Annotated in this window: 48 protein-coding genes and 2 pseudogenes (1 of these 50 cut by a window edge); 16 read left to right on the top strand and 34 right to left on the bottom strand. The window is 60.9% G+C overall.

What is annotated here, in order from left to right:
* Together J2X98_RS11355 and J2X98_RS11350 are read right to left on the bottom strand one after the other, a co-directional pair.
* Positions 1-752, bottom strand: partial view of a zinc-dependent alcohol dehydrogenase gene (locus tag J2X98_RS11355; RefSeq protein WP_307308041.1) — the 5' portion only. Its footprint begins 418 nt before the window's first position; the window shows 752 of its 1,170 coding nt (coding positions 1-752); it begins with the start codon at positions 750-752; its stop codon lies beyond the left edge, outside the window.
* A 28-nt stretch (positions 753-780) separates the two neighbouring features.
* Positions 781-2,064 carry a Rieske 2Fe-2S domain-containing protein gene (locus tag J2X98_RS11350; protein ID WP_307308037.1) on the bottom strand — a complete coding sequence of 428 codons (1,284 nt, stop codon included), beginning with the start codon at positions 2,062-2,064 and terminating at the stop codon, positions 781-783.
* Between the two features lie 139 nt (positions 2,065-2,203).
* On the opposite strand from J2X98_RS11350, the gene J2X98_RS11345 reads away from it, so the two are divergent.
* Both J2X98_RS11345 and J2X98_RS11340 read left to right on the top strand, forming a co-directional pair.
* Entirely contained in the window at positions 2,204-3,796 is a 1,593-nt protein-coding gene (locus J2X98_RS11345) for an IclR family transcriptional regulator domain-containing protein (protein ID WP_307308032.1), read from the top strand.
* A 142-nt stretch (positions 3,797-3,938) separates the two neighbouring features.
* Positions 3,939-5,201 carry an MFS transporter gene (locus tag J2X98_RS11340; RefSeq protein WP_236800087.1) on the top strand — a complete coding sequence of 421 codons (1,263 nt, stop codon included), beginning with the start codon at positions 3,939-3,941 and terminating at the stop codon, positions 5,199-5,201.
* Positions 5,202-5,297: 96 nt separating this feature from the next.
* On the opposite strand, the gene J2X98_RS11335 is transcribed toward J2X98_RS11340, so the two are convergent.
* Both J2X98_RS11335 and J2X98_RS22225 read right to left on the bottom strand, forming a co-directional pair.
* Entirely contained in the window at positions 5,298-6,242 is a 945-nt protein-coding gene (locus tag J2X98_RS11335; RefSeq protein WP_307308029.1) for a GGDEF domain-containing protein, read from the bottom strand.
* 671 nt (positions 6,243-6,913) lie between these two features.
* Positions 6,914-7,030 (bottom strand): annotated as a pseudogene (locus J2X98_RS22225) (aldehyde dehydrogenase family protein); the annotation flags it as partial.
* Positions 7,031-7,088: 58 nt separating this feature from the next.
* Between J2X98_RS22225 and J2X98_RS11325 the strand changes: the two are divergent.
* From J2X98_RS11325 to J2X98_RS11300, 6 genes are all read left to right on the top strand, one after another.
* The gene (locus J2X98_RS11325) at positions 7,089-8,357 is read left to right on the top strand and encodes an MFS transporter (protein WP_307308022.1); all 1,269 of its coding nucleotides are present in this window, start codon (positions 7,089-7,091) and stop codon (positions 8,355-8,357) included.
* Positions 8,284-9,024: a FadR/GntR family transcriptional regulator gene (locus J2X98_RS11320; RefSeq protein WP_307308020.1), complete on the top strand. Its 741-nt coding sequence runs from the start codon at positions 8,284-8,286 to the stop codon at positions 9,022-9,024. The genes J2X98_RS11325 and J2X98_RS11320 overlap by 74 nt, the downstream gene beginning before the upstream one ends.
* 120 nt (positions 9,025-9,144) lie before the next feature.
* The gene (locus tag J2X98_RS11315; RefSeq protein WP_307308017.1) at positions 9,145-9,342 is read left to right on the top strand and encodes a ferredoxin; all 198 of its coding nucleotides are present in this window, start codon (positions 9,145-9,147) and stop codon (positions 9,340-9,342) included.
* A gap of 2 nt (positions 9,343-9,344) precedes the next feature.
* Positions 9,345-10,598, top strand: a complete 1,254-nt coding sequence (locus J2X98_RS11310) for an NAD(P)/FAD-dependent oxidoreductase (RefSeq protein WP_307308014.1) — start codon at positions 9,345-9,347, stop codon at positions 10,596-10,598.
* A gap of 119 nt (positions 10,599-10,717) precedes the next feature.
* A complete protein-coding gene (locus J2X98_RS11305) occupies positions 10,718-12,160 on the top strand; it encodes an aromatic ring-hydroxylating oxygenase subunit alpha (RefSeq protein WP_307308011.1) in 1,443 nt (480 codons plus the stop codon).
* Positions 12,160-12,699 (top strand): 3-phenylpropionate/cinnamic acid dioxygenase subunit beta, encoded by a 540-nt coding sequence (locus tag J2X98_RS11300; RefSeq protein WP_307308008.1) that lies wholly within the window; start codon positions 12,160-12,162, stop codon positions 12,697-12,699. The genes J2X98_RS11305 and J2X98_RS11300 overlap by 1 nt, the downstream gene beginning before the upstream one ends.
* A 422-nt stretch (positions 12,700-13,121) precedes the next feature.
* Here the strand turns inward: J2X98_RS11300 and J2X98_RS11295 are convergent, their stop codons facing one another.
* Both J2X98_RS11295 and J2X98_RS11290 read right to left on the bottom strand, forming a co-directional pair.
* Positions 13,122-13,841 carry a class II aldolase/adducin family protein gene (locus J2X98_RS11295; RefSeq protein WP_307308005.1) on the bottom strand — a complete coding sequence of 240 codons (720 nt, stop codon included), beginning with the start codon at positions 13,839-13,841 and terminating at the stop codon, positions 13,122-13,124.
* A complete protein-coding gene (locus tag J2X98_RS11290; RefSeq protein WP_307308002.1) occupies positions 13,841-14,734 on the bottom strand; it encodes an NAD(P)-dependent oxidoreductase in 894 nt (297 codons plus the stop codon). The genes J2X98_RS11295 and J2X98_RS11290 overlap by 1 nt, the downstream gene beginning before the upstream one ends.
* Before the next feature lie 254 nt (positions 14,735-14,988).
* Here J2X98_RS11290 and J2X98_RS11285 point away from each other — a divergent pair, with 254 nt between their 5' ends.
* From J2X98_RS11285 to J2X98_RS11260, 6 genes are all read left to right on the top strand, one after another.
* Positions 14,989-16,500 (top strand): tripartite tricarboxylate transporter permease, encoded by a 1,512-nt coding sequence (locus J2X98_RS11285; RefSeq protein ID WP_307307999.1) that lies wholly within the window; start codon positions 14,989-14,991, stop codon positions 16,498-16,500.
* A gap of 8 nt (positions 16,501-16,508) precedes the next feature.
* Entirely contained in the window at positions 16,509-17,048 is a 540-nt protein-coding gene (locus J2X98_RS11280) for a tripartite tricarboxylate transporter TctB family protein (protein ID WP_307307996.1), read from the top strand.
* An 86-nt stretch (positions 17,049-17,134) separates the two neighbouring features.
* The gene (locus J2X98_RS11275) at positions 17,135-18,160 is read left to right on the top strand and encodes a Bug family tripartite tricarboxylate transporter substrate binding protein (RefSeq protein ID WP_307307994.1); all 1,026 of its coding nucleotides are present in this window, start codon (positions 17,135-17,137) and stop codon (positions 18,158-18,160) included.
* 184 nt (positions 18,161-18,344) lie between these two features.
* The gene (locus J2X98_RS11270) at positions 18,345-19,037 is read left to right on the top strand and encodes a cysteine hydrolase family protein (RefSeq protein WP_307307991.1); all 693 of its coding nucleotides are present in this window, start codon (positions 18,345-18,347) and stop codon (positions 19,035-19,037) included.
* A 586-nt stretch (positions 19,038-19,623) separates the two neighbouring features.
* Entirely contained in the window at positions 19,624-20,922 is a 1,299-nt protein-coding gene (locus J2X98_RS11265) for an MFS transporter (protein WP_307307989.1), read from the top strand.
* 36 nt (positions 20,923-20,958) lie between these two features.
* Complete coding sequence (locus J2X98_RS11260; RefSeq protein WP_307307987.1) at positions 20,959-21,906, top strand: polysaccharide deacetylase family protein; 948 nt, start codon at positions 20,959-20,961, stop codon at positions 21,904-21,906.
* 852 nt (positions 21,907-22,758) lie between these two features.
* On the opposite strand, the gene J2X98_RS11255 is transcribed toward J2X98_RS11260, so the two are convergent.
* The 5 genes from J2X98_RS11255 to J2X98_RS11235 all read right to left on the bottom strand — a co-directional run bounded on the left by J2X98_RS11255 (position 22,759) and on the right by J2X98_RS11235 (position 27,948).
* Complete coding sequence (locus tag J2X98_RS11255; protein ID WP_307307983.1) at positions 22,759-23,598, bottom strand: carbohydrate ABC transporter permease; 840 nt, start codon at positions 23,596-23,598, stop codon at positions 22,759-22,761.
* Between the two features lies 1 nt (position 23,599).
* Complete coding sequence (locus J2X98_RS11250) at positions 23,600-24,559, bottom strand: carbohydrate ABC transporter permease (protein ID WP_307307980.1); 960 nt, start codon at positions 24,557-24,559, stop codon at positions 23,600-23,602.
* 2 nt (positions 24,560-24,561) lie between these two features.
* A complete protein-coding gene (locus tag J2X98_RS11245) occupies positions 24,562-25,890 on the bottom strand; it encodes an ABC transporter substrate-binding protein (RefSeq protein ID WP_307307978.1) in 1,329 nt (442 codons plus the stop codon).
* A gap of 84 nt (positions 25,891-25,974) precedes the next feature.
* Positions 25,975-27,492 (bottom strand): NAD-dependent succinate-semialdehyde dehydrogenase, encoded by a 1,518-nt coding sequence (locus J2X98_RS11240; protein ID WP_307307975.1) that lies wholly within the window; start codon positions 27,490-27,492, stop codon positions 25,975-25,977.
* 9 nt (positions 27,493-27,501) lie between these two features.
* Positions 27,502-27,948 (bottom strand): riboflavin kinase, encoded by a 447-nt coding sequence (locus J2X98_RS11235; protein ID WP_307307973.1) that lies wholly within the window; start codon positions 27,946-27,948, stop codon positions 27,502-27,504.
* Between the two features lie 230 nt (positions 27,949-28,178).
* Between J2X98_RS11235 and J2X98_RS11230 the strand changes: the two genes are divergently transcribed.
* Positions 28,179-28,319, top strand: a complete 141-nt coding sequence (locus J2X98_RS11230; protein WP_307307970.1) for a hypothetical protein — start codon at positions 28,179-28,181, stop codon at positions 28,317-28,319.
* A 6-nt stretch (positions 28,320-28,325) separates the two neighbouring features.
* On the opposite strand, the pseudogene J2X98_RS22220 reads toward J2X98_RS11230, so the two are convergent.
* Positions 28,326-28,595, bottom strand: a pseudogene (locus J2X98_RS22220) (NUDIX domain-containing protein); the annotation flags it as partial.
* Between J2X98_RS22220 and J2X98_RS11225 the strand changes: the two are divergent.
* Entirely contained in the window at positions 28,527-28,757 is a 231-nt protein-coding gene (locus J2X98_RS11225; RefSeq protein WP_307307967.1) for a hypothetical protein, read from the top strand. The pseudogene J2X98_RS22220 and the gene J2X98_RS11225 sit on opposite strands and share 69 nt — an antisense overlap.
* A 380-nt stretch (positions 28,758-29,137) precedes the next feature.
* Here the strand turns inward: J2X98_RS11225 and J2X98_RS11220 are convergent, their stop codons facing one another.
* From J2X98_RS11220 to J2X98_RS11115, 22 genes are all read right to left on the bottom strand, one after another.
* The gene (locus tag J2X98_RS11220; protein WP_307307965.1) at positions 29,138-30,082 is read right to left on the bottom strand and encodes a flavin reductase; all 945 of its coding nucleotides are present in this window, start codon (positions 30,080-30,082) and stop codon (positions 29,138-29,140) included.
* Positions 30,083-30,264: 182 nt separating this feature from the next.
* Complete coding sequence (locus J2X98_RS11215) at positions 30,265-31,761, bottom strand: nicotinate phosphoribosyltransferase (protein ID WP_307307963.1); 1,497 nt, start codon at positions 31,759-31,761, stop codon at positions 30,265-30,267.
* Positions 31,762-32,885: 1,124 nt separating this feature from the next.
* Positions 32,886-33,074, bottom strand: a complete 189-nt coding sequence (locus J2X98_RS11210; RefSeq protein ID WP_307307961.1) for a tautomerase family protein — start codon at positions 33,072-33,074, stop codon at positions 32,886-32,888.
* Positions 33,075-33,160: 86 nt separating this feature from the next.
* On the bottom strand, positions 33,161-34,456 hold the full coding sequence (locus J2X98_RS11205) for a metal-dependent hydrolase family protein (protein ID WP_307307959.1): 1,296 nt from the start codon (positions 34,454-34,456) through the stop codon (positions 33,161-33,163).
* Positions 34,453-34,602 carry a hypothetical protein gene (locus J2X98_RS11200; protein ID WP_307307957.1) on the bottom strand — a complete coding sequence of 50 codons (150 nt, stop codon included), beginning with the start codon at positions 34,600-34,602 and terminating at the stop codon, positions 34,453-34,455. Before J2X98_RS11200 ends, J2X98_RS11205 begins: the two co-directional genes overlap by 4 nt.
* A 13-nt stretch (positions 34,603-34,615) precedes the next feature.
* Positions 34,616-35,608: a ribose-phosphate diphosphokinase gene (locus tag J2X98_RS11195; RefSeq protein WP_307307953.1), complete on the bottom strand. Its 993-nt coding sequence runs from the start codon at positions 35,606-35,608 to the stop codon at positions 34,616-34,618.
* A gap of 187 nt (positions 35,609-35,795) precedes the next feature.
* Positions 35,796-36,731: a ribokinase gene (locus J2X98_RS11190; protein WP_307307951.1), complete on the bottom strand. Its 936-nt coding sequence runs from the start codon at positions 36,729-36,731 to the stop codon at positions 35,796-35,798.
* A complete protein-coding gene (locus J2X98_RS11185; RefSeq protein WP_373460870.1) occupies positions 36,728-37,726 on the bottom strand; it encodes a LacI family DNA-binding transcriptional regulator in 999 nt (332 codons plus the stop codon). The genes J2X98_RS11190 and J2X98_RS11185 overlap by 4 nt, the downstream gene beginning before the upstream one ends.
* A gap of 31 nt (positions 37,727-37,757) precedes the next feature.
* Positions 37,758-38,567: a glutamine amidotransferase gene (locus J2X98_RS11180; protein WP_307307949.1), complete on the bottom strand. Its 810-nt coding sequence runs from the start codon at positions 38,565-38,567 to the stop codon at positions 37,758-37,760.
* 20 nt (positions 38,568-38,587) lie between these two features.
* Positions 38,588-39,205, bottom strand: coding sequence for an HAD family hydrolase (locus tag J2X98_RS11175; protein ID WP_307307946.1), 618 nt, complete (start codon positions 39,203-39,205; stop codon positions 38,588-38,590).
* Positions 39,206-39,275: 70 nt separating this feature from the next.
* Entirely contained in the window at positions 39,276-40,763 is a 1,488-nt protein-coding gene (locus J2X98_RS11170; RefSeq protein WP_307307943.1) for an aldehyde dehydrogenase, read from the bottom strand.
* 127 nt (positions 40,764-40,890) lie between these two features.
* The gene (locus tag J2X98_RS11165; protein WP_307307940.1) at positions 40,891-41,220 is read right to left on the bottom strand and encodes an NIPSNAP family protein; all 330 of its coding nucleotides are present in this window, start codon (positions 41,218-41,220) and stop codon (positions 40,891-40,893) included.
* Positions 41,221-41,336: 116 nt separating this feature from the next.
* Positions 41,337-42,428, bottom strand: a complete 1,092-nt coding sequence (locus J2X98_RS11160) for an LLM class flavin-dependent oxidoreductase (RefSeq protein ID WP_307307937.1) — start codon at positions 42,426-42,428, stop codon at positions 41,337-41,339.
* 595 nt (positions 42,429-43,023) lie between these two features.
* Positions 43,024-43,980 carry a nucleoside hydrolase gene (locus J2X98_RS11155; protein WP_307307933.1) on the bottom strand — a complete coding sequence of 319 codons (957 nt, stop codon included), beginning with the start codon at positions 43,978-43,980 and terminating at the stop codon, positions 43,024-43,026.
* A 2,138-nt stretch (positions 43,981-46,118) separates the two neighbouring features.
* Complete coding sequence (locus J2X98_RS11150) at positions 46,119-47,294, bottom strand: ATP-binding protein (RefSeq protein ID WP_307307930.1); 1,176 nt, start codon at positions 47,292-47,294, stop codon at positions 46,119-46,121.
* Between the two features lie 517 nt (positions 47,295-47,811).
* Entirely contained in the window at positions 47,812-50,145 is a 2,334-nt protein-coding gene (locus tag J2X98_RS11145) for a putative bifunctional diguanylate cyclase/phosphodiesterase (protein ID WP_307307927.1), read from the bottom strand.
* A 692-nt stretch (positions 50,146-50,837) separates the two neighbouring features.
* A complete protein-coding gene (locus J2X98_RS11140) occupies positions 50,838-52,046 on the bottom strand; it encodes an amidohydrolase (RefSeq protein WP_307308155.1) in 1,209 nt (402 codons plus the stop codon).
* Between the two features lie 67 nt (positions 52,047-52,113).
* The gene (locus J2X98_RS11135; RefSeq protein WP_307307924.1) at positions 52,114-53,652 is read right to left on the bottom strand and encodes a M81 family metallopeptidase; all 1,539 of its coding nucleotides are present in this window, start codon (positions 53,650-53,652) and stop codon (positions 52,114-52,116) included.
* Positions 53,653-53,700: 48 nt separating this feature from the next.
* A complete protein-coding gene (locus J2X98_RS11130) occupies positions 53,701-54,843 on the bottom strand; it encodes an MFS transporter (protein WP_307307921.1) in 1,143 nt (380 codons plus the stop codon).
* 14 nt (positions 54,844-54,857) lie between these two features.
* On the bottom strand, positions 54,858-55,625 hold the full coding sequence (locus J2X98_RS11125; RefSeq protein WP_236821492.1) for an ATP-binding protein: 768 nt from the start codon (positions 55,623-55,625) through the stop codon (positions 54,858-54,860).
* Complete coding sequence (gene istA / locus J2X98_RS11120; RefSeq protein ID WP_237430006.1) at positions 55,625-57,238, bottom strand: IS21 family transposase; 1,614 nt, start codon at positions 57,236-57,238, stop codon at positions 55,625-55,627. The genes J2X98_RS11125 and istA overlap by 1 nt, the downstream gene beginning before the upstream one ends.
* 111 nt (positions 57,239-57,349) lie before the next feature.
* Positions 57,350-57,628, bottom strand: a complete 279-nt coding sequence (locus J2X98_RS11115) for a hypothetical protein (RefSeq protein ID WP_307307916.1) — start codon at positions 57,626-57,628, stop codon at positions 57,350-57,352.
* Positions 57,629-57,671: the final 43 nt, after the last annotated feature.

Raw genomic sequence — 57,671 nt, 5'->3', positions numbered from 1 at the left:
CCCATGGCCTCGGCGATCTCCAGGCGGTCGCGGCTCGTGCGTGAGTTGCGTCCAAGTACGACGATCTCGTCTGCGCCGGCTGCGCGTGCGGCCGCGACAGCGGCGATGCCGTGGTAGCCCGGCCCGATGATGGCCACCCGTGAGCCGCTGGTCGCGCCACCGATGTTGATGACCCAATCGACGGCGTTGGCGAACGGTTGCGTCCAGGCAGCAAGGTTTGAGTCGAGGTCCCGGGGCAGCTTGTGCAGCACTGTCCGGGTTGACAGCTCCATGTATTCAGCGTTGCCGCCGTGTAGGCCGGAGCCTTCGTGGGTTCCGAGCATTCCCACCCGTCGCTGGCCGCCCCACAGGTCCGCGTCCGGGCAAAAACGGTAGATATCCGGCTTTGAGCACGCCTCACAGGTGGCCAATCCGCAGGGCAGGTACTCCTCCAGCGCCACCCTGTCGCCAACCGTGACGTCCCACGACCACTGCATGACACGGCTGAGGGAGACGATTTCGCCGATGACGTGGTGGCCCATCACTGTGGGGTGGCCCAGGCCCTGCTGGTACAGGTCCAGGTCGGTCCCGCACAGGGCGGAGGATTCCACCTTGAGCCACCCTGCGGCGTCCGTGGCCAGACCCGGGTCCACCGTCTGGACCCGGGTGGTCGAATCAGGCAGTGAAACAGCAGCCCTGACAGCGGACGGAAGGGGCGCTGTCAGCGCAGGGGCCGGATCCGGCGACGCGACCGTGGAACCGTGGTCAATCATGCGGAACTCCTCATGTGTTCGGATCGGATTAGATGGAAACGAAGTCGGTTCCGGGGACTACTTGGATGGCCTGCTGGGCACCCTCATGGAACGGGACGTCCTTGGGGAGCAGCACCGATGTCGAGCGGACACGCTGGTCAGCGGTGTCCAGGCCGGGTAGAACGTCGTCCTCCATGGAGTCCAGCGCTGCGAGCAGGCGGCGGCGCGCCAGGATGATTGCGGCATCCGAGGTGCCCAACCGCTCTTTGGTGCGGTCCGCGATCTCGCCCATGCTTTCCTGCAGGGAGAAGTCCTGGGCGGCGATGCCTTCGATACCGGAGAAGGTCTTCTTCTGCTTCTGGGCCTGACGGTCCATGAGGTAGTCGTTGTCCTTGTTGGCGAGGGTCCGGTAGGTGCCGGGGATGTATTTGGCGTGGATGCCGTCGCCGTTTCGCATCTGCTGCAGTTCGTCTTCCCGCAGGTCGCGGGTGGGGTGGTAGTTCCAGGACCATGCCCAGCAGGTGGTGTCATCGATGGGAACCCAGGCGTGCCCGCCCATGGGGTTGTGGGTGCCGAAGGGCGGGATGATCGTGTAGAAGGGCATAATCCACTGGGTGATGCGCCAGTAGAACTCTTCTTCGTTCGCATTGCGCCTTGCTCCGATCAGCAGCCCGCCGTCGCTTTCGGCGACCTCGAACTTCGGGCGGGTGTCCGCCTTGATGTACTCATTGCCGGCCGTCCCGGAGTGCATGGGGTCATCGTCCAGGTTGAAGCGGTGGGCAAAGGACACGTGGCTGGAGTCGATGCCACCCTCCATGGCCTGGAGGTAGTTGGTTTCCTGGAGGCGCTTGGAAATGAAGCGCTGTCCGTCGCCGAGCAGGGCCCATTCAAGCTCCGGCAGTTCGGGCATCTTGTCCGCGGGGCCCATGTACGCCCAGAGCACGCCTCCCCGTTCTACGAGGGGGTAGGACTTCTGCTTGATCCGGCACCTGAACTTTGAGTCCTCCGGCTCGGACGGCATGTCCGTCAGATTGCCCTCTACGTCATACTTCCACCCGTGGTAGGCACACCGGAGGCCGTTTTCCTCGTTCCGCCCGAAGTACAGGGAAGCAGTCCGGTGCGCACAGAACTCGTCCAACAGGCCCAGGCGGCCGGACGTGTCCCGGAATGCAATGAGCTTCTCACCCAGGAGCTGCACGCGCACTGGGGGGCAGTCCGCCTCGGGCAGTTCCTCGGCCAGGAGTGCGGGGAACCAGTACCGCCGGAACAGGCGCCCCATGGGTGTTTCCGGGCCGGTCTGGGTCAGCAAGACATTCTGATCTGAAGTAAGCACGATGCGCCTTTCGCTAAGCCTTGTTTTATCCGTTTTGCGCGCATATGCGCGCTTGTCGGTCGACAGAGTGTTGCATGCGTCTCATTCCTCCGTCAAGCGTGGCGACCCTCACCGCATGTAATGGTCTAGATTCGAGGATGTGAACGCATCAATGCCGACCGCCGTGGAGCTGGCGGCGACAGGCCCGGATTATGTTGATTCCCTGGAACGCGGCCTATCGGTCCTTAGGGCATTCAGCGAGCAGGAAGAGGCACTCTCCGTGGGGGAAGTCGCCTCGCTTGCAGGTATTACACGCACTGCGGCCCGCAGATTCGCACTGACCTTGGAATATCTGGGGTACGCAAGCCAGGCAGCGGAGGGATACAGGCTGGCCCCGGGGGTACTGGCGATCGGGGACGCCTACCTTCGCAGCAATCCACTCCCTGACGCAGCCCACCCCCATCTGGAGGAACTTGTCCGGACGGTTGGGGAAACAGCCTCCCTGACCGTCTTGCACAAGCGCCGCGTATATTACGCCGCCCGCGTGGCAGCCGACAGGATCGTCACAGCCAACATCACCGTTGGCACAAGCGTCGCCGCACACAGCACGGCCACCGGTCGGGTTTTGCTGGGCGGCCTCACCCCGGATGACCTCGAAGACTACCTGTCGGCCATGGAGCCCAGTCCCAGTTTCGATCCGGACTACGTGCGGCAACGGATAGAAGAAGCGCGTACCAACGGGTGGGCGGTGGCCGACCAGGAGCTGACCCCCGGAATCCGGTCGGTGGCCGTTCCCCTGCGCGACCCAAGGGGCCGGATCGTCGCTGCTCTGAACATTGCAGCCCACGCCACCCGCGTCGACGCCGCGGTGCTGAAAGACGACTTCGTTCCGCTGCTCCAGTCTGCCGCACAGCGAACGACAGCAGCCCTTTGGCCGGCTTCCGGGACGGCGCCGGCGAGGTCCGCGCCAGCGCCTGCCACCGCCGCTCACGCGCGGGCGCGTCCATCCGATGTAATTCAATCGGTGGAGAGAGGCCTGCGCATTCTCACCGCATTCGATGAGGACCACAGAGCGATGAACCTGGCACAGATCTCCGAGCAGTGCCAGCTCCCGCGCTCGGCGGCGCGTCGCTTCGTCCTGACCCTGACCTCCCTTGGCTACCTTGAACAGCAGGGGCGGAGCTACGCCCCGACTCCCCTGGTCCTGGAGCTGGGATACTCACTCCTGCCTCGGCTTTCGCTCGCAGACGTAGCCAAACCCCGGCTGGAAGCGTTAGCGCGAAAACTCGGGGCGTCGGTTTCCATTGGCGTCCTGGACGGCATGGACGTGCGTTATGTCGCCAGGGCCAGTGCACCAAGCCCATTGACCGTCAATATCCGCCCGGGCACCCGAGTTCCAGCAGAGCGCACGGCCATGGGCCAAGTCCTCCTGTCCCTTCTGCCCCCTGCCACCATTGAAGACGCAAGGCATTCGGCAGGCAGGGACGTGGCCAACGGCCTGTCAGACCTCGACGTCACACTGGCGGCCGTCCGAGAGCAAGGCTGGAGTTACGTTGACCAACTGCTCGAAGCCGGAATACGCGCCGTTGCAGTCCCGCTTCGAAACCGCCGCGGCGAAGTTGTCGCCGCCATGAGCGCCTCGGTCCATGAAGCCACTACCCCCAACCGCGATATGACGGACAACTTCCTGCCGGCCCTAAGGGACACGGCCAGCGAGTTCATCACGGATTTGAGGGACGGCCTCAACATCTAAAGCATCCGCTTTACGCGCGTCCTGACACGATGCGGATAAAAAGCATTGCTTTCCGTTACCGAGGGCGGTTATATTCATCACACTCAAAATCTTGTTTTCGCGATGTCCCGCGGCAACGACGCCTCTCCAGAATGGGATAAACATGACTACCCTTGACCGTGCCCGCGCCTCCACCGATCTCGACCCATCGAGGCGCCCCTACCGCTGGCTGGTCCTAGTCCTTTGCTGGCTGGCCTTCACCATGACCTCCGTTGACCGTTCGACCTGGGGTCCAGCCTCAACATTTATCGGAGACGACCTCAGGGTGCCCCTGGCGAGCCTTGGGCTGTTCGCCACTTTCTACTACATCGGCTACGTCGTCTCGAACGCGGGCACCGGATTTCTGACGGACAAGGTCGGCGGGCGCCTGTTGATTTCCGTATCCCTCGTGGGTGCCGGAGCATCCATGATTCTCTTCGGGTCCACAACATCTGCCTGGATTGGGATCGCCGTCCAGGCCGTCATCGGTTTCTTCGCCGGAGCCGAATACGCCGCGGGCATCAAGCTGATATCCAGCTGGTTCCGCCCCGAAGAACTCGGCAAGGCCATGGGAATCTACACCTCCGCAACCTCGCTGGGAGTCGTTGTGGCCAACACCGCCGTCCCATATCTCATCCAGCACTACTCCTGGCACGCTTCCTACCTGCTTTTCGGCGGCATCTCCATCGTGGCCGGCATCGCCTGCTACCTCATGCTCCGGCCCGGCCCGGTCGTGGCCAAAAGGGCCAACCGCTCCGAGGGCCGGTCGGTCCTCATCGAACTCGGACGCAACAAGAACCTGTTTCTCCTCGCGCTGGCAGGATTCGGCGGCTTCTGGGGGACCTATGGCTTTATCACCTGGTCCAACGCCCTCATGATTAAAGGACACGGCATCGACCCGACTGTCGCTGGCGGCATCGTAGCTGTCTACGGAGCCCTCGGCGTCTTCGGCAAGCCCCTCATCGGCTGGATCGCCGATAAGTTCAACGGCGCCCGCAGAATACCCGCAATGGTCGTCCTCGGCTGCTTCGCCGTGATGCTCGTCGTCTTCGGCACACTGGACAACGCCCTGGCCTTCTTCATCGCAGCCCCGCTGCTCGGACTCGGGGCATACTGCTACCTCCCGCTCATCGTCGCCCTCGTACCCCGCCTCGTGAGCAGCCGCGTTCTCGGCGGTGCAGCAGGAATAACAAACGCCGTATGGCAAATCGGCAGCGTCTTGGTCCCCCTTGCTGTAGGTGCCGCCTTCACCGCGACCAACAATAACTTCATGGCCGCCCTGATCACACTCGCCGCCGGCCCCTTCCTCGGCATGATCATCATGTACTTCGTCAACGAAAACCCCGACGACGTTGAAATCGCCGTGGCGAATCAGGGAAAGGCCTAGCTTGCCATTCCCGTTTCGGTGATGGCTGAAGGAAGACACGATCGCTGCTCGCAAGCGTGCCGGAGGCTGGGTCCGGAGCCGGCAGTGGATGGGCTTCTAGCGTGGATCGTCGCTATGGGCGGCGCGGTTCCTGCCCATCGCTTTGGCCTTGTACATGGCCTGATCGGCTGCGGCGATGAGGCCGGCCGCTCCGGACGTGCCGGCATCGTAAATGGAGATGCCGTAACTTGCCGTGGGCAGCTGGAGCCCGTCCCGGCTGGGAAGGGAGGCCAGGCGGCGGCTGATGTCTTCGGCGATCAGTTCCGCCCGTTGCGCTGTTGCTCCCGGAAGGAGGATGACAAATTCTTCGCCACCGTACCGTCCCACGAGGTCACTGGTGCGAACCGCTTCAGTGCAGGCCTGCGCGAAAAGCTGGAGCACCACGTCCCCCGCGGCGTGCCCGGATGTGTCGTTGACTGTCTTGAAGTGGTCCAGGTCGGCCAGGATCAGCGCACCGGTGCTGGGGGTGAAGGCGTGCTCGGCAAGCTGCTCGGCAGCGAGGTCCAGGAACGCTTTCCGGTTCAACAGCCCTGTGAGGCCGTCGCGGGAGGCCGCTGCGTGCAGGGCTCGGGTCTGCTGCTCATTGCTGAGGGCGGCCATACTGAAGGAGGCCACCACCAGCACCATCATGGTCCCCATGGTGGTCACCGCGGACCCAAAGGCGGCGGTGAAAATAGGTCCGTTCTGGCCATCAACCACAAAGGCCAGGAAGCGGCAAAAATAGAACAGGGCCAGCCCGGCCGCCGCCACGGCCATAGGGATCCGCATCCGTGAATATCCCGGCTCCAGAAGCCACAACTCCAGCGAGGCCAACCCGATGCCTACACTCATCGCGGTCAGGAACACCGGGCCGCCCGCCCAGATGTTACTGGCCGGACGGTCCATGAGGGAGGCAAACAGGGTGACGCCCAGAATGCCGGCTGATACCCACTTCGACGGCGGCCGCGTCCGCAGTGACTGGGCCCCGGCCCAGACCGCAAGCGATCCCTGTACCAAAAGCACGTTACCAAGCGGGTTCGCCCACACCTGATGGGTCGTTCCGTTTAGCAGAAAACACGACGACCCGGCCAGAAAGAACAACAGCGCCAGGCACCACCAGCCGCTATACGGGGAGCGGGTGACACGGTAGCCGGAAAAGTAAAACAAGAACACCAGCACGAGTGCCATCAGACTGAAGGCAATCCGCAAAGTCACGGTATCCAACACCATAACCTCCAAGCTTTCCCTTCCCCGGGGCCAACCTCCGCCCCCAAGTATCCCACCCGGTCCGCCCCGCGCGGTCCCCAACGTAGCTCTGCCTACCCCGATAGCCGGTTCTGTCAGGCAGGACTCAAAAGCCCTCGACGGCTTAGAAACTCCCGCTGATTCGAAGCGGGTTCAGCGCAGAACCGTCGATAATCCGGGCGCGGCCACTCCCCCCGGGTTGACGAAATCTCATATATGGGCGCTCACACCACGCGAGAACTACCGCTGACGAATTGCCGCGTTGGCTGCAGGCGTCGGTCCAGCTGGCAGTCTGGGCTGACCACGCCCTTATGTCCTCCGCAATGAACCGCACGTCCCGCAAGCAGCGCGGGGCTTGCTGGTTAGCTTTTTCTCAACAGCGAAGAGCGGAGCGCTGGATGGTCTGGACCGTTGGCGCGGGTCCGGCCGGGGGCGGAGTTCCAAATGCCGATGAAGGAGGCATTCCCGCCCAGCTCCATCGAAGTACGCAGCACGTTCTGGGCCGCGTCGGCCATCGGGCGCTTACCTGCCGGGGTGGATCCGGTAAAGGACCTGACCTTCCTAATAGACATGAGAAGATGTCTAATGGACCAACCATTGTCCTAGGAGCGGAGGTAACGGTAATTGGCTACGGAGAACGTTGTACGCGGCGGCCGCGATCACTTTCTGAGTCAATCGGCGAATATGGCGTTCTCGATCGCGCAGGGGATGGGCGCTGTCGTCGTGCCGCTTCTTGCCGCCCAAGCTGGGCATCCTATCGAGCTGATTGGGATCATTGTTGCTGTCTCAGCCGTGTCGCAGACCGTGGCGCGTCTCGGGATGGGCGCCCTTATGAGCAAACTGCCCACGAAGCACTTCATCGTCGCAGCCACGGTGTTGCTGTGCGGGTCCTGTCTGTTACTAGGCCTCAGCACGGCGCTGTGGGCCTTTATTCTTGCCCAGCTCCTCCAAGGGGCGGCACGCGCTTACTTTTGGACGGGGAGTCAGACGCATGTTGTGCGTGCGTCTGACTCCGCCGTGACCGCACTCTCCCGCTTGAACATTGTCCAAGGTATCGGCCAGCTGATCGGACCGGTCCTCGCTGGCTTCATTGGTGCGCTGTCCTTGCAGGTATCCCTCCTTACGGCTGCCGCAATTGCGGCAATAGCGCTGGGCCCGGCCGTAGCGCTGGTCCGTTTCGACCCGTTTCCGCGACGTAACCGGAGCGGCGCTGGGCGCCCGCAGCAGATTTGGCGTCAACCAGGCGTAGGTATGGCCGCAAGCATGACGGCAGTCGCCGGTGCCTGGCGAGGGATCCTCAACTCTTATCTACCAGTGATACTGACCACGGCAGGTTATGGCGTACCCGTGGCCGGCGCGCTGGTGACGGTAGCCAACCTGGCTTCACTTGGCGGTAGCGCCTTTTCCCGCCGCATCCAGGCTATGGGCCCCGCGGTTGCTCACGTTGTGGGCACGACCGCGGCGGGCGCAGGTCTCGCGTTCGCGTCGTTCTTCCCGGATCCGATCTGGCTGGTGGGCGCGGGGCTCGCCATCTCTGGCGCTGGCGCCGGTATTCTCCAGACGGTTGGGCCGGCGTTGGCGTCCGACTCCAGTGATGAAGGGGATCGGGGCCGCGCCATTGCGTCAATTGGAACATTCCGGTCAGTTTCTCTGCTCGCGTCCCCGCTGGGCACGGCGGGCCTCATACTCTTGGCGCCAACTGCGGCGATCGCTACAGGTATCGCCGGTATCATCATTTCTATGCCGGCGCTGACTATTCTGGGCAGACTCGGACGCGCGGGGAGGACGCCCCGGGGAGACACAGCATATGAAGGCAGCGATGACAACCACGAAGACATTGAGGACCAGTCGCGCAGCGAAGACGGTCTCGACAGACCTGTTTGCCCCGATTGAGGCCCAGCGTTCCTCTCAGACCGTCGCCGACCGGATCCGAACCATGATCCAGGAGGGCGTGATCGCCGTCGGCGACCGCTTGCCCTCGGAGCGAGACTTGTCCGAACAGCTCGCAGTGAGCCGCGTCACTGTCCGTGAAGCACTGCGAATTCTTGAAACGAACGGGTTGGTGACCATCAAGGTGGGCGTCAGTGGTGGCGCATTCGTCACGGTTCCACCGATTGATGTCGTGCGTGACAGCATCGGGGACCTTCTCGCCCTTTCAGCACTGACGGCTGCACAGATCACGGAGGCACGCACGCTTCTCGAGCTCAGCATTGTCCCGCTGGTGTGCGAACGTGCAACGGAAGATGACGTCGCGGAACTCTATGCCCTGTGCGACCGCGCCCTGACCGAGCGCGAGCGGGGTGACTACGACGCCCGCACGTCCCTGAGCTTCCACCTGCGCGTTGCTGCCGCAGCGCATAACCCAGCCGTTCTCATGCTGCTCACGTCGATCCAACAGCCAATCCTCCGATCGCTGCACGATGCTGCTCACCAGGACACCAGCGGCGTTGAGGAGCACCGCCGCTTTGTGGACGCCGTTGCCGCCCGTGACACTGCTGGCGCCACCGTCATTATGCGCGACCATTTGGGGCGCACCGCTGCCCGTTTCGCCCAGGCGTAAAAGCGCTCCGGCGCGGTCTTGACAAACAGAGATGACATCCACAATGATCTCTTATAAATGGTCTAACCATTTGCGTCGTGTTTCTCGACGCCACGTGAAGATACGTCCCAGGAGTGATCAATGCGGATCGAAGCCAAGCGACACCTGTGCCAGAGCTACGGCAACTGCGTAGCCATAGACCCAGAGCACCTCGACCTTGACGACGAAGGACTGGTGGTCGTTACTCGGGATTCCATCGGGGATGGGGAGCTTGCAACCGTACAGGCGGGAATTCGCAGTTGCCCGGTGAACGCACTCGTCCTGATTGAAGGCGAGTGACCGTGCCTGTTCCCACGGCTCCGCCGGCGCGCATTGTCATTGTTGGGGGTTCTGTCGCGGGTGCGCGCACTGCACAGGCACTGCGGTCCGACGGCTTCTCCGGCGAGCTGATCGTCATTGAGCCTGAGGCTGGAGAGGCGTACGACCGCCCGCCCCTGTCGAAGGAGTATCTGACCGGCAGCTGGTCGCGTACGCAACTGAACCTGATCCCTGGCGGCTGGGCTGCGGTTGACGCTACGGTCATCCGAGCCTGCGCAAGCGGTTTGGACGTGCAGGAACACCAGGTCAGGCTCTCAGACGGACAGGCGATTCGTTACGACGCCTTGGTGATCGCCACAGGCTTGTCACCTCGCCGCCTGGTGGCCGACGATGGAGAGTCTATCGGTCATGTCATTGGAACGGCATCGGACGCTGATGCCGTCCGTGAACAGCTCCGGGAGGGCCGGCACGTCGTCGCGGTCGGAGGCGGATTCATCGCCACCGAAACGGCCTCCGTGGCCCGGGAGCTCGGCCTTACAGTCACGATCATCGACCGCCGCAGCACATTGCTTGAGCGCAGCTTAGGCACTGTGGTGGGTGCCCATATTGCAGCCACTCATCGCGAACACGGAGTCGACGTGCGCACGGACGCGCGGATCGGCTCCATCAGACGTGACGGAAGCGGGGCCCTAATTACTCTCGAGAACGGGGAACAGATCCAGGCTGACGTCCTTGTCGCCGGCATCGGATCAGAACCCAACACGGCATGGTTGCATGGCTCGGGCATCCGTATCGACGCTGGCGTAATCACCGATGCCCGGTGCCGGGCATTCGGCGCTGCCGGGGTCTACGCACTGGGGGACGTCGCGCACTTCTACGACGTCCATTCCGCCAAACCCCGACGCGTAGGGCACTGGACAAACGCAGCCGACCAGGCGAGCGTCGTCGCCCACAACCTCCTGCACCCTGAGAACCCAGTCGGATACCGGGAGGCCCCATACTTCTGGTCTGACCAGTTCGGAGAGAAGATCCAGGTCGCTGGGCATCCGGATCCGGACGCCCACGTCGATCTCCTGACGCTGGATGGCCCCGCTCCGCGTCGGGTCGCGATCTACACCCACGGCGATGACGACGGTTGCGGCGCGGTCGTCACCTTTGGCTGGCCTCGGGGCATGGTCGCCGCGCGTCGCTTGATGCCGCTTGAACCAACGACGGCCGAGATGCTTGTCGAGCTCGAGAAGCTTGCCGCTGGGGCACGCCTTGCCTCTGTGGGCTGAAGCCGCCCGTCCCTTCCCCTTCCACACGAAAGCGAGGTCTCACGATGACCACAAACATTTGCCCCAGCTCCGAAACGTGTCCCACGTCGGAAACATGCAACACTCCCACCCTACAGGCTGTGGACCCGCACCGCGCACGCAGTCTGGTCGACCTGGAAACAGGCCAAATCAGCCGTGAGGTCTTCTTCAACCAGGAGATCTTCGATCTGGAAATGAAGAACCTGTTCCCCCGTTCCTGGTTGTTCGTGGGCCATGCCACGCAGATTCCCAACCCGGGCGACTACTTCTCGTCGTGGATGGGCAGCGACCCGGTCCTGCTCACACGGGATGTGGACGGCGGAGTCTACGTGCTGTTGAACTCGTGCCGCCACCGCGGCATGAAGGTGTGCCGTTATGACGAGGGCAACACCATGCAGTTCACCTGCCCCTATCACGCATGGTCATACTCCATGGACGGCAGTTTGGTCAACGTCCCCGGCGACCTCTTCGGCGTCCCGCACATGAAGGCGGCCTACAGCGGCAAGCTCGAGAAGCAGGACTGGGGCCTTGTGCGCTGCCCCAAGGTCTACAACTACAAGGGCCTCGTCTTTGCGAACTGGGATGAGAACGCTGAGGACTTCCTGGACTACGTCGGCGACTTCCACTGGTGGCTGGACAACCTTGCTGACGCCTTCGATGGCACCCCCGGTGACACGGAGGTATTCCACGGCGTCCTCAAGTGGCGCATCAAGTCGAATTGGAAATTCGTGTCTGAAAACTTCCTCGGCGACACCTACCATGGTGCCTCCACTCATGCTTCCGTTGAGGCCATTGGCATCGGTCCAGGTGGGCGAGGCAAGCGTCGCCACGGTGAACGTCAGGACCAAGGCGGCCACTCGACGGGCCGAATGAAGACCTCCTTCCGTAACGGGCACGGAGCCAGCGACAACCTCGCCTATGAGATCGCCTACCCGGAATTCGTCGAACCGGAGATGAACGAGTACTTCGATCAGGCGTGGGCGACGCGAAAGGAACGTCTGGACGCCGAGGGCCGGCGCCTGGGCGGCCGGGGGCCGGCGACAATGTTCCCGAACATGTCGTTCGCGGCTGGTTTCCCCCGGAGCATTCTCGTCGCGCACCCGATCAGTCCCACCGAGACCGAGGTGTGGCGCTGGTTCCTGACCGACAAGAAGGCCCCCGAGCATGTGCGTGAGTGGTTGCGCCAGTACTACATGCGTTATGGAGGTCCTGCCGGCATGACCGAGCAGGACGACATGGAGAACTGGGATTACGCTACCCAGGCGTCAAAGGGCGTTGTTGCCCAGCGATACCCGTACAACTACCAACAGGGCCTCGGCACTGAGCAGCTCTCGGAACTCGATCGTGCGGTTCACTCGAACCACGCAATTTCTGGTGAAGTGAACGCGCGGGCGTTCTACCGCCGTTGGTCCGAGTTCGTCGACAACCTCGGGTGGGATGAGCTTATCGAAATTGCGAAGTCGGACGACCGAATTGAATCGATCATCCGTCGCCAGGCGGAAGAAGCGGCAGCCGAGGTCGCCGCCGGAAAGGTGAACAACTGATGTCGAGCGCGGACTACTCGATGGGGCCGGACCGTTGGGCGCTGCTGCAGGAGGTCTCGGAATTTCTGTTCACCGAAGCAGACCTGCTGGACGAGCGCCGGTACAACGAGTGGCTGGATCTGCTTGCCGATGATTATCAGTACAGCGTTCCGCTGCGCATGAACGTGGAATACGCGGACGCAGATACACGGGGTGAGACGAAGGCCGGTTCGGAGGTCTGTTGGTTCGATGAACCTAAATCGACAGTCGAGTTGCGGGTCATGCAGCTCGCCACGGGCGTGCACTGGGCCGAGGAGCCTGTCTCCCGTGTCTCACACCTGGTGACGAACGTCCGCATCGAGGAAGTTAGCTGGCCAGAGGTAAAACTGTCGAGCCGCTTCCTCGTTTACCGTAACCGGGTTGCCGACGAAACTGATTTCTTCGTTGGGCGCCGCAAGGACACTCTTCGCAAGACCGATGATGGATGGAAGGTGGTTCGCCGCTACCTGTTGCTGGACCAGACCGTGCTGCTGGCGAAGAACCTTTCCGTATTCCTCTAAACCGGCAGGCGCTGAGACAACGCCTGCATTAACGTTCCCGTCCTTGGGACGGCGCTATCCCCCGCGCCCGTCCCAAGGACGGGAACTTTTTTGCCCGCAATGCCTTCTCTTCCTGCTGAGGGTTGGAAAGAGGCAGATGAAGCCCAACCACCTCACGACATACTTCGGTCCACATAAACCCTGAACGGCGGCATACCCCACCCTCATGTCCAGGGGCCATAGCTCATCACGGGATGTTCTGTGTCCAGTCCTCGTCGGCTGTTGGTGTGGTGTTAAGGTAGCGGTCCGTTGAGCCGTCCTGCGGGTGCAGGAAGAGGCAGATCCGCACAGTTCCACATATGGGCGACAATCGCGATACGAAAGGACGATGCCCGCCTGGCAACTCGCCGGGCGGGCATCATTTGGTGCTGATCGGGGAACGTTCAGTGCAGAGCGAGTCCGGCGTGGCGAAGGCGGGCGCGGTGGTAGTTCCAGACGAAGCCGTCGTTGAACCCTGATCCCAGGTCAGGCATCATCGCCATGTCAGCCTCCGGGACTTCATAGCTCACAGTTCCCAGCGCATTCGCAGCAACGAGCATCCGCGCCAGGATCTCCACATTCAGTGCACGGACGACAGCCTGTTCAACGGTGGCTCCCACTGTCACGATTCCGTGTCCACGCAGAACCAACGCGGGTGCGCCACCAAGCGAGGATGCAACTTCCTGCCCGAGCTCTGTCGTGTTGATCAGGAGGCTCCGGGGATAAGTCGGGATTCCTTCTGCTGCCATACGCATAGCCGGAATATTGTAGGCGCCAACGGCGGCTCGGAGTTCGACGCCGGCAAGGTCTGCTGCGATGACTGCCGGAGCGTGCGCGTGTACAACGGCCTGCACGTCAGGACGCGCTGCCAACACCTCTGCATGGATCGGGAGCTCGTTGGGCGCCTTGTAGCCGCCCGTAAGCGGGTGCTGGGCCACGACTTCGTGAATGTCCTCTGGTTCGGTAAACAGCAGCCCGCTCTCCTGTGGCCCGCGACAGCGGATCGCGATGCCGGCGTCGGTTCGCATGCTGACGTGACCCAGTACATCCTCCGCCAAGCCTGCATGGGCGATGATTCGGCATGATTCGGCGAGCAGCTCCCGTGCCGATCTGTCGAAGGCCATCAGTTCTCCTGTGCAGTCGTGCGCAGCTGCGTGAGAAGCTCTGTGCTCTCGGGATAGGGGCGCTTGGCGTAGTCGCCGTCCGCGGCGGCACCGAAGAACTCTGTGGCGGCAGCCAGCGTCACGCTCGTAACACCCATCGAATCCGCGAGGGCAGAGGCCAAACGCATGTCCTTGGCGATCGTCGTAGCAGGCGCGTGCTTTGCTACCGCGCGCTTGTTCCCGCTGTAGTACTCGGCGACGCCCTTGAAACCGCCGAGAACACCGCTGGAGCGTTCGAGCGCATCGATCACCGTCGGGAGCTCAAGACCAGCCTGTTGGGCGACGACGAGGGCCTCGGCCACGGCGAGGTGGGTCGCGTACTTTACATGCTGGTGTACGAGTTTGGTCGCGAACCCGTCCCCCAGCGCGCCAGTGTAGATCAACGCTGCGGCCACGTCCTCCACGATTGGTTCGGCGCTCCCGAGCACACCGGCCTGACCGCCGATCATGACAGTTAGGTTAGGGGCCTTGCCGGATACCGGGGCGTCGACGTAGCGCGCACCGTTGCCAAGCGCCGCAACGCGCTGGGCGACGTCCTGGGCCAGTTCCGGATCTCCAGTGGTCATATCCACGATTAAGGCTTCAGGACAAAGGCCGGCAAGCACGCCGGTTTCCTCGTCGTACAACACTTCACGGACTGCGGCAGGATTGGGCAGAGCTATGAAAATGACGTTGCTTTGCTCGGCCAGCTGGCGCGGGCTCACCGACGGAGCGGCGCCGATCATCGCCGTTGTCGCTACTCGATCTGTGTGCCGGTCCCACACCGCCACTGGGTGTTCTGCCGCTATCAGACTCTCGGCGAGGGCTTTGCCCATGCCACCGAGCCCAACGACTCCCACGTGATTTGGATCCATAAACTTTCACCTTTCATGCACATTGCTTGGTGGAGTGGCACCGCGACCCGTAACGGGCACGCGATGTACCTGCGATCGAAGGCCTCTCAGCGGCGTCATCGCCCCTTAAGAATGTATTGGTTAGTCCATTGACATGGCAAGACCAATAGCCATAAGCTCCTAAAAATAATCTTCACTGTGACATTCGCCTCTGTCCTCGAGCATGCGGGCACAGACCTATCAACATTTGGCAACGACGCCAGAAAGGAGCGCCGGTGCTCGACGCAATCTGGAGCGCGCTCGGCGAGGCCATCACGCCGATGTCGCTACTCATGCTTTTGATCGGCGTGGTGATCGGCTTCCTCGTCGGCATCCTCCCGGGGCTCGGCGGCGCGGTGACGCTTGCGCTGCTTATCCCCGTAACCTTTGGCATGGATCCAGTGCCAGCATTCTCGCTTCTGCTGGGCATGTATGTTGTCTCCGCCATTGCAGGGGACTTCACCTCGATCCTGTTTGGCATCCCGGGCGAGCCGACGGCAGCTGCTATGGTGCTCGATGGCTATCCACTCAACAAGAAGGGCCAGGCCGGGAGGGCGCTAGGGGCGTCCCTTGCGAGCTCGGCGATCGGTTCGATCTTTGGCGCAATCCTCCTCATGGCGTTGATACCTGTGATGCGACCGCTGATCATGAGCATCAGCGCTCCCGAACTGTTTGCCGCAGCCGTGCTGGGCTTGACGTTTATCGCGTCGCTCTCCGGTGGCAGCATCCACAAGGGCTTGGTCATGGCCACCGTCGGCGTGCTCCTGTCCCTCGTCGGAATTGACCCGAACCTGGGCATCGAACGGTACACATTCGGAAGCTTGCACCTCTGGGAGGGTATCGGCATTGTTCCTGTGGTGGTGGGCCTTCTCGGTGGCGCTGAGGTTCTGCAATCCATGCTGGACAAAGACGGTGAAACCAAAACCATCGTGGCACCGCACCTCGGGGGCATCCTCGTTGGCGTGAAGGACTCTTTCCGGCACTGGTGGCTGATGTTGCGTGCCAGCGCCATCGGTGCCGTCCTAGGCATGCTGCCTGGTCTGGGGGGATCGGTGTCTCAGTTCGTCGCCTACGGCCATGCGAGACAGACCTCCAAGCGGCCCGAGGAGTTTGGCAACGGTTCGATCGAGGGTGTGATCGCCGCCGGCGCTACGACCACGGCGAAAGACGGCGGTCACCTTGTCCCGACGATCGCCTTCGGTGTGCCGTCGGGCGCGAGTATGGCCGTGCTCTTGGGTGCGTTCCTAATTCTGGGCCTGAATCCCGGCCCGGAGATGCTGGGAAAGAACCTCGACGTCACGCTCTCGCTCGTGTGGATCATCGTACTGAGCACCATAGCGGCCGTTATCCTCGGTTATCTGTTGATCCGACCACTCGCCAAGCTCACATCGGTGACCGGCAGATTGCTCGTTCCGTTCCTCGTAGCGATGCTCACGATTGGCGCGTTTTCGAACACGAGCTCCCTTGATGATGTTTGGATCATGCTCGTCTTCCTCGCGATCGGAGTGCTGTGCAGCCGCTTCAGATGGCCCAGGATTCCGCTGCTCCTGGGCCTGGTCCTGGGCGAAATCCTCGAGCGCTACTTCACCGTCAGCTACTCGCTGTTCCAGTTCAATTGGGTCAGCCGGCCGGGTGTAATCATCGTTGAACTAATCATCGCGGCCATGATCCTGTTTACCGCGGTCCGCGTCGCCCGCAAAAAGCGCGCATCCAAGCGCGAGCTCCTAACCATCGGAGGCCACGTATGAGCACCGAAATGATTCACCCAGCCGAAGATGCAGATGCGAGCGGCTCCCGGTCGCGCCGGGTGCACAGGCCGGACCTCATCATCACCTCAGTACTGCTGCTGGTGTTTATCGTGGCGTTCCTTATGGCTACGGGCTGGAGGGACCTCGCAGCCTACTTCCCGCTCGGTGTCAGCGGCATGGGGGCGATCGCCAGCGCGTCCTTCCTCGTACGGGTGCTGTTCTTTCCACCCAAACCGCACTCCCCGGAACCCGATGTCCCCGGGGCCGCAAAGTCGGTGGCCGAGCAGGAGTACGAGTTCTTCAAGAACCTCTCCAAGCGCGACTGGATCACATCCATTTGCTGGCTTGGCGGCTTCTTCATAGCGCTGGTGATTTTTGGCATCTACGTCGCAGTGGTTGCCTTCACCGCAGGCTATCTCCGCTATCAGGCAGCCAAATCCTGGTGGTTCTCCTGGATTTACGCTGCCGTGCTCGGTGGCGTCATTTACGGAATTTTCGAGATCACCCTCAAACTGCCATTGCCGGACGGGCTGCTCGGTCTCGGCTGACCTCTGCCCTTACTGCCCTTCTCTCCCCTGCCACCGCCCCAATCGCGCACGCCTGGGGTGCAAAAGAATCGAAAGGACCTGATCCTATGCGCAAACTCGCATTCGGGCTCGCCGCCCTCACCCTCGTCGGCGGCGCGCTCACCGGCTGCTCGTCGACAAGCGCCGCGGGGGCGTCAACCTCCCCGCAAGAGGCTGCGGCGAAGCTCAAGAACCAAACCATCACTCTGGTGGTCCCCTTCGATCCAGGCGGGGGTTACGACGCCTATGCACGCATGGTCGCCCCAAAGCTAGGTGACGAGCTGGGCGCCACAGTGATCGTCGAGAACAGGCCCGGTGCCGGCGGTATCCTCGCCACAAATGAGGTCGTGCACGCTAAGCCGGACGGAAAGACCCTCGTGCTGCTGAACGGCCCTGGCCACCTCGGTGCAGCCATCGCGAAAACCAATGGCGTTCTTTACGACGCCAAAAAGATGACTTACATCGGCCAGATCAGCTCGGAACCCGACGTACTTGTGACCAGCAAGTCATCCGCCATCACCTCCGTTGACGACATCCGCGGCAAGCGCTTCGCAGCCACCGGCCCAGGCTCAAACGAGTACATTGACGCCGTCGTCCTTAACCAACAGCTCGGCATGAACAACCAGGTCGTGACAGGCTTCAAGTCCAGCAACGAAGCGAGCCTGAACGTCATCCAAGGCAACGTCGACCTGCACTCCCGCTCGCTCGGCAGCCAGCAACCGGGTATCAACGCCGGTGACCTCAAACCCATTCTCGTCATCGGTGAGAACACGGGTGAAAAGGAGATTAATGGGGTGCAAAACCTGGTTGACGCGGTGAAGGACGACCAGAAAGAACTGGCGACACTGCACACGAAACTCATCTCCAGCGGACGCCTCCTCGCCGCCCCTCCCGGCATGGATACAGGCACCCTGCAGGCAATCCGCGAGGCGTTCAAAAAGGTCATGACTGATGAGGCGTTCGTCAAAGCCGCCACCGACGCCAAGCGCCCCGTGCACTACACGAGCGGTGATGACGTGCAGAAGCTCGTCAACGACGTAATGGGCTCACCGCAGGAGTATGTCGACCTCATCACCAAGGCCTACGCCGGCTAATCCCAGGTGTTCCGACAGGTTGTGTTCCGGAAATCATCGGGACACAACCGGTCTTTATACCAGTGCCATCTACGCCCCGCCCTAATCTGAAATTATGTAGGCTGTGCCCGGTCACTCGGGCACGAGCCCTGCGGCCGCCGCGGTATCTCCATTTCGGGGCCATGCCGCCGAACCCTCTGAAAGAATGGTTGAGATGCTGTCTTCGACAGTTCCTTGGCAGACGGATCGTCATTGCTGGGAAGATATTTCCGATGATTCAATGCGGAAGATTTACACTTCCTACGAGCGTCCGTTGGGAGTGGGCCCTCGCCCCGCCGTCCTTGCCATCGACCTTTATAATTTGGTCTTTGAAGGCGGGCCTCATGCTCCTGAGGATCTGTGCCAGCAGTTTCCCTCCACCTGCGGCCGCTACGCCCATGCGGCTCTGGGGCCTATTACTGAAGTCCTGTCACATGCCAGGGCCGTGGGAATGCCGGTGGTGCACATCACCGCCAGCCGGGCAAAAACTCTGTCGGCCACTAATCGAAAAGGCCGGGGGGGAGGAGAAGCCTACGAATTCCACCCTCTCTGCGCCCCAAAGCCGGGCGAAGCCATAATTGAGAAGGAAAGAGCCAGTGCCTTTTACGGGACGCAGCTCGTGGCCGAGCTAGTCCGACAGGGTATAGACACTGTCATTGTCATCGGAGAGAGCACCTCTGGGTGCGTGCGGGCCTCGGTAGTCGACGCGTATTCCAATGGTTTTCATGTCGCCGTCGTAGAGGATGCCGTGTTTGATCGCTCTTGGCTTAATCATTGCGTCAATCTATTCGATATGCATCATAAGTATGCCGACGTCTTGTCCTCGGAGACACTCCTCAAGCTGCTGGTGCGGCGGTGAGGTTATTGACCGGAAAATGGCAGAATCTAATTACTTCTACCCATCTCTAAGGTTTGAATTCTAGTCGTCCAAGGGCTACGACGGACTTGGCTTGTGAGTTTCAGCCGCGGCTTTTTTGACATGCAGCGCTCAGGTAGAGCAAGCCATTTTTGGTCCTCATAAAAACCGGTGCGCGAATGACTGGCAAATAAGCATGGATCACCTTAAGTAAGAGTTATTTTTGCCCTACAAAATCTGCCACTAGTAGAAGGCAATTCTTAGGCGCGGCCTGTTGACACCTATCGAGCTTAGATTTAGCATTATCGTAATTTGTCCTGCGGAAAACATTTCTGCAAAATCCGCTGCCCCAAGAGTCCTAGCTGTTCTTCGAGCTGAATCCCAAGGACTTTCCTGCCCCTTCCGTCGACAAACTTAGGTGCCAGGACGGAACCAAGGCCCATACCCCGTTCATGGTCGTAAAATTCGTCGTCAAGGAATTGGGGTGCGGCCCCTTTTGTATAAGGCATGCCCATGGTTTTCCGAGTCTGGGACCGAAGACCAAAGCATGCAGTCAAAGATTGAGGAGTAATTATGGAGGGAATTGTGAATGAGTACTGAAACTCGACCTGCAATGAAGCAGGTCAAGACTTCCAGCTCGATCCGGTGGACGCATATCACCACCACGCTGGTAATTTCATGGGTCATCGGCATGATGGACAAAATAAGCGTTGGCGTCGTCATGGCTGACAAGGGATTTCTTGAGGACACTGCTCTGCTCGGTCAGCCCGGCAGGCTCGGGCTTCTGACAACTGCCATGCTGGTGGCCTATGCCGCCGGCATGCCTGCTTGGGGTGCACTAGTGACCAAGTGGGGTGCCCGCACAAGCCTTGTTGTCGGCATGGCCATCTGGGCCCTTGCCATCTTCATGTTCGGCGTCTCCAGCAGTTTTGAAAGCCTCCTCGTTTGGCGGGTCGTCCTCGGATTCGGTGAGGCGGTCCTGTATCCCGTCTGCAACACGTTCGTTTATAACTGGTTCCCGGATAAGGAACGCGCTCGGGCTTCATCAGTTTGGTACAGCGGAACCATGATTGGCCCAGCCATCGCAGGTTTCGCGCTGGCTGGAATTATCACCGCATTCGACTGGAGGGCGTCCTTCTACATCCTGACGGTGGCCACGGTCCTTATTTGTATCCCTATGGCCTTCTTTCTCACCCGCAACAAACCCGCGGAACATCCCTCAGTGAGCGACGAGGAGCTGGCCTACATTGATTTCGGCCGCCCGGCCGAAAATACGACTTCCCGTACGAGTCAGGACACCGATGACGGGCCGAAGTACGCGTTCATCAAGGACTACCGCTTCTGGATGATCACCCTGGCGTTCCTTTTCAACAACTTCTTTTTCTGGGGTTGGTCTACCTGGCTTCCCTCTTACCTGCATCAGGCCCGCGGGGTTCCTATGCAGTCCATGGGAAATATCACTTCGTTGATCTACGCCTGTACCCTGATCACGATTTACGGCAGCGGATATCTCTCCGACAAGCTGATGCGGCGCGCACCCTTCGGAGCGGCCGGCTTCCTGTTAGCAGCGGGGTGCGTTTTCCTGGCGATCAACACCGCAAGTCTTCCAACCACGATCATCTTTTTGGTCGGCGCCCTGATGTTCCAGGCTGTGGGGATGCTGATGATCCAGACACTCCTGCAGCAGACGGTAAACAACAGCACTATCGGCCGGGCGGCAGGAATCATGAATCTGGTCTCCCAGGGCCTGTCGACTTTGAGCCCTTTCATTGTCGGAATCCTTATTGGGAGCAGCGGCGGAAGCTATCTACCGTCGTTCAGCTTCATGGCAGTGTGCCTGGCAATTGCAGCAGCATTCATAGCCGTGCTAATCCCACAGAAATACTAGAGTACCTAGCCGTCCCAGTCCTAGCGTGGACGGGAGATGATCGTTCCTCGGTGGCTGCGGATCCATGTTTCCGCAGCCACCGCGCACCCGGTGCAATTAGCAAAAGGAGAGCTTGTCGATATGGAAAGCCACCGAAGCGGTCCCTTCCCCTATCTTCCCATCAATAAGAGGGCGAAAATAACCTGGCCCGGAAATGCAAAACTCGCTCTCTGGGTCATCCCCAATCTTGAGTCCTTTGCGCTAAACGAACACATTGAGAAGGGCGATACGATTCCGAACGTTCCGGCCTTCTCGATACGGGATTACGGCGCCAGGGTGGGTATCTGGCGAGTAATGGAAGTGTTGGAGCGACATGGCATCCGGGCCACGGCAGCACTGAACAGCGAAGTCTGCGATGCATACCCTGAAATCGTGGAGGAAGCCGTCCGCCTCGGATGGGAATTCCTGGGTCACAACGAGAGCAATACGCGCTATTTGAACCAAGTGGATCCAACGGAGGAGCAGCGGATTATTCGCGACTCTCTCGCAAAAATTGAACAATTCACAGGCAAGAAACCTATCGGATGGCTAGGTTCGGGACTTATCGAGACGTGGAATACCTTGGATTTCCTCGTGGAGGAGGGCGTCAAGTATGTAGCGGACTGGGTTAACGACGATCAACCCTACCGAATGCGAGTGCGAGACACGGAATTGGTTTCTCTAAACTACTCGATGGAAATCAATGACAAACTTGCCTTCGAGTACCGCAACTGCACCGCCGAACAGTTCGAAACGATGATCCGTCGTCAATTTGATGTTCTTTACCGTGAAGGTTCCACGTCAGGACGGGTCATGGCCATTTGCCTACATCCCTACATCATCGGAGTCCCCCACCGCGTCGACGCGTTGGATAGCGCCCTTCGATACATCACCTCCCATGATCGGGTGTGGATGGCCACCGGAGGAGAGATAGTAGATCACTACCTCGGGCAAGAGCCGGCATGAACGCTTTTGTGAAAACTAGAGAACTTAGGCTGTGACAATGGTTTGTTCAGGCACGGAGGTCGCTGGGGGCTCGCCACTGCCGCCGGGGTCCCGATAACGGTCTGCGTGACACTCCTGACAGTCACCGACAGGCAGAGTCCAAGATTTTTCTGACACCCAAGCAGACCTCGCCTCGGGTTGCGCCCGCGAAATGAGTAACGGACGGCCGGCCGGCCGCAAGGTCGCCGCTGCTCATCATCCCGTCCAACGCGATGACTGCCTACGGAATCAACATTATCGGCGAGTGATCCGAACTTTAGATGGGTAGCCCCTCCAATCAGAACAGGCCTGATTCGCTGTGCCGGTTGCGGTCTGAGACGGAGCCGCTCCCGATTCAGAGTTTGAAGGCGTGGGTGGCAAGACGGAAGAGATGTCGCTACGACAGGCTTTACCGATTCGGAATTAGCAGTGAGTCAGAGAACGCCTCGTTCGTGTCCTTCTTCAATGGTGGTCAACGTAGTTCTGAGCTGTTCAACGGTTAGGCTGACGATGCCTTCCATGTCGCGTTGTCGGTAGAGCTCGACGAGTCGTGCGTGTTCGTCGTTGGACTGGGCCAGCCTTTGGGGGTTGGCCCTTAGTGAGAAACAGATCATCCCGCCACCCGGGGGAAGGCCACCTGCCCGGATCAGAAGGGTAGGCGCACCTGGCGGCCTTCCGCCGAAAAGTCCATGCTCGCAGGATCGCGCCCATACGGGCGTCCGCTGGCGCGGGCAGCTGTCAGGATCATGCCTTTGTACCCAAGGCTCAGCCGGACCCTGTCCTAGGTTTGCTGAGGCGTAACGCCTCGCAGTTGGTTATTCGAGTCTGCTGAGGTTACTTGAGGCCGGTGGTGGCGAGGCCTCGGACGAAGTAACGCTGCAGGAAGAGGAACAGGATTAGGAGCGGGACTGTGGCGACGGCCGTTCCTGCGAATGTCAGGCCCCAGTTGGGCAGGTAGTCCGGGGCGGCCGAGTGTGCCACGGCCACTTGGATCACCTGGTTTTCTTGAGTCTGGATGGCCACCAGCGGCCAGAGGAAGGCGTTCCAGGAGAACAGGAACTTAATCAGGATGAGGGTGGCGAGGGCGGTGCGCACGTTGGGCAGAATGACCGACCAGAAGACCCGGATATGACCGGCACCGTCAATGCGGGCCGCTTCGTCCAGTTCGGTGGGGACCTGGTCGAATGTCTGCCGCAGAAGGAAAAGCCCGAATACGCTGGCAACGCCGGGGAGGGCCACGGCCCACAGGGTGTCTTGGATCCCGAGTCCGGAGACGACACGATACAGGGGGACCACCATTGCCTCAACGGGAAGCATGAACGTGGCAAGGATCAGCGCGAAGACGACCCCGCGTCCACGGAACCGGATGCGTGTCAGGGCATATGCCGCCAGCGTGCATACGATTAGGGCCCCGATCACGTCGATCGCGGCGACCACAAGTGAGTTTGCGAGGGCCCGGCCTACCCCCTTTTCCGTGAAGAGCTGCTCGAAGTTGTCCATTACGGCGCCGATCGGCAGGAACGTTGTCCACGAGACAGGGGCCATGTCCTTGAAGATGGCGGTCTGATATTTGAAACCAGACGAAACGATCCAAAGATAGGGCAGAGCGAAGACAGCTAGGACTGTCAGCAGAATGAGGGTCGTCCAAAGGTATTTAGGCTTGGGGATTTTCATCTTAGAAGTTCCATTTCATCTTCAGTAGCCGCATTTGGATGAGACTGATTGTCAGCGCGAAGACCAACACCACAATGGAGATCGCCGATGCGAAGCCCGGGTCCTGCAGGAAGAACGCTGTCCGGTAGACGTGGTACATCACGAAATTTGTGCTCCCCTCTGGACCGCCTGTCGTCATGATGAAAGCGGGGGCAAAGACCTGCAGGGAAAAGACGGTCATCATCACCACAACTAGGACGGTGGTCCGGGACAGCATAGGGATAGTGACATGTATCAGTCTCCGGACCGGTCCGGCCCCGTCAATCTCGGACGCTTCCTGGACGTCTGCCGGGATGGCTTGGAGGCCGCCCAGGAAGAGCACCGCCGCCAGTCCAACCTGTTGCCAGACGCACATAATGACGATGGCGGCTAGCGCGGTGTCTTTGTTTGTGAGGAAGTTGATGGGAGGCACGCCTGCGCTGGACAGGAGCCCGCTGATCAGCCCGGACTGCGCAAGCATGAACGTCCACATGGTCGCTACCACCACAGAGGATGTGACGACCGGCAGGAAGACCATGGTTCGTACCAATCCCCGGGCAGGCAGTCGGCCGTTCAGGTACACGGCAATCAGGAGGCCCAGCGGCACGACGACGGCCAGAAATACCACCATAAACCAACCGGTTACGATCAGGGACTGCACTGTCTCAGGGTCCGAGAAGACCCGGACGAAGTTCTGTCCGCCGACGAACTCAGCCATTTCCGGGTTGAAGAGCGTGAACTGGTGGACACTGTCTCGGGCGAGCACGGCCAGCGGGACGTACTGGAAGACCAAGGTAAGGATGACGAACGGCGCGAGGAAACCAGCTGCGGCCGCCGCATCTCGGACGTTGCGCCGACGTCGGGACCGGGAACCTCCCGACTGGGTCTGCTGGCCAGGGCGGGAAGTCCTTTTTGTCCGTGCGTCGGGAATGGTCGCGATCATTCCTACCTGCTGAGGATCGGGTCAATGCGCGAGACTGCCTTGTCGAGTGCTCCACGGGGGTCGGCACCTGTCGCGATGTCTTTAAGGGCTTCCACTACGTACTGCTCGTACTGTACGTAGTGTGGAGACGGAGGGCGTGGTACGCCGATTTTCTGAATCTGGTCAGTGAAAAGCTTGTAAGGAAATTCGTTGAGGGCCGGGACGCTTGCCGCCGTGGACTTAAGGGCCGGCTGCGCGAAGGTCTTAGTGGAGTAGAGCTTGAGCTGGTCGCCGGTACTCATCTTGACAATGGTCTTTCCGGCGGCTTCCTTGTTTTTGGACTTTGCCGGGATGCCCATCGTAATAGACCCGGTGTGCGCAATCGGCGTCTTCAGGTAAGGCAGCGGCGCAATTCCCCACTTGAAGTCGACCTTTGCCTTGTTCAAGATGTCAATCATGCCCACCACTTCAATGTCGAAGCAGCTGCGCTTGTCGATCAGTGAGTTAGGGATCGCCGTCTGTGATGCGACCGCATGCGGGCCAGTGAATAGGGATTGGAAGAACTTGGCGCCTTCCACTGCCTCGGGGGTATTCAACCAGCCTGAAGCAGACTTTCCGTCACTAGATATGGCATAGAACGTTTTGTAGGCGCTGGAATCCTTGTTCGCGGTGGGATCGCCGGCGGAGCGGAGGAAGAGAAGATCACGGTAGGCGTTCCCTGGGCTGTACCGGTTAGGAGCCCAGCCCCAGACAGTCGGGTTGCCGGTCGGTCCCTGCTGGCACTTGGCCATGGCGTTCCGTGCCTCTTCCCAGGTCCACGCCTCGTCCAAATTGGTGGGCACCTTGATGCCGGCGGCGTCGGTCATGTCCTTGTTGTAGTAAAGGGCTAGGCTGTCCTGTTGGATGCCCATCCCGTAAAGCCTGTCTTTGTAGGACTGCTCAGTGAGGGTAGCGGGCACAACATCATCTTTCCAACCCTGCGGAAGGTACTCGTCAAGGGGGGCCAAGAGCCCTTGGGCAGCAAAGTTCTGGGTCCATGGCCCGTCAAAACCGATGATGTCGGGCTGGTTGTTTGATGAAGCGGCGACGGAGATCTTTTCGGCAAGTTGCGCGAAGGGAACCCTCTCAACGGCGAATTCGATGCATTGCTCCACCTTGGCAAAATCTTCGATTTGACCAGCCTTGGGGAACCCGAATTCTGAGGTAAGTACCTTGAGGGTGGTAACACCTTCAGGGCACTCTGCTGTCGTCGGTAGGGGGTCGCCCGCGGAATTGGTGCCGCCTGAACAAGCGGTCAGCACCAGCGCGGAGGCCGCCATGGCGACCGTGGCCGCCTTAACAGTGCGTTGCATATGAACTCCTGATTTGTGAGGGGTGCTGGTTGGAGAAGGCGCTGGTCTGGGTGATGGAGCACATGGCCAAAGCATTGGTGCTTCCTAGCTTCGTGGCCGCGGTGTGTGCGTGTTGGCGTATGGATCGGCGATGCCGATGTATTGAGTGGTGGTGTATTCGGCGATGCCTTCGGAGCCGCCTTCACGGCCGAGGCCTGATTGCTTGACGCCGCCGAAAGGTGCTGCGGCGTTGGAGATGACGCCGGCGTTGAAGCCGACCATGCCGAATTCGATCTGTTCCGCGACGCGCAGGAGGCGGTTGAAATCCTTGCTGTAGAGGTAGGACGCGAGGCCGTACTCGGAAGCGTTGGCGAGTTTGATCGCTTCTGCTTCGGTGCTGAAGGTGGTGACGGGCGCGACGGGTCCGAAGATTTCCTGGCCGAGGATCGCTGCGCCGTTGGGCACGTCGGCGAGGACGGTGGGCTGGTAAAAGTAGCCTGGACCGTTCTCTGGCGCCCCGCCGGTCACGGCGACGGCTCCGGCGTCGACGGCGGCTGTGACGAGGGCGTGGATGTCGTCCCGGACACTGCCGTCGATCAGTGGACCGACCTGGCTGTCGGGGTCTGTGCCACGGCCGGTGGTCAGGGCGCCCATGGCTGCGGCGAACTTCCGGGTGAACTCCTGGGCGACGGATTCGTGAACCAAGAAGCGGTTGGCGGCGGTGCAGGCCTCGCCCATGTTCCGCATCTTCGCTGCCATGGCGCCTTCGACGGCGGCGTCGAGGTCGGCGTCCTCGAACACGATGAAGGGGGCATTCCCGCCCAGCTCCATCGAAGTACGAAGCACGTTCTGGGCCGCGTCGGCCATCAGGCGCTTACCTACCGGGGTGGATCCGGTAAAGGAAACCTTCCGCAGCCGGGAGTCCTTTAATAGCGGCCCGGAAATCCCGGCGGCAGAAGAGGATGCGACGACGTTCAGCACCCCTGCGGGCAGGCCGGCCTCGAGCATGGTCTGCGCGAAGTACTGGGCCGTGAGCGGGGTGAGCTTGGCGGGCTTGAGGACCATGGTGCAACCGGCGGCGACGGCGGGGGCGACCTTGCGGGTGACCATGGCCAACGGGAAGTTCCACGGGGTGATCAACAGGCAGGGCCCGACCGGTTTGTGCTGGACCAGGATCTTGTTCTTGCCTTCGGGGGTGGTGAGGTAGCGGCCGTAATCCCGAACGGTTTCCTCGGCAAACCAGCGCAGAAACTCCGCACCGTAGGCGACCTCGCCGCGGGCCTCGGCCAGGGGCTTGCCCATTTCCAGGGTCATCAACAGCGCGAAGTCCTCGGCCCGTGCAGTGACCAGGTCGAAGGCGCGGCGCAGAATCTCGGACCGCACCCGGGGCGCGGTGCGCGCCCAGGAAGCCTGGGCGCGGTCGGCCGCGTCCAGTGCGGCGATCGCGTCCTCGCTGGTAGCCGACGCGAGCGTGGTGAGGACGGACCCTGTGGCGGGATCATGCACATCGAACGTGCCGCCATCGCACGCCTCCACCCACTCACCGTTGATCAACAAGCCAGTCGGCACGGAGGCGAGCAGGGATGTTTCGCGGTCGATAGTCAGGGTCGTGGTTTCAGCCAAGTCGGCTCCTTAAGATGCGTTGCTTAATGTTTGACGGGCCACCGCACTGCATTCGCGGCGGTTATGGGACGGAAATGCTGGAAAGTGCGTTAGTGACCATTCGAGGACCCTTTGCACGTCCTGGTGCAGCTGCTCCGTAAGTGCCTCGGTGGTGTCGAAGGTGCGCTGCGGCCGGAGCTTCGTGGCGAGTTCAACACGGATTCTTCGTCCGTAGAGCTCTTCATTGAAGTAAAGGAGATGGGCTTCCAACACGCGCTGACCGGACTCGGCGTAAAAGGTCCGGCGGCAGCCGATGGATACTGCGGCCGGAACCCACCTGTCCGGTTCGATTCGCACGATCGCTCCCCAGACCCCGTCATCAACCTCTTCGGAGTCGAGCGGGATGTTGGCGGTAGGGAAACCAAGGAGCCTGCCTCGCTGGTCACCCTGTTCGACTATGCCTTCGATGACTATCAATGGTGTCCTCCTGGAGGGTATCTGGTGCTGTCTGCAGTACCTGCATGATGAACCCGGTTGCCAGTACCTCGAGTGGCATCGAGGTGCATGGACCTAGCACTGAACGCACAGATCGGGCGAGAAGCCGACCTGAAAGACCGTTGTTCAGTGCAATTCGACGGACTCACCGGGTAAGGCACCGAAGCCTTGCGGGGTCTTTTGGGTCAAGGCTTTCCTCGTTCGGCGGTTCCATGAAGAGCCCTTTTCTGGTGTTGATCCTGTTCGAGGACAGCATCGAGTACGAGGCCAAGCCACTCGACGCAGTTGCTGAATCGGCTGACCTTGGCAGGGCGCGTCCAGCGGTAGGAAACATGTTCTTCGTTGAGGCGTAGTCGGCGTCGAGAGGTAACCGCCTTGAATGTGTGCACTAGCCATGGAGTCGACGTGTGGTCTGTAAGGATGAGAGGCGGGCGGCTTTCTAGACAAAAGAGATCCCAAGGTCGCAGTCCGGTTTCCTCGTAGAGCTCCGTGAGTGCCTGCTGCCGGGGTGACATTCCAGGCTCAAGGTATCCGGTGATGCAGTGCCAAAGGTTCTGGTCATGCCCGACGGTTTGGCTCCTTTTCAGCAAGGCGATGCGGCCGTAGTGTTCGAGGACAATGGCTACCACTTCGTGCCGGGCGACGGCGGCGTTGGTGCGGACTTCCCGGCCGGACGCGGATGTAATGGTCATGGGTTCTTCTCTTGGTGGTGGTCCGGTTCATGGTCGTCTGTAAAGACGGCCATGGATGAGGTGATGCGGTCTTTTCCGAATCCGCCTGGATTCTTGTGAACGCCGGACTCCCGGACCTAACCTGTCCGGGGAGCCCGCTAACGGGTCCTGCTGGTTTTCACCCCGGCAGAACGGACTCCTGGAAGTTCATGTGTCATGCGTTAGTGAACCCCTGCATGGCTAAAGCCAGGGCACGAAAGACAGCATCTTCATGGACGTCCTCCAAATGTTCCGGCAGGTAGCTCCCGCCGCTCGGCCATTGGCTTCGACCTGCGCCGATCCTCCACCCGCAGGCCCTACAGGTACAGGCCCTTCCCCGCTGGTCCTTGCGGTCATCACGTCGACGGTCATCGACACCTGCGGGCGCTGCCCGCACCTCAGACGCCGATTCATGTTTCCGGATGTAACGCCGCCGGCAGCGACGCCCGGAGCAGGAACCTTCAGAGCTCCTTGAGCGAGGCACCATCGTAGAACTGCCCCGACATATAGACATAAAGCATGGGCGCGAGGTCAGAAACTTCCAGGTGGGTGACTCGGGCGATGAATACCGTATGTGTCTTAGCCTGAAAGCGCTCCTTAATTTCCGCCTCCATTGACGCCGCCGAGCCGCGAATGAGCGGCGACCCGGCCGGTCCCGCATGCCAGTCGAGACCGGAGAACTTGTCATCGGTCTTGGTAGCAAACTTGTCGACGACGGCCCGTTGCGTGTTGGCGATGATGTTGATGCCGAGGTGATCGGACTCGAACAGCGCGGGATAGGTGGAGGACGTCTTCTGCACGCATACGAGAACGAGCGGCGGATCCAGCGACACGGGTGTGTAGGCGCTAAGTGTCAGCCCCCGCGGCTGGCCGCTCGAATCGGTGGTCGTGACAACGGTCACTCCGGTGACAAATTTGCGGTTGAACTTCTTGAGCGCGTCGATGGTGGGCTCGCTGAAGTCTGCCTGCGGGCGAGCCTGCTCGAATGCGGACCGCAGCCTGGGTGCCCCCAGATCGGCTAGCATATCGTCGGTGAGGTCCCAGGTTACCCGCTCGCGGATGATTCGGCCGTCACGCAGGACTCCTTGAACGGAGCCACAGGTCTGCAGGCTGCGGCCGGTCGGGGGAACGTCGCCCAGGGGGTTAAGGAATGTTCCGGTTGCCGACCAGAAAATGGCAAAGTCTTCATTGTCAACGACGATCTTGTCCACTGTCGTGCGTAGGTCGGGGATTGCGGCCCGCATCTCACGAACTTCCACCTTCAGCTCAGCTAAACCCGAGGTGTTTCCGGATTCCGCGTTTTCCAGTGCGTAATCTGGATGAACGATGGCATCCAAGGCGTCGGGGTCACCATGATTCCAGGCAGCGTCCCAGACGGAGCGCACAAGTTCCTTGAAGTCGGGCATCTTCCACTCCTCAGTCTGTCCCAGAGAAGGCGGTGGATAGGATGTCTCGCGATTTGCGGACACGTCGCTTCTCCATTTTGTAAAAGTTGGTTTTGTGGTGTCGCTGGTGGGCAATCTCCTGCCCGACTTCCGCAGACCCTGGTCGCGTGGAGGTCGGGCAGGAGACTTGGCCCCGGGAGTGGCTACGAAGAGACCCCGCTGAGGACTTTCTCTTCGGTCTGCTCGCTGGCGGTTGTTTCGCTGGCGGGGAGCATTGGTGCGATTACGTCTGCGTAGTAGGACTCGGGCACCTCTGCTTCGCTGTTCGCGATGAGTTCACTAAAGTCCCACTTCTTGAGCAGACGACCGTTCCTGAATACCGGCTTGAGTAGGTTCTCCTCGCTGGACACTGAGTCGCGCGGAACGGTCTGGTACTCACCGTCCACCTTGACCAAGGCCAGTCGCCCCGCCTTCGAGACTTTGAAGTCCGCGCCTTTAGGCGACTTGGCGATGTCACGCCATTCTCCGTTGACCCGAACCGCGTTGGCTTTCTGCCCGAAGTTCATCGTGTCCCGATTGCAGTGCTGTAGGAGGCCACCGCCCATGCCGAACAGGGCATTTTCGGCTGAGAACCCGCGGCGCTCCAGCTCGGCGAACACATTCCTTAGGGTCTCGAACGTTATGCCGTCACCTTGGACCACACGGATGTAGGGGGGCAGGACCTTGAACCCCTTGGAGTTCGTCTCGTAGCCGAAAGCCTCCATCAGCCACTGGGTCGTGTCAGCGGTTACCTGCACAGGGTCGCCCGAGTCCGGCCGTGCTCCCACCATTCCTGGGAAGTTCCGGATTTCCTCGCGGAGCTCACCGCCGATGATGTTCTTGACGCAGTTCTCGTGGTCGTAGGTGTCGGTGAGGAGAAGCACCCCACCGCTGTCGCGGTGCACGTTGAGCATGTTGCGCAGCGCGTCGACCTCGTGGTCCCGGCCCCAGGCTGTGAAGCCGGCGTGCTCAGAGTTCGGGCAGGAGTTCGATGGTGCCACGGCGTTGTAGTACTTCTTTGCTGCGATGATTCCCGGCGTGGTGTCACTCTGGCTGAAGTTCACCAGGTGAGCCAGGCCGCCCAGTGCTGCTGACTGCTGCGAGCTGACTCCCCGTGCTCCGTAATCGTGCAGCATGTGGCGTAGCAGCTCCGGGTGTTCGGAGGTGCGATCGAGCGCTGTCCTGATCACCTGTTTGGCCAGCCAACTGATCGTGCCGACCGTGGCCGGATACCACACAGCGCGGAGAAGTGCGGTCTCGAAGAAGCTGCTGGCCCAGTAGTACTTTGGGTCCGTGTTGGTCACCTGGACCAACACGTTCTTAGAAGGAAGCACAGTGCCCTCAGCAACAGCCTCAATCTCGACCGGAAGATATCCACCGTGGTCATTGAGGATACCGAGCCAGTTTTCTCGGTTGAAGTGCATGCCCTGCTCGCGGACCTCCTTCTCCGCGTAGTCGATGTCCTCGAGGGTGATGGGGCGCATCAAGTACTCCCGGAGGAAGGCCTGCAGCCCGACAAACATCGTGACAGGGTACTCGCCGCCCCTTGACTCGATGTAACTCGAGACGTACTCGGTACCCGGGGGGTACAGGGGGTAGTGGCAGTGCTTGTAGTTGTCGGTGTTGAAGATCAGGTTGTCGAATTCTCCGCTAAGAGCCATGCATACAGCCTTCCTTGTTGAATGAGTTGTGAATGGAACGCGGACCCCGGCTCAGCGTTGAGGCGAGTTTTTGCACCTTGTTCCTTCTTGGGACCGACGCCTCCGCCAAGCCGGCGCGGCGTCCGCAGACAATGAATTTTCTAGGGGATCTAGCGCAAATTGTGTGCCAGAACACAAATAATTATCGATTCGAGTTCAGATGTCAATAGGCGGAACAGATTCGCGTCTTTTCCCTGTTTTACGGGGTTTTTGTGTCACCAAATCACAAGTAGAAACGATTCACGTTTTCTACTGTGATTCGCCTGCGGATGCAGCAGAGAATGGCCCAATGAGAGGCCATGCTCAAGAAAATGCGCCTGACCCACCTCCAACTGGAGACGGCCGCGCACGCGCCCCTGGCCTTTGAGTTCGTGCTTTTGGCTGCTGCGACTTCACAACCCCGGTTCTCCTGAAAACCGCCGGGCGTCAGGAAAACCGAACGACGCGTTGATCACGGCCATTTCGACCTTACGTCCACAAGAGGGACAGGCAGCGTCTAGGTGGGGCAGCGCGCCCTATCGGCGCATCCATTCCCCAGGGAGCCGCTTTTCGGCGCGGGAACCAGCACCCGGAGCAGCACTCCCCTGGTTACTAATTCCATTCCGGGCAACGCTGGGACATCCACGCCCTGTTGCACTACTACAGCGATTCCAGAGCTGAATGCGCCGGTCACGACGCGGCTCGGATGAATCCGCCGGCCGGTCAGCGCCGACTACGGCACCGACCGGCTGGCGCCTGGGCGCAGGCAACAGGGTGAGCTTGGTCCTTGGCCTCCGCGAATGGCTCCCCGCTGCCGCCGGCCGGCTCAGGGCCGAACCATTACCGCTTGCCGGAAAGGATCACCACCGCACGGCTCGGATGACCACAAATGAGCCGAGGGAATTTCCTGCAGTATCTTGAGGGGCGCCCGAAAAGGCCGTGGGGCCCGCCAGGTACTCTGGCACGACCCCACCCCGCCGCGAAGTGCGGAAAAGATTTTTTCCAGAAGCCCACCGCGACTAACTGCTGACCATCGAAAGTGTGTATGCATGGCCAGCAGGCGAGAGACCTGATGGGTGACGAACAGAACGACTTTCTTCAGCCCTTCAGCCCAGGAGTTTTCCCCCGTATCCCCACCTGGACGGCGCAACGCCATGCAGGATGACCGTCGTGTCGTCTCCGGCCGCCTCGCCGAGCACGGAGGTGACGGCCTGGGTTATGGCTTCCACCATTTGTCCTCTAAACGCCTCGTCGTCGAAACGCCTATCAAAGAACGTCGCCTCAATAATTGCCATGGTTCACAATCTCCTTTGTTTTTGTGGTTTGGACCTTTGTTCATGGGATGCGCGCCGGCTCCACGCCGTCAGTACTTAAAGGGGGCCTATTCGAGTGAGCTGCGCCTCCTCTGAGCGAAGATCGTGATCTCCGAGGTGGCGCGAAGAAATTCCTTTAGGTCACGTCCAGCTCGCACTACGTGTCTGATGTTGGGCTGGTGACCTAGGCGGTTGATGTCGCTGAGTACGTTTCCGTCGACAACGACGACGTCGCCTACAGCCCCTGCCCTCAGTGAGCCCAGATCGGGTCGACCAATGAGCGAGGCTGCGGTCGTGGTGGCGGTGGCGAGAGCTTCGTCTGCCGACATGCCATGCTTTACGTAGAGTTCAAGTTCCCGTGCGTGCGCACCGAACGGGCACAAGGTCCCCGAGGAATCTGTCCCCATGACCACCTTGACCCCGGCCTCACGCGCCAGTGCGAATGACTCGAGAGTGCGGTCGTGGGCCTCACGGAGGTCTTCCACTCCGGCGGCGGTCAGGCCGCGAATGGTTCCCTCGCGCTGGCACCAGTCATTGAACGCCAGGGTGGGGACAAGGAAGGTTCCCCGTTCGGCCATCTCGGCTGCAGTCTCCTCATCCAGATACGAGCCGTGTTCGATGGAGTCGACGCCAGCTGCAAGGCTGCGCCGGATGCCCTCGGGAGACAGCGCGTGAGCCGCGACGCGCAGGTCCAAATCGTGGGCGGTATCGACGATGGCGCTCAGCTCCGCGACACTGTAATTCGGCCAGTGTGGCTGCTCGCCTTTTGACATTCCTCCGCTGGCCATGACTTTGATGAAGTCCGCCCCCTCCTTGGCTTGGAGGCGCACCATCTTGCGGCACTCTTCGACACCGTCGGCGGTGTCCCACCGTTTCCGCGGCGTGTACGGCGGGTAGAACAAATCGCCATGGCCGTTGGTCATGGTGATCCACCAGGGCGCGACCACCAGTCGTGGTCCGACGACGAGACCAGCATCGATGAAATCCCGCAGCTCGATCTCACCAACACCCCGATGTCCCATCACTCGCAGGGTCGTGAATCCCGCGGCGAGGGCTCGGTGGGCATTCCGTTGCCCGTGCAGGAGCTTTCCGGGCTTGCTCACCTGACCCCGGAAGGTGTCACTCGGAAGCACGTTCTGGTGATCAGAGTTGGTTGTCAGATGAACGTGGGCGTCGATCAGGCCAGGGAGTACGGTGCAACCGGTTGCGTCGAGGCGAGGGGTGCCCGGCGGCACGATGCCTTCACCAGCTGGACCTGTGTAGACCACAACCCCGGCCTGAATATAGACCAGCCCTTGCTCATAGTGCTCATACGGTGCTGCCCAGACTAGACCGCCTTCAATCGCGATATCACCGGAGATCACAGCGTGACCACTTCGATGTAGGCTGCGGCCCAGTAAGTTCGAGTGACGTCCTTGCTGCACACCTTCGCCGGGCTGTCCGATGTCCTGGACTCCATCTCAAAAATTTCATTGTTGAGCAGCATCCGGAAGGTCTCCAAAACTCTCATTTTTCGATCCTCTTCAGAAGGTGTGGTTTTTTCCGCCGAAGACCGCGCTCACGGAGTCGTTGGTGAAGATTCGGCGAATCGAGTCCGCGAGCAGAGGTGCACAGGACAGTACATCGATGTTGGAGGGGGCCCCAGCTCGGAGCGGGATCGTATCGGTAACAACCACCCGTTCGAACGGCGACGACGCGAGGTTCTCGAATGCCCCGCCACTAAAGACACCGTGGGTAGCCGCGGCGAACACTCGCTGTGCACCAGCGCGACTAAGTGCTTCGCCTGCCGCGCACAGCGTCCCGGCTGTGTCGATGATGTCGTCGATGACTATCGCGGTCTTCCCGCGGACGTCACCGATAACGGTATTGATTTCGGCTACCTGCTGTTGCGGGCGTTCCTTATCCAGGATTGCCAACCCTGCACCGATCTGATTGGCAAACTGCTTGTTAAGCTTCACCCGTCCCGCGTCGGGGGCGACGATGACAAGATCATCGTCCAGGCCAGCGAAATAATCGCCCAAAATTCCCAGCGCTGTCATGTGGTCGACCGGAATACTGAAGAACCCTTGCAGCTGGCCAGCATGGAGATCCATCGTCAAGACACGGTCCACGCCCGTCACTTCGAGGGCGTGCGCCACCATACGCGCCGAGATAGGCTCACGCGGAGCGGACTTCTTATCCTGACGGGAGTAGCCATACCAGGGTGTCACCGCGATCACGCGGTGGGCGCTTGCACCTACGGCTGCGTCCACCATCACCATCAGTTCAAGGAGCGCATCATTTGTGTTGATACCGGTCGTGGGGTTCGCACACATGGGTTGAATGATGAACACGTCCGCGCCGCGGATCGATTCGTCAAACCGGCCGTACACCTCCCCGCTGGAGAACGTCTTGAGAGTTACTTTGCCAAGCTCGATATCGAGCAGGTTGGCGATGGCAGCCGCCAAAGGCTGGTTCGAACGCCCGGAAAAGACCATTAACCGCTTCTGAGAACCAACCTGGAGTGAAGCCGTCATGCCCTGATCACCCCCTGAAGGCTTATGTGTCCGTCCAATTTGACCGTGATGCCCGCCGACCATTCGGCGACTTGTTGACCCACTTGTAGCCTCACTTTCACACCATTGATGAAAAACAGGGGTAAAAATTCTAATTACGTCGACGCCTCAGTGCAGTGCAGCGCACAAAGGGAAGGAGGACTCTGCGCTATCCGCGCGCGGCCAGCGCAGCCTCGATCATCGATGGCCTGGGCATGCCGGTCCGTGCTCCGGTGGACTCGACCGACAATGTGGCTGCTGCCACGCCGCGGCGAGCCGCGCTGATGACCGGTTCCCCTGCTGCCAAGCTGGCGGCGAACACCCCGTTGAAGGTGTCGCCGGCACCGGTGGTGTCCACTACGCGACGTGCGGAACCAGCTGGCACACGGGTGCTGAATCCATCAGGATCGCACACCAGCACCCCGTCCCCGCCCATTGTCACGACCACAGGAGCCCTGGAATGGGCTGCCACCTTCGCCGCCATGACCTCGACGTCAGTTTCGCCGGACTCTCCGAGCAGGTGGTAAAAATCGCGCAGTTCGCTTGAGTTCGGCGTGATGATCGGCGACAAATCGAGAAGTTCGCGCAGGCCCGGTTCAACTGGTGCCGGGTTCAGCACGCAAGGGCACCCCTGCGACGTCGCGGCCTCCACGGCCGCGGCCACCGCCGAAGCCGAGATCTCCGTGCTGACAAGAACGCATCCTGCCCACGCACTCGCTCGGGCCACGGCGGCACTGACGTCCTCGGGTGTCACCGACCCATTCGCACCCGCCGCTACGGCAATTTGGTTCTCACCGGACGAATCTACGACGATAAGAGCCGCCCCGGTAGCAAAGCCTGGCTTGATGACAACATCGGTGAGGTCGATCCCTTCGGCACGCAGCTCAGCAAGTGCACTAATACCCAGATCATCATCTCCGACAGCGCCAACGTACCGGACGTCAGCACCCGAGCGCACAGCGGCAACAGCCGAATTGCCCCCTTTTCCTCCACCGTGACGCCGCAACTCGGGGCCCACAACGGTCTCGCCGGCGGTGGGCAGTCTGGGTGCTGTTACCACCAGGTCGACGTTCAACGCCCCGACGACTAAAAGCCGGCCCTTCATACCGCCTCCCGGGGAGGGCAGACGGATTCTCGCAGCTGCAAGGTAGTTGGCAATTCCGAGATCGCCTCCACCTCTGCGCCTTCGAGCAGATCAAACAGCATGGACGCCGCCTTCAACCCCATGTCATGCGCTGGCTGACGCACGGTAGTAAGTCGTGGCGTGAGAAATACCGAGAGCGGCAGGTCATCGAATCCGATGATGCTGACGTCTGTAGGCACCGCTAATCCCATTTCCCGGCAGCATTCCATCGCTCCCACAGCCAGCAAGTCGTTGGCACAGATCAGAGCTGTGGGGCGAGAGTCTGCGGAGAGAAGCTGGGCAGCCAATTTTTGTCCGGAACTGTGGTCGTAGTCCCCGGCAAGGACCGGGACCGAGTCCGGGTCGATACCGGCCCCGGCGAATGCCTCGCGGTAACCGGCTAGGCGTTGTTGCGCTGTCCATAGGGTGGGCGGACCGCTGATCACCGCGATCCGGCGATGTCCCTGTGCGAGGACATGGGCAGCGACCTCGCGTGCCCCTTTGCGGGCAGTGGAGACGACAGCAGGAAGCCCTGACCCAGGGATCTGCTCATCGACCAGTACGACAGGTCCAGATCGGGCGATATCATAGATCGCCGCGGGGATTGAACCGGTCCCGGACAGGTAGATGACCCCATCAACGCGTTGGCTGCGCAGCAGCTCTACTTGCTTCTCCTCGGGCAGCTTCCCCGCTGTGGGCACTACCAGAGCGACCAGGGCGTCGCGGGACGAGGCCGCTTCCTCCACCCCTTTGGTGACCATAGCGAAGAACTGGTTGGTCAGGTCAGGCACAACCATCCCGATTGTTGACGGACCACCACGCTTAAGTTTGCGTGCCGACTCATTTGGCGCATAATCCAGGAGCTTCACGGCGTCGAGTACCCGCCTCCGACGCGCGGGTGCAACCGGTCCCGTGTCGTTGAGCACGTAGCTGACCGTGCTCAACGACACTTGGGCGTGAGCTGCGACGTCCTTCATCGTGGGTCGCCGCTGATTTAGCTGTGCCATGTCAGCCCCGGCTAAACCCTGGCGACTGTTCCGCGAGCACAGGCGCCGGCGCCTGTGCGGTCCAGGACAGAATCGACGTCCACAGCCCCGCATAATGTGGCCAGTCCAGGAACTCGCGCGGGGCCCAGTGCGGAGCAAGGTCGGAAGCGAATGCAACCGCCCGGCCTCGACCGTACTCGCCTACAACGAGCATAGGGTCCTCACCTACGCGTGCAACGACAGTGGCGTCGGGCTTGGCAATGAGCTGGTTGTAGCCGAGCAGGCGAGGCCACGTGGACGGTGTGCCCCCTAGCACCGGGTGTTCTGGCTCGCAGATTTCCACCTCAACTCCCTCCGACCTCTCCACGCGGTCGTCGTACGGCAACATCGTTACCGGCAAAGGGTCGGCGAGAGGACTCATCCCGTATCGAGCTTTGCCGTCTATTCCGCTGAAGGAAAGATATCCTCCGATCATAACCAGTCCACCGCCGCCCTGTACGAACTCCGCTACCAGGCCGAGCCGGTTTGGTGACGCCTCAGACCGCAGGAAGGTTTCGTCCGGGAGCAGGAAGGAGTTCGATCCGATGTCCGAGATCACGACAACGTCGAACGCATTGAGTTCCTCAGCCGTTCGGGGGAACTTCAGCGTGATTTCATGACCGCGGATATAAGTGACCTCGTAACCTGCGTCATCCAGGCAAGCGAGGAAAACTCCTGCTCCTTCCTCATATTCTGTCGAGTGGAAGGGGTCGAATCCTTTCATGTGGATCGTGTGCTTGATCCAGGACTCTCCCACGAACAGAACCTTAATTGACGACTTAGACGTGCTCATCTACCTTGAACTCCTTCACGTTACTTACTCTCTGTTCGACTAGCGATCAGTTGGCGACCTAGCGAGTACGCCTCGCGGATGTCGGTCCCCACGTACCGCGTGGATGCCAGGGCCTCCAGTGCCGGAGCCGGGTTCACCGCGACCGTGTGCGGCAACGTCGCGAAGAGTCCGAGGTCGCTCGATGAGTCCCCATAGGCCACGCACTGCTGCACGCTCAGGTTCCGGATGGCGAGGGCTGCCTCTGTGATCGTGACTTTTGTCTCGGCCAGCAAGGTGGCGGACTCTGAAAGCGGGAGGCCCAGTTCCACTGCCGAGCCATAGGTCTCGTGCGCGCCCCAGCGTTCGAGTCCGCGGACAAAGAACGCTGGCGACTGCGAGATCACAATCACGGCTTCGCCGCGGGAACGGATATCGGCAAATGTTTCCGCGATACCCGTCATCCACGGTGCGTTGTTAAATGCCTCGTCGAGGTCTGCGTCGCTTGCGCCATCGCACATGTCGAGTAGTCGCAACCAGAACTCGTTATCGGTGATCTTCCCCTCGAACCAAAGGTTCTCGATCTCCTGCCCCCCTTCGAGTTGGCCCAGCTGACGGGCCAACTCAATGGTGGCAGTACTTCGGAGGAGGGTGCCGTCCATGTCGAAAACATGGAGACATCCGGCGGCGCCAACCTCACTTGAGGTGGTTTCTTTCAGATCCGATTCGGACTTAGTCGGGGGCATAACGGGGCTTTTCATCGAATACCATCGTTTTGTTTTCCAGGTACGGGAGCAGTCCTGCGACCCCGCCCTCACGGCCGATGCCGGATTGTTTGAATCCTCCGAACCCGATTCCGAAGTCTGCCCGGTTGCCGTTCTGACCCACGGTCCCGGCACGCAGACGCCTACCCACCTCTCGAGCCCTGTCGGCATCGTGAGTGAAGACAGCCGCGTTGAGCCCGAACACAGTGTCATTGGCGATCCGGACCGCATCGTCTTCATCCGCAGCCGGGATAACGGAGAGCACGGGCCCGAAGATCTCTTCCTGGGCGATTTTCGATGAGTTGTCGACGTTTCCGAACACGGTTGGCTCCACGAACCATCCCCGGGTAAGGTCTTTCGGCCGCTTGCCTCCAGTAGCGACGGTCGCCCCCTCAGCTTTACCTATTTCGATGTAGCCTTCGACGCGTTCACGCTGTCGCTCGGTGGCCAAAGGCCCCATGCCTACGCTGGTATCGAACGGGTTTCCAATCTTGACCCGGGAGAAGCGATCGGCAAGGGCTTCAACCATTTCATCGTGCCGATGGCGCGGAACGACGATACGGGTCAGCGACGCACAGATCTGGCCAGAGACGAAACAAGTAGCGCCAGTCAGCTTTTCAGCTGCTTCGGCGAGGTCCATGTCCTCGAGGATGACAGCGGCTGACTTGCCGCCCAGCTCAAGCGAATATCGCCCCACTCGGTCGGCCATGATCCCGCCAATCATTTTTCCGACCGCTGTGGAACCAGTGAAGGAGATTTTGTCCACGCGATGATCCCGGACGAGCGTCTCGGATGCTTCCCGATCGGCGGTGAGCACGTTGACGACGCCCTCGGGAAGACCGACCTGGTCCGCGATCTCCGCCATCACGTATGCAGCACCAGGCGCCTCGGGTGATGCCTTGAGGATCACGGTACATCCTGCCAGCAGCGCCGGGGCGAGCTTGTAGGCGATCAGTGGCATTGGTGTATTCCAGGGGATGATCGCTCCGACGACTCCCACGGGCTCCCCGACGATCATGCCGAAGCCTTCGCCGGAGCTGGTAGGCGCTGCCTGCTCGAAGGGGTATCGATCAGCGAGATCCGCATAATAGGAGAACGCTGCGGGGATTTCTTCCATGACTGTTGGGACCACGCTGGCGAGGATCCCCGACTCACGTGGCCACAGTTGGACCAGGTCATCGGTCCGCTCGGCCACGGCCTGAGCGATGGCTCGCAGGTACTCGGCGCGCCGGCCCGGCGACATCCGCGGCCACGGGCCTTCGTCGAAGGCCCGACGGGCTGCCTCCACGGCTCGTGCGATATCAGCTGCTCTGGCTTCGGCGACGGTGAAGTAGAGTTCCTCGGTTGCTGCTTCGATCACGTCGATGGTGGCTGTTGACGATGGATCGACCCATTTCCCGCCAATATAGAACTTCCCCGAATTGGCAACGGGGGCCTTACGCGATTGCTTCGTCATGGCGAATTGTTCTCCTCCCTCTGCTTGTTATGGCAGTGCTAAGCGATTGTCTTGGTTACCGATCGAGCTGTTACTGAATCGAATATCTGTTGCCCCGCTGTTGACTGGGGCTTTCAAAGGTGAATGATCATTTCGAGGCGTCCAGCACCTGGTCAAAGAGCGAGGAATCGATGATCCGCCTGCGGATGGTCTGGTAGAGGGGCCTGCTGGCTTCACGGTCCGCTAATGCTGACGCCCATTGGGGATCAGCAAGGAAGGCCCCCCACTTGCGCTCCAATTCGGCCAGGTTGGCAAACCGCATGGTGTAGACGAACTCGTTGTAGGAGTTGTCACCGAGGCTGGTGCAACCCATCTGCGAGATTTCCATCTCGTGCTTGTCAAAAAGTGGTATGACGACGGTGTGGAACAGGTCGACGACATCTCCGAGCCGCCCCGGCATCGGGACATACTCGCGCATTTCGTATATCAATTTTTAATCTCCTCTTGCTGACAGAAGGTCGCGGCCTCTACCGAGAAAGGCGGCCGACCGCCATCCGCACGTCGAAGCTCCGAATGTCGATCTGGCGAGCTGTACTATTCGAAAGCAGGAAGAACCTCGGCAGCCATCATCTCCATGTTCTTGATGACCGCATCAGTGGGCATACCGTTTGCCACCAGGCATGCGAGATGGTCCACGCCCATTTTCTCGTAGGTCTTGAATCGCTCGATCATTCGATCAGGGGTCGTTAGGACCGGATCAGCGTACTTTTCGAACAGATTGTCCTTCGAGATGGAGTGTTCTACGGGCCGCATTTTCCCTCGCGTCACAAAGTCGCGGCTCTCGCCCACGTCACGGGTGGCGAGGCGGTCCTCCTGCGTCTCGACCGTGCCCTCGCCCTTCACGAGGGCGATGTAGTGGTTGTACTCGTTCACGATGTCGTCGAAATACTCCAGCGCTTCCTCTTCCGTGCGGCCCACCCAGGTGTGCCGGAGCACCATGACCTCACCCCGAGGCTGCCCGGTTTTAGCGATCTCGTCGTTGTAGCTGTCCAGCAGCACCTCAAGGTCGCCGTAGGGCTCGAAGTTCCCGTAGTTCGGCGCCGTGATCAGGTTCAGGCCTTGTTGGGCGACCTTGCGAACACCGTCCGTGCTCTGTGACGCGACCCAGATATCGGGATGCGGGCTGGTCGCCGGCTTCGGTACCAGCGTGGTTGGCGGGAACGAGAAGAACTTCCCATCATGGGATACATCATCCTCGGTGAACAGTCGACGGATAATCCCTAGTGCTTCTTCGTAGAGCGGGCGTTGATCTTCCGGCTTCACCCCAAGCCGGTCGAGCTGGAACCGGCTGCCGCCCCGCGCCACGCCGATGCCGATCCGGCCGGGCGCGAGATGATCCAACAGGCTCATCTCCGACGCAACCAACAATGGGTTGTACGCGGGCAGAACGACCACGCCAGGAACGATCCTCAGCCGCTTCGTACGCGTTGCAGCGACTGCCGCAAACATCATCGCGGAGGGGTTGCTCACGTAGTTTTGGAACTGGTTCTCATTGATCGTGATTCCCTCGAACCCTAGTTCCTCGGCGGCATCGACGATCCTGATCATGCCGTCCAGAACCTCGGACCAAGGTCGAGTCATGTCCGGATAGAAGAAAGGGGTCGTCACCCAAAATTTCAGTGCCATCTTTTGCTCCTCGGCTGTGGTCGCTTCTATAGAACAGGCTGTAATGATTCCCCCGCGCTGGGTCGCCGGCCGCGCAGGCACGGCCCCAACTGGCCCTCACTGGCGCATGGCGTGCCAACGGTATCGACCTCCCGCCACAGGTCTCCGTGAGCCGCAAAACCGCGAGGGATATAAACGTTTCTCTGATGGTTTCAATGAGGCCGCGTTTCCTGAAATCGGTTGGGTGAAGTGCTGAGTTGCTTGCTGTATTTGCGGCGGACGGACGTTGCCCTGGCCTGCATAAGTGATCCTAGTCATAGATTTGGCCTAGGCGCAAGCGATTGGAAAGGTTTCTGCTTTTGATGTCGCCAACACTTTTCCACTGCTGCCCCACTTCTTCCTCTCCGGGGTTCCCTCGCGGAATCAAGGTAAGAGGGCCGGCCCGTTCCGCTTCGAACGACTTCGAATGGAAACGGTTCTTGGTCGCTATGTTCCCGGAGGACGGAGGGGAGTCTTCTCCAGAAAGTGGCGGGAGGGCGGAGGATGCCGTGGGGATTCGGGCCCCTGGCGGATCTGGACGCCCCAAACCGTCCGGCTCCCGGCTCCGGGGCAGGGTTCACTTCTCCCCGAGCGTGTCGAAGAACAGGGCGAGAACTTCGGACTCGCAGACATCACTAACCACATCGATAACGGGGATCGGACCGGCCGGGGTGTGCACAGCGTCCTCTCCGGACATCTCGCGGCGATCAACGAGCGTCTGTCCGCGCGCGGCGCCAGGTGACAACACTACCTGCACTGGCCAACGACTGATGGTGAACGCCTCCGGCGCAACCATGACACAAAGGACGCCTGCGTCGCCTATGGCATCGTAGACAACAACCGACCCGTCAGAGGGATCCTTGCTTTTGAAGCCGAGAAGGCGACCGGCGGTCTGACGGAGGGGGTTGGGTGAGGCACACAGCTCTGCGATCTGCTCGGAACTTGTCCTCATCCCCCAGAGGATGTCCCACCCATACATGGTCAGTGGGATACCGCTGGTGAGCACGATGTGCGCCGCCTCCGGGTCATGCCAAAAGTTGAACTCCGCGACAGCGGTCGCGTTGCCAATCGTTGCTGACCCGCCCATGAAGATGACCCGCTTAATTCGGTCGGAGACTTCCGGGTGCATTCGCAGCAGTAATGCAAGGTTCGTCATGGGTGCAAGGGCAACAATGGTCAGCGGCTCCTCGGCCTCCATCAGGCAACGCCGCATCAACTCGACAGCATGCATCCGTTCGACACTACGGTCGCTGACGGGCAGCTCCACATCTCCAAGTCCGTGCTCGCCGTGAATCCAGGAGGCATCCCGTGCCGGCTCTATGAGAGGTCGCCGTGCCCCGAGTGCCACTGGGATGGGCGGAGCACCAACCAGGTCGAGAATTTTCATGGTGTTGCCGACAACATTTTCCAGAGTGGTGTTTCCCGCGACGCAGGTGATCGCCCGAACGTCGATATCGGGGTGCTGAACCGCGAACATGATGGCCAGAGCGTCGTCCCGGCCGGTATCAACGTCGAGCAGTATTTGATGTCTCATGCGTGCATCCCTTGTTGATTTAGTGCGCCGCGGCGTCGTCGCCGCGGCTGCGGAAATAGACGCTATGTAAACGCTTCTTGTCAGATTTATCAACTAACCGATGCTGACTCTTTGGCGGCGTTTCCGCTAGTCCAGCTCGTATTGGCGAGGTAAAACGTGCCTCTTGCGCACAAGGAGATCCTAGTCATACGCTACTCCCACCCGCATCTAATGAAAGGATTCTGCTTTGCAGCCGCCGCCGGCCAACCCCACGTCAAGGCCAACCCCTTTCCACACCCCAAAGTGGCAAACTTTGCGCAATTCACGCCACATTGCCACGATAGAAACGCTTCAGATTGCTGGGGATGCCGACCACCCGGAGGTTGCTGGGAGGCCCTGTCGTCGTCTCAGCCATCGACCGGGTCGGGCGGTGTAGCGGCGGATGCCCCGCAGTAGCTGCAGTAGCGAGGTGGCAATTGCCGCGACCAGCCGCGCCGTTGCAAAGCACTTGCAGGTGAGCGTCGCACTCGGAGTGTCCGACCTCGCCCAGGCTTTGCCATTCTATTTGGGGGGCATTTAGGTGAAATCCGCCTCCGCAGTTGCCAGGAATGACCTGGACGCTTTTATTCACAGGAGTCCGTTCTGCACAGCCACTTGGATCGTTACGAGGTAAGCCTTCGACATCATGTCCTCCCCTAAGAGGCATGGGACCGTGTGGCTTATATGGAGGGACCACGATATGACCAGCACCATCCCACGGCAGAGCCACGGCGGCCGAAATCCGAAGAGGGGTTGGCGCGTGATCTTCAAAGCCTGGCTGCCAAGGACACGAACGGTCGAAGAACGTGGCGGCAGGGTTGCCAAAAACACAAATGCAAGCCGCCCAATGTCAACCATGCTCCCGTGCGGAAGTCTCTTCAGTACCATCTGTGCTGGACGTCGCGTCTTCCACGCCCAGGATGCGAAACAGGCCCGACTAGACGATATGTAGAACAGGGAGTGCGGTCGTGTCCAAGGGCAAAGACCTTCTCAAGGCCATTTTTGCGGACAGCATCCCAGCCTTCTCCGATCCGTCCGGGGCGGTCGACGCTAGGCACCCCGGATTCGTTTCCCCGGGCTGATGGCCCTTGTGTCGGAAGGTCGGGGGTGTGGTTAGGGGGCTGGAACCTCCTTTTCACGGCAGGGCGTGGGTTGCCTGTCACGAGGCGCTCGAGAATGACGTGTAGGCGCAGATTGGTCCTCCGGATCGAACAAGGTCCCAAACCCGGTGCCCAATGTGAAGTCAGTGTACGGGTTGGCTGAAGCCTGAGGGACTGTTCCCGCAACGCGCGGGCCATGCAGGACGAGCTCGGCATGGCACTGTGAAGCGCATCGCGCCACGGTCGAGCGGGAGCTAAATGGGCGCCCCTGGCGCAGACCAGAAGCAGCTCCGCCCGTGCTTGAAAGTGCCTATCAAGCACACTAAAGAACCTCGCCCAAGGCGGTACTGAGGGCTTACCTATTCGGAGTTGGCAATCCTAACAGGGAACTTCGGTGTTCACCTGTCTCTACAAGCTACGCCCCGGCAGCCGCCGGTTATAGGCACTTGCCGATAACGAAATCTTCCATCAGCACTCAGCCCGTTGGGAGTCGTATCCCATCCAGGCATGGGCAGCAAGGCTACTGGCCGCGAGTGGGCCACGAGCCGGCAGAAGATGCTCCTGCGGTTCTTCACCCGATTCCATACAAGCCTTGAACTACACCCCAACCTGACTGCAAGGCGCCTGACCAGGAAGGATCCGCCTGGCGGCGGCGCTCCGGTCTGGTTCTCAGGCACCTGTAGGGCCGAAAGAGCTGACGTGGTCGGCCCCTGCCCCAGCGGTACCATCGGGCCGCACATTTTGGGCTATTTCGCTGATCCGCGGCGGATCCAACTCCTCAGTTTCCCACCTCTCGGACTGTCAGGGTGGGATCTGAGGGGCACCAGGAGCGACCGTCAACGAAGCAGAATTTCACGCTATTCTGACGCCGTGGCCGGCTTTTAGGCGAGAAGACTCCACGAAATCTCGCCAGCTGCGGCGGCTGCCGGACCCGTGTTCGGCTTGGGTACCATTCGGTGGTTACTTGACCGAGTATCCTTATCGGCCCGACCCATAGGTGCACCGCCTGCATTGAAGGGTCTAGTCCTGTTGGCGGGTGATGAAGGCGCCCATGCCGGGGACGGTGAATTGGACGAGGCCGTGTTCGGGGGCGAAGATAATGCCCTTTTCGATGAGACGGGCGCGTTGGCTGGTAAGTGAGCTGTGATCTTTGCCGAGGCGCCCGCTGAGTTCGGCTGTGGCGGTTGGGCCTTCGCCGTCCTGGCTCATGGCACGGAGGTAGCGTCTTTCGGCCTGAGTGGCGCGCTGCCAGCGGGCGACGAAGAATCCGTGATCGAGATCCGCTGTGCCCAGCTCAACGGCAAGCTTAGCGTCACCCACGGTGATCTCTTTCTCGGAGGCTGCCTCCCACAGAGTGCGTCCATAGGCCTGGAGGAAGTACGCGTATCCGCCCGCTGCGCTAAGGACCGTCTGCAGCGGTTCACCTTTCAGGACGGCACCAAGCCGTTCGATGGGGACAGTTAGGGCGTCTGCTGCTGACTTGTCGTCCAGCTTGCCGATCATCCGGTAGTGGAAGAGCCGTTCAGCGTAGGAGCGGCTCTCGCTGAGTCGACCGGGAAGGGACGGCAGCCCCCCACCGATAATGTAGAAGGGCCAGCCACGTTGTCCCGCTGCATGTTGCGCGGTCAGAAGGGCCCCAAGGAGCCCTGGATCGAGGTCCTGCATTTCGTCGATCACCAATGCGAATCCAGCCCGGGCCTTGCGCATCGAGACTGAGACGTCTTCGATCATTTCTTCAAGGTCAATGTCGAGTTCGCGGGAATCCGCCCGGCCCGCCGCGAATTTCAAATCAGCGGTGAGTCCCTGCAGGCCGAGGGATACCGAGATGTTCGAAATGCTTCCCAGCCCCTGCTCGCGCAGATGGGACCAGGCAGGGGTTTGCCGGAGCCGGCGGACGCCTAGTTGAAGCTCGCGGGCGAGTTTCTTTCGGACGGCCTCTGCTCCACCTTCTCCGGCCTGCGCTTCGAACTGTACGACGAGCCAACCGTTTCGGCGGGCCATTTCGGAGAACTCATTCAACAACACGGTCTTCCCGACACCCCGTAGACCGGTGAGCAGTATCCCGCGGTCGCCGGCCGCGTTGGCTTTAGCGCGGGCAACCAGCAGGTCAAAGGCGTCAATCTCTTGTTGCCTGCCAACAAGTGCCGGCGGCTTGACTCCGGAGCCGGGTGCGAAAGGGTTCAGGGCTGGTTCCATAAGCACATAGTAACCAAAAAATCGTGAAGCATCTCAATTATTGGGATACGGCGAGATTCTTTGAGCGACCACTGACCCCACCCTGATCAGGACGACGTATTCTCCATTATGGGCGTTTGATCCGAGCGGCTCATCATTAGCGAAAATCTGAGCCCAACCAGTAGATGCCAGATTTGTTGACTGCTGCGATGCTGGCGGGCGGCAGCTTGTCTTGGATGCATTCTGCGCGCTGGCACGCTCCGACATCAGTAGTGGTTGCACCGCCGGCCTTGGTCAACCGTTTGGCAGGGAAGCTCATGATGACCGGCCGCAAGGGCGTCCGCATCGGCGATGAGGCCGAGACTCTTCAAGCCTCGCCGTTTGTCTGCCCGGACGTCCTTGTATTTAAGTTGATGCACGCGAAAGCCGTCTGGTGTACGGCAGTCGGCCAGGCAGGTTGCATTGCGGGTTCCTCCGCGGTCACTTCCGCTGCCGCGTAAATCGTGCCGTTAGGTGACCCGGTTAAGTCTCCCCGCCCTTAACCGATACTGCCGCTGATCCCCTGAGTAGGCCCGGCATTTTGGAGCGGGCTGCCTCCGGGAAGGGGCAGCCCGTTCCGATTGCTAAGCCAGGCTTCCATTTGGTCGGCAGGGATGGGTCGTGACATGAGGTAGCCCTGCGCCAGATCGCAGCCGTAGTCCGTCAGTGCCTGGAGCGCTTCTTCGTCTTCCACGCCCTCTGCGGTCATTTCCAGGCCGAGACTGTGCGCCAGTTCGATGGTTGAGGCCACCAGAGCCGTAGCGCGGGCGTCGTCCATCATGGTGAGGATGAAGGACTTGTCGAGTTTGAGCTCGTCGATGGGTAGTTCGCGCAGGTAGGACAAGGAGCTGTATCCCTTGCCGAAGTCGTCGACGGCGATTCGGACGCCCATCTCCCTCAAGGCGGCAAGCACGGTGCGGGCACGGTCGCGGTCGGCTACCAGGACGTCTTCGGTGATTTCGACGATGAGCGCGGACGGGGACAGCCCGCGGGCCAGGGTCATAGCTGCGACCTGGTCAGGCAGTTTAGAGTCCATAATTGAGCTGGCTGAAAGATTGACTGCCACGGAAATGGGCTGGTCCCGGGCAGCCCAGACAGCGGCCTGGTCCAGGGCCTGCGCCAAGACGACGCCGGTCAAGGCCGGCATCAGTCCCATTTCGTCAAAGCGTTTTAGAAAGGCGTCAGGCTGCAGCAATCCCAGGACCGGGTGTTCCCAGCGTACGAGCGCTTCCGCGCTGCTGACTTCTCCTGTTGCAAGGTTAATTTTTGGTTGGAAATGCAGGGTCAGTTGGTCATCTTGGAGGGCCGCGTTTAGTGCCTGCAACGTGTGGCACTGGTTTGATCCCGGTCCCACGTCCCCATCGGAATACACTGCGTGGCCGCTGCGCGTGGACTTAGCCGTGTACATTGCCATGTCCGCTTTGCGCAGCAGCAGGCTCAGGTCTTCTCCCTGCCCCGGAAACAGCGAAATCCCTATGCTCGCATTGACCTGCACGGTTACCCCGCCCAGATCATAAGGGTCTGCCAGTGCTTCGCGGAGCTTCGACGCCACTGCCGGGGCTTCAGGAGGCGCGCAGTCACTGACGTAGACCACAAACTCGTCACCGCCCATGCGCGTCAGCAGATCAGCCGGCGCCAGTAGACCGGACAGACGCCAAGCTACCTGCTGGAGCAGCCGGTCGCCAACGTCGTGGCCGAGCCCGTCGTTAATCTCCTTGAATTTATCCAGGTCCAGCAGCAGCACTGCGCTGGGCCGCCCCGCTGCGGTTGCCAGACGTTCCGGCAGGTCCCCGTACAGGGCACGCCGGTTGGGAAGTCCTGTCAGCTCATCCGTCCGAGCTTGACGGGTCGCATCCAACAACCGGATCCTCTGCCGGAATATCATGGGCAGCGCTGCCAGTGCCAGGGTGAGGCTCGCCAGGACCACGGCCAGCACCGTGACCTGCTTTTGTGTGGCCAGGATCAGGACTGCCAAAGCCGCAAGTGTGGCAAGAGCCGGCACAGCCTGCACCGGGATTTCCCGGCCGCGCCTGGCGGTGGCTGCGCTGCTTCGGCTCTGGACCACGGTCCAGCAAGCGATCAGCGCCGCGCCGAGCGTCCAGACGGCATCCAGCGGCGTCCCTACGACATAAAGAGCGTTGAGGTCCAACAGGGCGTGCACGATGTCGGCCCCGGTATGGATGAGGAGCCCCAGGACGAGCAGCCCCCACCCACGGCCCACGTTTTTTCCATCCGTGGCCGCTACGGCGATGATGGCGGCGACAAGCAGCAAATCCATCAAGGGGTACGCTGCACCGAGAACCGCCGCACCAAAATGCGGCCCCTGGAACGCCGAGCTCAACACAGGGTCCAAAATGACAGCGAGAAAGGCCGCGGCCCCGACCCCTCCGACGATACTGTCCAGGATCACAGGACCTGCCATGCCCGCCAGTTGGTGCCTTACCTTAACAACCAGAGCAGCGAACATCAGCAGATAAAACCCGATGTAGCCGATGTCCGCAGGGGACGGAAGTGATACGTTCCCACCGGCCGCCGAGATCGCAACGTAATAGGTGTTCCCGGCAGCTTGGCACGACAGCGCAAAGGCTGCCACGACGATCTCCGGCCGCTGGCCCTTCAAGCGGTACACCACGAGCCATCCGACTGCCGCAGGCATGACTACCGCCAGCAGACCCAGCACCCCGTCAACAAAGAAGCTGAAGTCTCCCGAGTCCCAAAAAGTTACCACTGCCGCGTATGCCGCGGCAGTGGTAAGAAGAGCACCGCAGATGAGCCAGACATCTCGACCCCAGGTGCGCCGGCCGCGGGACCCCGCGTTCCTGTGACCGTGCATCAATCCTGAACCAATCCATCCCCGACTCCGAATGACCTAACATCGGCTCCGGCGGTAAAGCTGACACCGGGATCCTCTGCCAGGGTTCCAAAGATGCACACCATCATGTTTCTCCTTCACGGGCAGGGGCACCTGCAAGTGACTCTCAACCACAAAACTTGCTTTCTAACGCAGCGATCCCGCACCACCGTCGGCCAGCGATGACCGGGAAACAGACATCAGCCGGTCCATGATGCAGCGTGCCACATCGACACCCGCCGGCCAAACCCGTATCCGAGCCCCACCCCGGGCCTCCCCGCGCAGCAGCAACCCCGCGGCGACGGAACGCCCCGGAGAGGGAACAGGTAACCGAAAACCGTGCAGATCAGGCTCCACGGGCGCTGGACGACACCCTGTTGATCGCGCAGCGGAGAGCCTTTCTCATGAAAAACGATCAGGGCAAGGACAGGGAGACCATGCGAAAGTAGTGTGCCTTCATAGCGCAGTACAACGACGGTGCATGTTGAAAACCCGGGGTTCGTCCTCGGACGTTGGGAGTTGATCTCCCTCGGTGGTCCGATTTCCATGAGGCCAGATGGTAATGCGAAAGGCCAAGTGGGCGCGGGAGTCGATCGACTGGGGTGGTCTGAGGGACCAGTTCACGGCCGGCCCCTCACTTGTTGCCAGCTCAGGATGATGTGTGAAATCTCCCTCTATCGGACTGACTTCGACTCGCATTCAGCATCCCATCCGATTCTGGACAGGATGGCGGTGATTACCGCACGGACTCCGGTGCTGAGGGTCGGCTCCATGGCGGGGCTGAACTGCGGTGAGTGGTTGCCGGGGACGTGGCCATCTGCCGCGAAGGTCCCAGCTGTGTGGCCGCCCAACATCCAGTAAACGGCGGGGGCATGGATAGCTGAGGCGAGAGTACCGAAGTCCTCACTGCCCATCATCGGCGGGATCTCGTGAACCTCTTCGTCCCCGATAGCACTGCGGAAATGCTCCATGAGTTGATCTGTCGCTGCTGGATCGTTGTAGCAGCTGGGGAAGGAGTACAGCTCCTCAATCCTGGGTGCCGGCGCGTCGGAGGCCTCCGCCTCGGCGCGGATGATCCGGCGGATGGATGCCAGCACGGCCTCGCGTACACCCTGTTCAAAGCTTCGCACATTCACGGTGAATTCTGCCGTACCCGGGATGATGTTCTCCTTCAGGCCGCCGTGGAACGTTCCGATCGTCACTACGGCGGACTGCATCGGATTTATCTCACGCGAAACTATGGTCTGTAACCGGACCACCATATGGGCGGCCAGCACGATCGGATCGATTGCTTCCTGGGGCTGGGACCCATGCGCCTGGCGCCCTTGCACTGTGACCTTCCAGGAATCGGCCATGGCCATAGCGCTGCCGCGGCTGATGCCTACGGTGCCTGCCAGAGTTGGCATGACATGCTGACCGTAGATTATCTCCGGCTTGGGGGCCTTGTTCCACAGTCCGTCATCGACCATCGCTTGCGCGCCAGCGGCCGTCTCCTCCCCCGGTTGGAAGATGAAGACGATCGTTCCGGCCCACGTGTCGGTGGCTTTCGCCAGTAAACTGGCGGCCGTCAACGCTGCAGCAACGTGTACGTCGTGACCGCAGCCATGCATGACTGGTACCTCGGTTCCGTCCGGCAGCCTGCCCATAGCTCGACTCGCATAGTTGAGTCCCGTTTGTTCCTTGATCGGCAATCCGTCGATGTCCGCGCGAAAACCGACGATGGGTCCCTCGCCGTTTCGGAGTACACCGACGACGCCGGTGCCGCCACAGCTAAAAGTCTCCGCTCCCAACGAAACGAGACGGTCGGTGATGAGTGCTGCCGTTCGATGTTCCTGCATGGACAGCTCGGGATTGGCATGCAGGTGGCGGTACAAATCGTGCATCTGGACCGTTTGCTCGTCGGTGAGCTCAACTTGACGGGGAGTCGTAGCTCTCACGTCCTGCCTTTCCTCAGTGCTGTTCTGCTTGCGCACAGCGCGCCTTGAGTGTGATTCCGGTACTGCTGAAGTCCATGGAAAATTCTTCACCCATCGGTGAAAGGCGGATGCCTTCCGGCAGATTCGTCCAGGGGAGATCTGCAGGGTTCGCTGCCATGGGCCCGGGCGCGACGGCGACAAGGATTTCCCCGGCGACGGGCTGGAAGTCTCCACGGAAGTGAACTGAGCTTTTAACCACGACGACGTTCTGCTCCTCGGGCGACAGATCCACCATCTTGAACTGATTTCGGTCCATAATCTGCGCCTTACGGGACGTCACGACGACCGAGACGTTGCCGCTGCACAGCAGAGCCGACGGGCCCAGGTCCAGTTCGTTGCCGTGCATCATTGGTCCGTCGAATCGGCAGCGGCCGTCAGAAAGAAACTTCACCTCGAACTCGTGCTTCAGCGCTACGTCTCCATAGGCGGAGGACCCCGGAAAGTCCGCCGTGATCACGGCGCCGAGGCCGGCCTCATGGGCAAGGGCGGCGACGGCCGGGTCAAAGATGGCTCCGATCGCGGAGCGTTCCACGTTGTGCCGGAGGAGCGCTTCGAGCATTCCCATGGTCGTCGCCTCTCCGCCTGCGCCCGGGTTGTCTTGGGTGTCGGCGATGATGACTGGTGATCGACCCGCCGCAACCACGTCGATCGCTGTTTGGATCGCTTCATCGGGTGAATAGAGTTCTGGAACGAAGTCTTTCTCATGGAGTTCGACCAGATGGGCCAGTTCCGCCACCCGCTCCGCGATTCGAACGGCATCCGGGCCGTAGCCCCACACGACGGGCGAACAGTCTGCGATGTCTGCAGCAGGAAAACCGGCGCCGAAGGAAAGATCATCCCCATCCAGACCCGGACGGCCAAGTCCGTGGTAGATGCTCCCTGCTGGCTCCATGAAAGTGCTGCCAGCATTTATTGGGATGAGGAACGGAATCCTCTGCCAGGCACATTCCAGCCGCTCCCCTGCGGCGAGCCGGGTCATCAACTCTGCACATCGGACGCCAGTTTCGGCCATATCGATGTGCGGGTAGGTGCGGTAGGCCGTCATTGCGTCTGCGAATTCAAACATGACTGAACTCATGTTGGCGTGCAGATCCAGACTCACCACGATCGGGCACTGATCGCCTACGATTGCGCGAACGCGCCGGAGGATCTCTCCCTCACCGTCGTCGTACCTGTCCGTGACCATGGCCCCGTGCAAGTCGAGGTACACGGCATCGGGCGAGTGTTCCGCACAACCGCGCGTGATCATGTCCACCACAGTTTCGAAGGCCCGGGAAGTAACGGGGGCCGACGGCGAGGCAGCGCACCAAATGATGGGAATGATTTCGTGGCCGGCTGGTCGCATCGCTTTCAGGAAGCCGCCAAGCGGGATGTTGACGTTCTCCAGTTCAAACAGTTCGCTGCCAGTGCGAAGGGCTGGAAACCCCTCACCGTTTTCGAAGTTTTCCAGGTCTGCCGGTCTTTCGGCGAACGTGTTTGTCTCGTGCAGGAATCCAGCGGTAAGGATGCGCATGGGTCTCGTTATCTTTCAGGACGGTGACGATGGCTGTCGGGAGTGAAACTAAGTGCGCTGGAAGCGAGCCGATTGCGACAGCAGCAGCGCCGTCATGCCGACAAGCACGAACCCGACCATTGTCAGGAGTCCGGCCTGTGTGCTTCCGGTACTTTCTTTGATCAGGCCAATGACATAGGGACTGACGAAGCCCCCGAGAAGACCGATGCTGTTGATCAGAGCGATCCCGCCTGCGGCAGCCGAACCCTTAAGCTTTTCGGCAGGCATCGCCCAAAAGACGGTGTAGGCAACCCATAAGCCCGTTGTAGCGAGGACGATCCCTGTGAAGGAGATAGCGAATTGGGTCGGGACAAAGGCAGCGATCATCAGACCGACCGCGGCCAAGGTTCCCGGGACAACGGCGTGGGCTGTGCGTTCACCCTTAGCGTCGGAGCGGCGGGCGATAGCGATCATGAAGACGATGGCGAAGGCATACGGAACGGCCGTGAGGAGACCGATCTCGGTCAAACTCTGCAACCCGTTCTCCTTGAGAATGGTCGGTAACCAGAAGCTGACGGCGTAGATGCCGCTGATGAGACTGAAGTATCCAATCGCCATGAGATAGACGGACGGATCACGCAGGGCCCGGCCGAAGCTGCTGTGGCCGCTGCCTCCATCCTCGTTGAGCTCCGAGGCGATCAGGCGCTTTTCGTCCGCCGTGAGCCAGGCCGCCTGGGCGGGCGAGTCTGCGAGGAACTTCCAGACGACACCTGCCAAGACAAGGCAAGGGATCCCCTCGAGCAGGAACATCCACTGCCAGCCGGCGAGACCGGAGGCGCCGTGTACGTTCTCAATGATAAATCCGGAAACGGGTCCCCCGAACATAGACCCGATGGGGCCGGCAAGCATCAGAATGGACATCGCACTTGCCATCCGCTTGGTGGAGTACCAATAGGTCAGGTAAAAGATCGCGCCAGGGGCGAACCCGGCCTCAAACACCCCCAGCAGAAAGCGAACGAAGTAGAAGGCATACTCGTTCCGGACAAAGAGCATGGAGGCCGATGTCGCTCCCCACAGCAGCATGATGCGGACCATCGTCTTCTTGGTCCCTGGCAGATAGCTTTTGTTGGAACTGCTGGTCTGGGTAGTTGGTACTGGGGTTCCGGGAAATTGGTACCGGCCCTTCGCTTGTCCGCTCGGGGCCGGCACCATGTCCTGGTTGGGGTCTATTCCCAGTGGCCCGGTTGCGCTCGGGCCGTATCGTCGCGGAGTCGTCGCATGTCCACGTCGCCGAGGTTGAGTTGGCGTGCATTGTTTGCCAGCCGGTTCACGATCGAGTCCGCGGCCACCCGGTCCGGCAGGGCCTCGACCCAGTAGGCCGGGCCGGATTGGGAAGCGATGAGCGTGGGCAGGCGGTGTTCCCGGTTGGCCAGGACCGCGAAGAGGTCGTTGGCCGCTTCGGGGTCGATGCCCACGGTAAGGAAGTCATCGATGACCAGCAGGTCCACGTCCGAGAGCTCGTTGAGCAGCTTTTGGTGGCCGATGCCGTCACCGCGGGCGATGACCAGCCGGCGGGCGAGGTCGTCCATCCGGGTGTAGGCGACGGTGTGTCCGCTTTGGCAGGCGGCGATCCCGATCGCGCAGGCCAGGTAGGTCTTGCCTCCACCGGTTGGTGAGATGACCAGGAGGTTCGTGGGGTCCTGGCGCCATTGGTGGGCGGCGTAGCGCTTCATCCGCACCGGGGTGATCCCGCGTCCTTCCTGGTAGTTGATCTCGGCGACCGATGCTTGCGGGATCGGGAACCTGGCGGCCCGGATGAGCTTGTCGATCCTGTGGGCCCGGCGCTGGTGGAGGGCGTCGTCCACTGCGGTGAGGAAGATCTGCTCGGGAGTGAGCTCGTCATTGGCCTCGTCGGTGATTAGTTCCTCGAACCGCAAGGCCAGGTGCGCGATGCGCAGGGTCCGGAATTTCTCGTGGTCCTCGCTGGTGAACATCAGCCCTGGCCTCCCTGTCCGTCGCGCCGGTAGTGCTCGGCCGAGCGCACGTGCACCGCCGCCTGGATGCCTGCGCCGGGGTCGGCACCGCCGGCGGGTTTGCGGGTGGCCGCCGCCGGTGTGATTGTTTTGGGTTTTTTAGTGTCGGAGTCGATGGTGGCCATGATCCGTTTGATCGTGCTGTAAGTTCCTGGGCCCTGACCGGTGTCGAGCAGGACCTGGCAGGCGGCCTCCAGGCGGGCCTTGTTCCGCTTGCCCAGGGACTCCAGGATGTTCTGGCAGTCCAGGTACCCTTGGGCCTCCACGGTGTGCCGGTCGATGATCCCGGCGATGACCGCCTCGGTGGCTGGCCCGAAGCCCCGGGCGCGGTCCGTGAACCACCGCTTGGACCACAGCCCGTCGATACCCCGGTGCCGGGTAGGGGCATGCGCGACATCGGTCGAATACTGGCCCTTCCGGCCCAGCCGCCGGACATGCTCGCAGATGACCTGGTCCCCGTCGAAGACGGTCACTGTCGTGGAGGTGACCCGGACCCGCAGCAGCTGCCCGGCGTAGGTGTAGGGCACCGAGTAATGCTGGGAATCGCAGCTGACGTGGTAATTCCGTCCGACCTTGAGCTGCTTCCATTCCACCGAGTCGAACCCGTCGGCCGGCAGCGCCTGGAGCAGGCCGGACTCATCGGCGGTGAACCGTTCCCACCGGGTGCTGCCATCGGCCCGGGGAATCCGCTCGTTGATCTCCACCAGCCGGGCCCCGATCGCCTCGTTCAGGGCCTGCGCCGTGGTGAAGACCTCCTCGGCCAGATAGCCGATCACCCGCTTGTTCACCACGTTCACCGCCGACTCGGCCGCAGCCTTATCGCGGGGCCGTTTCGCCCTGGCCGGCACGATCCCCGTCGAATAATGCTCGGCCAGCTGCTGATACCGGGCGTTGAGCACCCGGGCCGATTCGCCCCGCTTCGGCCGGTGAGTCGAGGTCGCCGGATTGTCCGGGACCACCAGCTGCGGGACCCCGCCATAGAACGAGAAAGCCGCCACATGGGCGGCAATCCAGGACGCCGATGTCATGTCCGTATACCCATGGCAGAACACCGCCCCGGAATACGGCAGCACAGCCACGAACAGATAGACCCCGGTCACCTCCCCGGTGACCGCATCCACAACCCCCAGGGTGTCCCCGGCCCAGTCCACCAGCATCGCCCGGCCCGGCTCGTGGTGCAGCGTCGCCACGACATCGGTCACGCGGGCATGCTCGGCGAACAGGGCGCAAAACTGCGAATACCCGTACTTCTTCCCGCCGTTCGCGGCACTCGAGACCAAGTACCTGCTCCAGGCCTGCTGGAGAGTGAAGTGCCGGTTCTCCCGCATCGAAGCCAGCACCCGATCAAAATCCGGGCGTTCGTATAACTCCGTGACCCTCTTACGACCATCCGGAAACAACCGGGCGATCTCCTGCGGGGACATCGCCCCGATCTGCCCTGCGGTAAAACCGTAAGCCGCAATCGTCTTCTTCGCCGCGGCCACGTCACGGCGGGAACACCCCGCCACCGCGACGATCTCGTCATAGCTCCGACCAGCAACAGCCAAGGTCATAATGGCCTTGAAATCGGCCATGCTGCCTCCTCACATAGGAAAAGGCGGCGCCCAGTGCACCGCCTCACCCACAGCGCAGCACCCACAAACCACGACAGTACCAACTCACCGGAACACGAGTACCAACTCACGCTATCTGCCAGTCCCGATTTTTTGAAGCAACAGATTGCTGGGAATTTCAAAGATGACGTAACCGAGGAAGAACAGCCCCGCGCCAAGACCGTAAGCCGCCTCAGAGAGTCCGATGTCCGTCGACATTTGCAGCTTGGCAAAACCGATGTTGACTCGGTCCAGGTAGGCAAAGATGTAACAAATCAGCAGGAGAGGAAGTACCCGCCTCGTGACCTTGCTGTGTAATGCCTTCATGACTTGAGCCGACACGGCGGTCGGTGGCACGGAATCTATCGCCATCGATGCTCCTAGTTCGTTGTTGCAGGGGTGCTAGCGATGAGTC

The organism is Pseudarthrobacter enclensis, from assembly GCF_030811655.1.
Taxonomy (GTDB): domain Bacteria; phylum Actinomycetota; class Actinomycetes; order Actinomycetales; family Micrococcaceae; genus Arthrobacter; species Arthrobacter enclensis_A.
Note: the sequence above shows the minus strand (reverse complement) of the source record. Positions and strands in the feature narration are given on the sequence as shown.

Coding starts and splice junctions, on each gene's coding strand:
- J2X98_RS11340 (WP_236800087.1), top strand. CDS start 3,939: ATGACTACCCTTGACCGTGCCCGCGCCTCCACCGATCTCGACCCATCG.
- J2X98_RS11320 (WP_307308020.1), top strand. CDS start 8,284: ATGACAACCACGAAGACATTGAGGACCAGTCGCGCAGCGAAGACGGTC.
- J2X98_RS11315 (WP_307308017.1), top strand. CDS start 9,145: ATGCGGATCGAAGCCAAGCGACACCTGTGCCAGAGCTACGGCAACTGC.
- J2X98_RS11300 (WP_307308008.1), top strand. CDS start 12,160: ATGTCGAGCGCGGACTACTCGATGGGGCCGGACCGTTGGGCGCTGCTG.
- J2X98_RS11295 (WP_307308005.1), bottom strand. CDS start 13,841: ATGGCCTTCGACAGATCGGCACGGGAGCTGCTCGCCGAATCATGCCGA.
- J2X98_RS11290 (WP_307308002.1), bottom strand. CDS start 14,734: ATGGATCCAAATCACGTGGGAGTCGTTGGGCTCGGTGGCATGGGCAAA.
- J2X98_RS11280 (WP_307307996.1), top strand. CDS start 16,509: ATGATTCACCCAGCCGAAGATGCAGATGCGAGCGGCTCCCGGTCGCGC.
- J2X98_RS11275 (WP_307307994.1), top strand. CDS start 17,135: ATGCGCAAACTCGCATTCGGGCTCGCCGCCCTCACCCTCGTCGGCGGC.
- J2X98_RS11270 (WP_307307991.1), top strand. CDS start 18,345: ATGGTTGAGATGCTGTCTTCGACAGTTCCTTGGCAGACGGATCGTCAT.
- J2X98_RS11265 (WP_307307989.1), top strand. CDS start 19,624: ATGAGTACTGAAACTCGACCTGCAATGAAGCAGGTCAAGACTTCCAGC.
- J2X98_RS11260 (WP_307307987.1), top strand. CDS start 20,959: ATGATCGTTCCTCGGTGGCTGCGGATCCATGTTTCCGCAGCCACCGCG.
- J2X98_RS11255 (WP_307307983.1), bottom strand. CDS start 23,598: ATGAAAATCCCCAAGCCTAAATACCTTTGGACGACCCTCATTCTGCTG.
- J2X98_RS11250 (WP_307307980.1), bottom strand. CDS start 24,559: ATGATCGCGACCATTCCCGACGCACGGACAAAAAGGACTTCCCGCCCT.
- J2X98_RS11245 (WP_307307978.1), bottom strand. CDS start 25,890: ATGCAACGCACTGTTAAGGCGGCCACGGTCGCCATGGCGGCCTCCGCG.
- J2X98_RS11230 (WP_307307970.1), top strand. CDS start 28,179: ATGAAGAGCCCTTTTCTGGTGTTGATCCTGTTCGAGGACAGCATCGAG.
- J2X98_RS11225 (WP_307307967.1), top strand. CDS start 28,527: ATGCCCGACGGTTTGGCTCCTTTTCAGCAAGGCGATGCGGCCGTAGTG.
- J2X98_RS11220 (WP_307307965.1), bottom strand. CDS start 30,082: ATGCCCGACTTCAAGGAACTTGTGCGCTCCGTCTGGGACGCTGCCTGG.
- J2X98_RS11215 (WP_307307963.1), bottom strand. CDS start 31,761: ATGGCTCTTAGCGGAGAATTCGACAACCTGATCTTCAACACCGACAAC.
- J2X98_RS11210 (WP_307307961.1), bottom strand. CDS start 33,074: ATGGCAATTATTGAGGCGACGTTCTTTGATAGGCGTTTCGACGACGAG.
- J2X98_RS11200 (WP_307307957.1), bottom strand. CDS start 34,602: ATGAGAGTTTTGGAGACCTTCCGGATGCTGCTCAACAATGAAATTTTT.
- J2X98_RS11195 (WP_307307953.1), bottom strand. CDS start 35,608: ATGACGGCTTCACTCCAGGTTGGTTCTCAGAAGCGGTTAATGGTCTTT.
- J2X98_RS11190 (WP_307307951.1), bottom strand. CDS start 36,731: ATGAAGGGCCGGCTTTTAGTCGTCGGGGCGTTGAACGTCGACCTGGTG.
- J2X98_RS11185 (WP_373460870.1), bottom strand. CDS start 37,726: ATGAAGGACGTCGCAGCTCACGCCCAAGTGTCGTTGAGCACGGTCAGC.
- J2X98_RS11180 (WP_307307949.1), bottom strand. CDS start 38,567: ATGAGCACGTCTAAGTCGTCAATTAAGGTTCTGTTCGTGGGAGAGTCC.
- J2X98_RS11175 (WP_307307946.1), bottom strand. CDS start 39,205: ATGGACGGCACCCTCCTCCGAAGTACTGCCACCATTGAGTTGGCCCGT.
- J2X98_RS11170 (WP_307307943.1), bottom strand. CDS start 40,763: ATGACGAAGCAATCGCGTAAGGCCCCCGTTGCCAATTCGGGGAAGTTC.
- J2X98_RS11165 (WP_307307940.1), bottom strand. CDS start 41,220: ATGCGCGAGTATGTCCCGATGCCGGGGCGGCTCGGAGATGTCGTCGAC.
- J2X98_RS11160 (WP_307307937.1), bottom strand. CDS start 42,428: ATGGCACTGAAATTTTGGGTGACGACCCCTTTCTTCTATCCGGACATG.
- J2X98_RS11155 (WP_307307933.1), bottom strand. CDS start 43,980: ATGAGACATCAAATACTGCTCGACGTTGATACCGGCCGGGACGACGCT.
- J2X98_RS11150 (WP_307307930.1), bottom strand. CDS start 47,294: ATGGAACCAGCCCTGAACCCTTTCGCACCCGGCTCCGGAGTCAAGCCG.
- J2X98_RS11145 (WP_307307927.1), bottom strand. CDS start 50,145: ATGCACGGTCACAGGAACGCGGGGTCCCGCGGCCGGCGCACCTGGGGT.
- J2X98_RS11140 (WP_307308155.1), bottom strand. CDS start 52,046: ATGCACGATTTGTACCGCCACCTGCATGCCAATCCCGAGCTGTCCATG.
- J2X98_RS11135 (WP_307307924.1), bottom strand. CDS start 53,652: ATGCGCATCCTTACCGCTGGATTCCTGCACGAGACAAACACGTTCGCC.
- J2X98_RS11130 (WP_307307921.1), bottom strand. CDS start 54,843: ATGGTGCCGGCCCCGAGCGGACAAGCGAAGGGCCGGTACCAATTTCCC.
- J2X98_RS11125 (WP_236821492.1), bottom strand. CDS start 55,625: ATGTTCACCAGCGAGGACCACGAGAAATTCCGGACCCTGCGCATCGCG.
- istA (WP_237430006.1), bottom strand. CDS start 57,238: ATGGCCGATTTCAAGGCCATTATGACCTTGGCTGTTGCTGGTCGGAGC.
- J2X98_RS11115 (WP_307307916.1), bottom strand. CDS start 57,628: ATGGCGATAGATTCCGTGCCACCGACCGCCGTGTCGGCTCAAGTCATG.